51 protein-coding genes and 2 tRNA genes (1 of these 53 cut by a window edge) are annotated in these 55,531 nt (G+C 69.7%); 22 read left to right on the top strand and 31 right to left on the bottom strand.

Annotation, left to right across the window (positions count from 1 at the left end; genetic code table 11):
• Window positions 1-460 carry the 5' end (the start) of a GNAT family N-acetyltransferase gene (locus ACE3QP_RS08500; protein ID WP_374435178.1) on the bottom strand. Its footprint begins 2,141 nt before the window's first position, so the window shows 460 of its 2,601 coding nt (coding positions 1-460); it begins with the start codon at window positions 458-460; the stop codon falls past the left edge of the window.
• A complete protein-coding gene (locus ACE3QP_RS08495; protein WP_374435176.1) occupies window positions 460-1,383 on the bottom strand; it encodes a histone deacetylase family protein in 924 nt (307 codons plus the stop codon). The genes ACE3QP_RS08500 and ACE3QP_RS08495 overlap by 1 nt, the downstream gene beginning before the upstream one ends.
• A 45-nt stretch (window positions 1,384-1,428) precedes the next feature.
• On the opposite strand from ACE3QP_RS08495, the gene ACE3QP_RS08490 reads away from it, so the two are divergent.
• Window positions 1,429-2,226, top strand: a complete 798-nt coding sequence (locus ACE3QP_RS08490) for an NAD-dependent deacetylase (protein ID WP_374435174.1) — start codon at window positions 1,429-1,431, stop codon at window positions 2,224-2,226.
• A gap of 18 nt (window positions 2,227-2,244) precedes the next feature.
• On the opposite strand, the gene ACE3QP_RS08485 is transcribed toward ACE3QP_RS08490, so the two are convergent.
• The 6 genes from ACE3QP_RS08485 to ACE3QP_RS08460 form a co-directional block, all read right to left on the bottom strand.
• Window positions 2,245-3,363: an acyltransferase family protein gene (locus tag ACE3QP_RS08485; RefSeq protein WP_374435173.1), complete on the bottom strand. Its 1,119-nt coding sequence runs from the start codon at window positions 3,361-3,363 to the stop codon at window positions 2,245-2,247.
• Between the two features lie 2 nt (window positions 3,364-3,365).
• A complete protein-coding gene (locus tag ACE3QP_RS08480; RefSeq protein ID WP_374435171.1) occupies window positions 3,366-4,049 on the bottom strand; it encodes a hypothetical protein in 684 nt (227 codons plus the stop codon).
• Window positions 4,046-4,945: an ATP-binding cassette domain-containing protein gene (locus ACE3QP_RS08475; protein ID WP_374435169.1), complete on the bottom strand. Its 900-nt coding sequence runs from the start codon at window positions 4,943-4,945 to the stop codon at window positions 4,046-4,048. The genes ACE3QP_RS08480 and ACE3QP_RS08475 overlap by 4 nt, the downstream gene beginning before the upstream one ends.
• Window positions 4,942-5,328 carry a GntR family transcriptional regulator gene (locus tag ACE3QP_RS08470; protein WP_374435167.1) on the bottom strand — a complete coding sequence of 129 codons (387 nt, stop codon included), beginning with the start codon at window positions 5,326-5,328 and terminating at the stop codon, window positions 4,942-4,944. Before ACE3QP_RS08470 ends, ACE3QP_RS08475 begins: the two co-directional genes overlap by 4 nt.
• 280 nt (window positions 5,329-5,608) lie before the next feature.
• Window positions 5,609-6,604 carry an FAD:protein FMN transferase gene (locus ACE3QP_RS08465; protein WP_374435165.1) on the bottom strand — a complete coding sequence of 332 codons (996 nt, stop codon included), beginning with the start codon at window positions 6,602-6,604 and terminating at the stop codon, window positions 5,609-5,611.
• Between the two features lie 5 nt (window positions 6,605-6,609).
• Window positions 6,610-7,002 carry a cytochrome c5 family protein gene (locus ACE3QP_RS08460; RefSeq protein WP_374435164.1) on the bottom strand — a complete coding sequence of 131 codons (393 nt, stop codon included), beginning with the start codon at window positions 7,000-7,002 and terminating at the stop codon, window positions 6,610-6,612.
• 544 nt (window positions 7,003-7,546) lie between these two features.
• On the opposite strand from ACE3QP_RS08460, the gene nosZ reads away from it, so the two are divergent.
• From nosZ to ACE3QP_RS08410, 10 genes are all read left to right on the top strand, one after another.
• Complete coding sequence (gene nosZ, locus ACE3QP_RS08455) at window positions 7,547-9,469, top strand: TAT-dependent nitrous-oxide reductase (protein WP_374435162.1); 1,923 nt, start codon at window positions 7,547-7,549, stop codon at window positions 9,467-9,469.
• A 253-nt stretch (window positions 9,470-9,722) separates the two neighbouring features.
• Entirely contained in the window at window positions 9,723-12,302 is a 2,580-nt protein-coding gene (locus ACE3QP_RS08450) for a 4Fe-4S binding protein (protein WP_374435160.1), read from the top strand.
• Between the two features lie 326 nt (window positions 12,303-12,628).
• The gene (locus ACE3QP_RS08445; protein WP_374435158.1) at window positions 12,629-13,876 is read left to right on the top strand and encodes a nitrous oxide reductase family maturation protein NosD; all 1,248 of its coding nucleotides are present in this window, start codon (window positions 12,629-12,631) and stop codon (window positions 13,874-13,876) included.
• A complete protein-coding gene (locus ACE3QP_RS08440) occupies window positions 13,842-14,783 on the top strand; it encodes an ABC transporter ATP-binding protein (protein ID WP_374435157.1) in 942 nt (313 codons plus the stop codon). The genes ACE3QP_RS08445 and ACE3QP_RS08440 overlap by 35 nt, the downstream gene beginning before the upstream one ends.
• A 65-nt stretch (window positions 14,784-14,848) precedes the next feature.
• Complete coding sequence (locus ACE3QP_RS08435; RefSeq protein ID WP_374435155.1) at window positions 14,849-15,664, top strand: ABC transporter permease; 816 nt, start codon at window positions 14,849-14,851, stop codon at window positions 15,662-15,664.
• Entirely contained in the window at window positions 15,661-16,185 is a 525-nt protein-coding gene (locus ACE3QP_RS08430) for a nitrous oxide reductase accessory protein NosL (RefSeq protein WP_374435153.1), read from the top strand. The genes ACE3QP_RS08435 and ACE3QP_RS08430 overlap by 4 nt, the downstream gene beginning before the upstream one ends.
• Window positions 16,185-16,781 (top strand): nitrous oxide reductase accessory protein NosL, encoded by a 597-nt coding sequence (locus tag ACE3QP_RS08425; RefSeq protein ID WP_374435152.1) that lies wholly within the window; start codon window positions 16,185-16,187, stop codon window positions 16,779-16,781. Before ACE3QP_RS08430 ends, ACE3QP_RS08425 begins: the two co-directional genes overlap by 1 nt.
• On the top strand, window positions 16,778-17,869 hold the full coding sequence (locus tag ACE3QP_RS08420; RefSeq protein ID WP_374435150.1) for a hypothetical protein: 1,092 nt from the start codon (window positions 16,778-16,780) through the stop codon (window positions 17,867-17,869). The genes ACE3QP_RS08425 and ACE3QP_RS08420 overlap by 4 nt, the downstream gene beginning before the upstream one ends.
• A 128-nt stretch (window positions 17,870-17,997) precedes the next feature.
• On the top strand, window positions 17,998-18,291 hold the full coding sequence (locus ACE3QP_RS08415) for a hypothetical protein (protein WP_374435148.1): 294 nt from the start codon (window positions 17,998-18,000) through the stop codon (window positions 18,289-18,291).
• Between the two features lie 161 nt (window positions 18,292-18,452).
• A complete protein-coding gene (locus ACE3QP_RS08410; protein ID WP_374435146.1) occupies window positions 18,453-19,271 on the top strand; it encodes a helix-turn-helix domain-containing protein in 819 nt (272 codons plus the stop codon).
• A gap of 141 nt (window positions 19,272-19,412) precedes the next feature.
• On the opposite strand, the gene ACE3QP_RS08405 is transcribed toward ACE3QP_RS08410, so the two are convergent.
• The 6 genes from ACE3QP_RS08405 to hrcA all read right to left on the bottom strand — a co-directional run bounded on the left by ACE3QP_RS08405 (window position 19,413) and on the right by hrcA (window position 28,594).
• Window positions 19,413-21,479, bottom strand: a complete 2,067-nt coding sequence (locus tag ACE3QP_RS08405; protein WP_374435145.1) for a prolyl oligopeptidase family protein — start codon at window positions 21,477-21,479, stop codon at window positions 19,413-19,415.
• A gap of 20 nt (window positions 21,480-21,499) precedes the next feature.
• Window positions 21,500-24,295 carry a TonB-dependent receptor plug domain-containing protein gene (locus ACE3QP_RS08400; protein WP_374435143.1) on the bottom strand — a complete coding sequence of 932 codons (2,796 nt, stop codon included), beginning with the start codon at window positions 24,293-24,295 and terminating at the stop codon, window positions 21,500-21,502.
• Between the two features lie 160 nt (window positions 24,296-24,455).
• Window positions 24,456-24,532, bottom strand: a tRNA-Ile gene (locus ACE3QP_RS08395).
• 29 nt (window positions 24,533-24,561) lie between these two features.
• A complete protein-coding gene (locus tag ACE3QP_RS08390; protein WP_374435141.1) occupies window positions 24,562-25,548 on the bottom strand; it encodes a hypothetical protein in 987 nt (328 codons plus the stop codon).
• An 18-nt stretch (window positions 25,549-25,566) separates the two neighbouring features.
• Window positions 25,567-27,492 (bottom strand): GspE/PulE family protein, encoded by a 1,926-nt coding sequence (locus ACE3QP_RS08385; RefSeq protein ID WP_374435139.1) that lies wholly within the window; start codon window positions 27,490-27,492, stop codon window positions 25,567-25,569.
• A gap of 79 nt (window positions 27,493-27,571) precedes the next feature.
• Complete coding sequence (gene hrcA / locus ACE3QP_RS08380) at window positions 27,572-28,594, bottom strand: heat-inducible transcriptional repressor HrcA (RefSeq protein WP_374435137.1); 1,023 nt, start codon at window positions 28,592-28,594, stop codon at window positions 27,572-27,574.
• 68 nt (window positions 28,595-28,662) lie between these two features.
• Here hrcA and ACE3QP_RS08375 point away from each other — a divergent pair, with 68 nt between their 5' ends.
• Genes ACE3QP_RS08375 through rapZ form a run of 3 tightly spaced genes read left to right on the top strand, consistent with a single transcriptional unit; the run spans window position 28,663 to window position 32,111 of the window.
• On the top strand, window positions 28,663-29,541 hold the full coding sequence (locus tag ACE3QP_RS08375) for an NAD kinase (protein WP_374435135.1): 879 nt from the start codon (window positions 28,663-28,665) through the stop codon (window positions 29,539-29,541).
• A 3-nt stretch (window positions 29,542-29,544) separates the two neighbouring features.
• Complete coding sequence (recN, locus tag ACE3QP_RS08370; protein ID WP_374435133.1) at window positions 29,545-31,197, top strand: DNA repair protein RecN; 1,653 nt, start codon at window positions 29,545-29,547, stop codon at window positions 31,195-31,197.
• On the top strand, window positions 31,194-32,111 hold the full coding sequence (gene rapZ, locus ACE3QP_RS08365) for an RNase adapter RapZ (protein ID WP_374435131.1): 918 nt from the start codon (window positions 31,194-31,196) through the stop codon (window positions 32,109-32,111). Before recN ends, rapZ begins: the two co-directional genes overlap by 4 nt.
• Before the next feature lie 12 nt (window positions 32,112-32,123).
• Here rapZ and ACE3QP_RS08360 read toward each other — a convergent pair whose 3' ends face one another.
• Together ACE3QP_RS08360 and ACE3QP_RS08355 are read right to left on the bottom strand one after the other, a co-directional pair.
• Window positions 32,124-32,654: a hypothetical protein gene (locus tag ACE3QP_RS08360; protein ID WP_374435129.1), complete on the bottom strand. Its 531-nt coding sequence runs from the start codon at window positions 32,652-32,654 to the stop codon at window positions 32,124-32,126.
• A gap of 129 nt (window positions 32,655-32,783) precedes the next feature.
• Window positions 32,784-33,296, bottom strand: coding sequence for a DUF1269 domain-containing protein (locus tag ACE3QP_RS08355; protein WP_374435127.1), 513 nt, complete (start codon window positions 33,294-33,296; stop codon window positions 32,784-32,786).
• Between the two features lie 216 nt (window positions 33,297-33,512).
• Here ACE3QP_RS08355 and ACE3QP_RS08350 point away from each other — a divergent pair, with 216 nt between their 5' ends.
• Both ACE3QP_RS08350 and ACE3QP_RS08345 read left to right on the top strand, forming a co-directional pair.
• Window positions 33,513-34,814 carry an HD-GYP domain-containing protein gene (locus tag ACE3QP_RS08350; protein WP_374435125.1) on the top strand — a complete coding sequence of 434 codons (1,302 nt, stop codon included), beginning with the start codon at window positions 33,513-33,515 and terminating at the stop codon, window positions 34,812-34,814.
• 89 nt (window positions 34,815-34,903) lie between these two features.
• Window positions 34,904-36,124 carry an HD-GYP domain-containing protein gene (locus tag ACE3QP_RS08345; protein ID WP_374435124.1) on the top strand — a complete coding sequence of 407 codons (1,221 nt, stop codon included), beginning with the start codon at window positions 34,904-34,906 and terminating at the stop codon, window positions 36,122-36,124.
• Here the strand turns inward: ACE3QP_RS08345 and ACE3QP_RS08340 are convergent.
• From ACE3QP_RS08340 to mutM, 5 genes are read right to left on the bottom strand one after another with little or no spacing between them, the layout of a single operon-like run.
• Window positions 36,118-36,834: a 5-oxoprolinase subunit PxpA gene (locus ACE3QP_RS08340; RefSeq protein WP_374435122.1), complete on the bottom strand. Its 717-nt coding sequence runs from the start codon at window positions 36,832-36,834 to the stop codon at window positions 36,118-36,120. The two genes, ACE3QP_RS08345 and ACE3QP_RS08340, sit on opposite strands and share 7 nt — an antisense overlap.
• On the bottom strand, window positions 36,824-37,747 hold the full coding sequence (locus ACE3QP_RS08335; protein ID WP_374435120.1) for a biotin-dependent carboxyltransferase family protein: 924 nt from the start codon (window positions 37,745-37,747) through the stop codon (window positions 36,824-36,826). The genes ACE3QP_RS08340 and ACE3QP_RS08335 overlap by 11 nt, the downstream gene beginning before the upstream one ends.
• Window positions 37,744-38,385: a 5-oxoprolinase subunit PxpB gene (gene pxpB, locus ACE3QP_RS08330; RefSeq protein ID WP_374435118.1), complete on the bottom strand. Its 642-nt coding sequence runs from the start codon at window positions 38,383-38,385 to the stop codon at window positions 37,744-37,746. The genes ACE3QP_RS08335 and pxpB overlap by 4 nt, the downstream gene beginning before the upstream one ends.
• A complete protein-coding gene (gene mutY / locus ACE3QP_RS08325; RefSeq protein ID WP_374435116.1) occupies window positions 38,382-39,389 on the bottom strand; it encodes an A/G-specific adenine glycosylase in 1,008 nt (335 codons plus the stop codon). Before mutY ends, pxpB begins: the two co-directional genes overlap by 4 nt.
• Window positions 39,386-40,213 carry a bifunctional DNA-formamidopyrimidine glycosylase/DNA-(apurinic or apyrimidinic site) lyase gene (gene mutM / locus ACE3QP_RS08320; protein ID WP_374435114.1) on the bottom strand — a complete coding sequence of 276 codons (828 nt, stop codon included), beginning with the start codon at window positions 40,211-40,213 and terminating at the stop codon, window positions 39,386-39,388. Before mutM ends, mutY begins: the two co-directional genes overlap by 4 nt.
• A 65-nt stretch (window positions 40,214-40,278) precedes the next feature.
• Between mutM and ACE3QP_RS08315 the strand changes: the two genes are divergently transcribed.
• The 6 genes from ACE3QP_RS08315 (at window position 40,279) to ACE3QP_RS08290 (ending at window position 45,255) form a co-directional block, all read left to right on the top strand.
• Complete coding sequence (locus tag ACE3QP_RS08315; RefSeq protein ID WP_374435112.1) at window positions 40,279-42,015, top strand: tetratricopeptide repeat protein; 1,737 nt, start codon at window positions 40,279-40,281, stop codon at window positions 42,013-42,015.
• On the top strand, window positions 42,012-42,539 hold the full coding sequence (locus ACE3QP_RS08310) for a lipoprotein insertase outer membrane protein LolB (protein WP_374435109.1): 528 nt from the start codon (window positions 42,012-42,014) through the stop codon (window positions 42,537-42,539). The genes ACE3QP_RS08315 and ACE3QP_RS08310 overlap by 4 nt, the downstream gene beginning before the upstream one ends.
• The gene (locus ACE3QP_RS08305) at window positions 42,536-43,402 is read left to right on the top strand and encodes a 4-(cytidine 5'-diphospho)-2-C-methyl-D-erythritol kinase (protein ID WP_374435107.1); all 867 of its coding nucleotides are present in this window, start codon (window positions 42,536-42,538) and stop codon (window positions 43,400-43,402) included. Before ACE3QP_RS08310 ends, ACE3QP_RS08305 begins: the two co-directional genes overlap by 4 nt.
• Window positions 43,403-43,439: 37 nt before the next feature.
• Window positions 43,440-43,516 (top strand) — tRNA-Gln (locus ACE3QP_RS08300).
• Between the two features lie 50 nt (window positions 43,517-43,566).
• Window positions 43,567-44,529, top strand: coding sequence for a ribose-phosphate pyrophosphokinase (locus ACE3QP_RS08295; RefSeq protein WP_198113548.1), 963 nt, complete (start codon window positions 43,567-43,569; stop codon window positions 44,527-44,529).
• A gap of 102 nt (window positions 44,530-44,631) precedes the next feature.
• Window positions 44,632-45,255, top strand: a complete 624-nt coding sequence (locus ACE3QP_RS08290) for a 50S ribosomal protein L25/general stress protein Ctc (RefSeq protein ID WP_198113549.1) — start codon at window positions 44,632-44,634, stop codon at window positions 45,253-45,255.
• A gap of 103 nt (window positions 45,256-45,358) precedes the next feature.
• Here the strand turns inward: ACE3QP_RS08290 and ACE3QP_RS08285 are convergent, their stop codons facing one another.
• From ACE3QP_RS08285 to ACE3QP_RS08240, 10 genes are all read right to left on the bottom strand, one after another.
• Window positions 45,359-45,823, bottom strand: a complete 465-nt coding sequence (locus ACE3QP_RS08285) for an MSHA biogenesis protein MshP (protein WP_374435105.1) — start codon at window positions 45,821-45,823, stop codon at window positions 45,359-45,361.
• Complete coding sequence (locus tag ACE3QP_RS08280) at window positions 45,820-46,695, bottom strand: type II secretion system protein J (RefSeq protein ID WP_374435103.1); 876 nt, start codon at window positions 46,693-46,695, stop codon at window positions 45,820-45,822. Before ACE3QP_RS08280 ends, ACE3QP_RS08285 begins: the two co-directional genes overlap by 4 nt.
• A complete protein-coding gene (locus ACE3QP_RS08275; RefSeq protein WP_374435101.1) occupies window positions 46,692-47,138 on the bottom strand; it encodes a prepilin-type N-terminal cleavage/methylation domain-containing protein in 447 nt (148 codons plus the stop codon). The genes ACE3QP_RS08280 and ACE3QP_RS08275 overlap by 4 nt, the downstream gene beginning before the upstream one ends.
• On the bottom strand, window positions 47,128-47,607 hold the full coding sequence (locus ACE3QP_RS08270; RefSeq protein ID WP_374435100.1) for a prepilin-type N-terminal cleavage/methylation domain-containing protein: 480 nt from the start codon (window positions 47,605-47,607) through the stop codon (window positions 47,128-47,130). The genes ACE3QP_RS08275 and ACE3QP_RS08270 overlap by 11 nt, the downstream gene beginning before the upstream one ends.
• Window positions 47,588-50,998 carry a DUF6701 domain-containing protein gene (locus tag ACE3QP_RS08265; RefSeq protein WP_374435097.1) on the bottom strand — a complete coding sequence of 1,137 codons (3,411 nt, stop codon included), beginning with the start codon at window positions 50,996-50,998 and terminating at the stop codon, window positions 47,588-47,590. The genes ACE3QP_RS08270 and ACE3QP_RS08265 overlap by 20 nt, the downstream gene beginning before the upstream one ends.
• A gap of 12 nt (window positions 50,999-51,010) precedes the next feature.
• Entirely contained in the window at window positions 51,011-51,436 is a 426-nt protein-coding gene (locus ACE3QP_RS08260; protein ID WP_374435096.1) for a prepilin-type N-terminal cleavage/methylation domain-containing protein, read from the bottom strand.
• 31 nt (window positions 51,437-51,467) lie between these two features.
• Complete coding sequence (locus tag ACE3QP_RS08255) at window positions 51,468-51,947, bottom strand: hypothetical protein (RefSeq protein WP_374435094.1); 480 nt, start codon at window positions 51,945-51,947, stop codon at window positions 51,468-51,470.
• A gap of 4 nt (window positions 51,948-51,951) precedes the next feature.
• Entirely contained in the window at window positions 51,952-53,187 is a 1,236-nt protein-coding gene (locus ACE3QP_RS08250) for a type II secretion system F family protein (RefSeq protein WP_374435092.1), read from the bottom strand.
• 6 nt (window positions 53,188-53,193) lie between these two features.
• A complete protein-coding gene (locus ACE3QP_RS08245) occupies window positions 53,194-54,909 on the bottom strand; it encodes a GspE/PulE family protein (RefSeq protein WP_374435091.1) in 1,716 nt (571 codons plus the stop codon).
• A gap of 10 nt (window positions 54,910-54,919) precedes the next feature.
• On the bottom strand, window positions 54,920-55,531 hold a 612-nt coding region (locus tag ACE3QP_RS08240), incomplete at its 5' end, for a type II secretion system protein GspD (protein ID WP_374435089.1).

The raw sequence follows: 55,531 nt of genomic DNA, 5'->3' as shown, positions 1-55,531 counted from the left end.
AACCCGATTGCGAGAGCACCGCCAGGCCGCCGGGCCGCACCAGCGGGCCGATCAGGCTGGCGTTGAGGCCTAAGCGCGGGTTCTGCAGGCCGCTGCAGTTCGGGCCCAGCAGCGGCAGGCCCTCGCGGGCGGCAATCTCATGCAGCTGGCGCGCCAGCGCCACGTCCAGATGACTGCCCAGGATCAGCGCGCTGCGGCAGCCGATGCGGCTGGCCAGCTCCAGCGCACCGGCCAGCTCGCCCGGCGGCAGGGCCAGCACGGCCAGATCGGCACAGGCCTGCGCCAGCTCGGCCAGCGTGCCGCTGCGCTGCACGTCCAGCAGGGTGAACTCGCCCTCGAAGCGCTGCGACTTCAGGTGCGCCAGCAGCAGCTCGGCCGCGGCGCTGCGCTGGCCCTCGGGGCTGGTCAGCACCACCAGCGAACGCGGTGCCATCAGGGGAGTCAGCGGATGGGGATTCATCAAGCCTCCACCAAAACACGCAAGTGCGCCGCGGCACTGCGCGCCAGCGCCGAGAGCGAGTAGCCGCCCTCCAGGCAGGAGACGATACGCCCGCCGCAGCTGGCGCGCGCCTGCGCCAGCAGCTGCTGGCTCAACCACAGGTAATCGGCCTCGCTCCAGCCCAGGTTGCCCATGTCGTCCTCGCGGTGGGCGTCAAAGCCGGCCGAGACGACGATCAGCTCCGGCGCGAAGCGCGCCAGTGCGGGCAGCCAGTGCGTTTCAATGGCCGCGCGCATGGCCGGCCCGCCGCTGCGCGCGGGCAGTGGGGCCAGCACCACGTTGGCCGCGGGCGGGCTGGTGTCGCGGAAAGGGAAGAGATCGGCCTGGTAGCTGGAGCACAGCAGCACGCGCTCGTCGCCGGCCCAGATGTCCTCGCTGCCGTCGCCGTGGTGCACGTCGAAGTCCACCAGGGCCACGCGCTGAAGGCCGTGCTCGCTGAGCGCCTGGGCCACGGCCACGCTGGCGTTGTTGAAGAAGCAAAAGCCGCTGCCGCCATGCCGGCCGGCGTGGTGCCCGGGCGGGCGCACGGCGCAGAAGGCGTTGGGAGCCTGACCACTCAGCACCAGGTCCACCGCGTGGGCAGCGGCGCCGGCGGCGCGGCGCGCGGCGCGCAGGGTGAAGGGGTTGACGAGGGTGTCGGCGTCCAGGCGCGCATAGCCCTCGGCGGGGATCAGGTCTTGCAGGCGGTAGAGCCAGGCAGCGTCGTGCACGCGCAGCAGCTGGGTGTCGCTGGCCTCGGGGGCATCCACCGGCTGCACGCAGTCCAGCAGGCCCTTGATGAGCAGGTGATCGTTCAGCGCCGCCAGGCGTTCCGGGCACTCGGGGTGGTCGGGGCCCATCACATGGCGTTCGCAGTCGGGGTGGGTCAGGTAGGCCGTCAGCATGGTGGCCCCATTCTTGACCTGGGTGCATTGCGCCAAACTGACGCCATGGACGAATGGGAACAAGCGGCCGGCTGGATTGCCGATGCGGAACTGCTGGTGGTGGCGGCCGGTGCCGGCATGGGGGTGGATTCCGGCCTGCCGGACTTCCGCGGCAACGAGGGCTTCTGGAAGGCCTACCCCGCGCTGCGCGGCCACAGCTTTGTGGGGATGGCCAACCCGCGCGGCTTTGCGCAAGACCCGGCGCGCGCCTGGGGCTTTTACGGCCACCGCCTGGCGCTGTACCGGCGCACGCAGCCGCACGCGGGCTTTGGCCTGCTGCGGCAGTGGGGTGAGCGCTTGCCACTCGGCGTGACGGTGTTCACCTCGAACGTGGACGGGCAGTTCCAGCGCGCCGGCTTCGACGAGGTTTACGAGTGCCACGGCTCGATCCACCACCTGCAGTGCACGACGCCCTGCGGCGAGGCGATCTGGCCCGCCGAGGGCTTCGAGCCGGTGCTGGACGCGACCGACTGCCGGCTGCTGAACGAGCCGCCCCGCTGCCCCGGGTGCGGCGCGCTGGCGCGGCCCAACATCCTGATGTTCGGCGACGGCGCCTGGCTGGATGCGCGCAGCGCCCAGCAGCAGCTCCGCTTGGAGGCGCGGCTGCGCAAGGCGGGGCGCATCGTGGTGGTGGAGCTGGGCGCGGGCACCGCCGTGCCCTCGGTGCGGCATTTCAGCGAGACCCTGGTGCATCGGCGCGAGGCGCGGCTGGTGCGCATCAATCCGCGCGAGGCGCAGGTGCCGCCCGGGCAGATCGGCCTGGCCTGCGGGGCCTTGGAAGGCCTGAGCCGCCTGCAGCCCTGAGCGCGCTTTCGCTGCGCCTCAGGCCACTGCCTGCGGCCGGGGCGAACGGCCCAGCAGCCAGCGCCCCAAAGCCCCACGCCGCACGCCCATCTCAAAGCTCAGCAGGCCGATGGCCAGCGTGGCCACCACGGCGAGTGGCAGCTTGAGATACCAGGGCCAGGGCTGATCCATCCAGGCGAACTGCAGCGCGAACAGCACCGGCAGGTGCACCAAGTAGATCCAGTACGAGGCGTCGGCCAGGTGGCGCAGCGGCGCATGGCGGATGTTCAGCAGGCGCTGGCCCAGGCCCAGCAGTGCCAGGGTCAGCCACACGCTGGCGCAGGCCGACACCAGGCCCATCAACAGCCCGGCCTGGGCCCGCGCGGGCCACAGCAGCAGCAGGAAGGCCGCACAGGCCAGGCCCCCGGCGCCCCCCAGCAGACCGAGCGTGCGCGCCTGCACCAGCGCCGGCAGGTGCGGCCCGGCGCAGTAGCCGAAGACGAAGAAGCCGCCGTAACACACCAAGGCCCAGAACTGGGGCAGCAGGCTTTCCGGCGCGGGATGCGGGGCACTGACGCTGGCCAGCGCCGGCGCCAGCAGCAGGGGCAGCCCGAGCAGCCAGGCGCGCAGCGGCAGGCGCTGCAGCCACGCGCCCAGGGCGGGCGGCAGCAGCTGGCGCGCCACCCAGATCAGCAGCGTGAACAGCAGCAGGTAGTACAGGAACCACAGATGCCCGGTGCCTGGGGGCGGCAGCGGGTGGCCGGCCGCCTGGGCCTCGCGCAGCCAGCGCAGCAGCGGGGACGGCTGCTGCACATGGACCACCGCCTGCTGCACCAGCGCGCCCATCACCCCGTGCAGCAGCGGCACGCCCAGCACCAGCGGCACCAGCAGGCGGCGCGCGCGGTCGCGCATCAGCCCACCCATGCCGCGCCGCGCCAGGGTGTGCGCCGCAAAGTAGCCCGCCAGCACGAAGAACACCGGCACGCGCACCAGGTGCAGCGGCCACAGCACAGCGTCCAGCCACGCCACCTGTGCGGCATCGGCCGTGGGGAAGAAGGGTTGCACCAGCGGGCTGTGCGCCAGCGCGGCGTGGAACAGCACGCCCGCCAGCATGGCCAGGGCGCGCAGGTTGTCCAGCGCCAGGTTGCGCGGGTCCATCGTCAGAAAAAGGCCTGCTTGCGCAGATGGCGCCAGCCCGCATACGCCAGCAGGGCCAGGCTGCCCAGGCCCTGCAGCGCCAGGATGCTCAGGGCCTGCCAGCTCCACACCACCGTGTCGCCCTGCCAGTGGCGGGCGATGTCGGGGATCTGGCTCAGGCCCGCCAGGAAGGGGTTGATCAGCGCCGAGCTGCTGATCATGGCGAAGATGTTCCAGCCCTCCGACTCCACCTGCAGGGCCACGCACAGCGCCACGCAGTAGGCCAGCAACATGTGACCGCACAGCAGCAGCACCAGGGTCAGCAGGCCATCGGGCACGGGCGTCCAGAGCGTGACGGCCACCGCGCCAGCGGCCAGCAGCCCGAAGGGCACGCCGAAGGTCACCAGATTGCCCACCAGCTTGGCGAGGTAGAAGTCCAGCGGCGCCACCGGCAGGCTCATCACGAAGGCCAGGGTCTTTTCCTTGCGCTCGTTCAGCACCGAGGTGCTGATGGCAAAGCAGGACACCGCCACCATGACGATGATGAGCAGCAGCGAGCCCAGGTAGAAGCTCCAGCGCGTGGCGTGCCCGATCAGCGCCAGCGCCAGCAGGCCCGCCGCCACATAGGCCGCCAGCTGCTTTTCGAACAGCTGCCAGTCCTTCACGACCAGGGCCCGGATGGCCGGGAGGTTGAGTGAGGCCTTCATGCGGGTACTCCTTGGGCCGGCGTGGGCCGGCGCACGGTGGTGACGAAGATTTCTTCCAGGCTCATGGGTTCGCACTGCTGCGGCTGCAGGCCCTCGCCAATCAGGCGCTGCAGCAGGGCCTCGCTGTGCTCGCTCACACGCAGCTCCAGCAGTGCCCCATTGCGGCGCAGCTGCGCCACCTCGGGCCAGGCGGCCACGTGCTCGCCCAGAGCCCCCAGGCCCACGATGCGGCGCCAGCGGCTGAGGTAGCTCTCGCGGTCCTCGCAGGCCAGCAGGCGGCCGGCATGCAAAAAGCCGATGGCGTCGGCCAGGCGTTCCACCTCCGCCGTCTGGTGCGAGGAGAACACCACGGTGCGGCGCTCGTCCTGCAGCACATCGGCCAGGGCCTCCAGCACCTCGGCGCGCGCCACCGGGTCCAGCCCGGTGGTGGGTTCGTCCAACAGCAGCAGGCGCGGGCGGCGCGCCAGGGTGAGCAGCAGCAGGGCCTTGACGCGCTGGCCATGCGAGCAGCCCGCGAGCTTTTGCTCGGCACGCAGGTCAAAGCGTTGCAGCAGGTGCGCGGCATAGGCCGCGTCCCAAGCCGGGTAGAGGCCGCGCATGAAGTCCATATGCCAGGCCAGGGTTTGCGTGCCGTAGAGGCGCATGTCCTCGCTCGCCAGCCCGAGCTGCTGCTTGACGCGCACCTGCTCCGCCGGCATGGGCAGGCCCAGCACCTCGATCTGCCCGGCATCCGGCAGCGTGAGCCCGGCCAGCAGGCGCAGCAAGGTGGTTTTGCCCGCCCCGTTGACGCCGATCAGACCCAGGATCTGCCCCTCGGGCAGGTCCAGGTCCAGCGGGCCGAGGGCAAAGGGCGCGTAGCGCTTGCACACGCCCTGCAGGGAAAAGGCCAGGGTCATGAGGGGTCTCCTTCGGGTTGGCGCTCGGTGATCAATTGCTGCAGCTCCTGCGCCGTGCAGCCCAGGCGCCCGGCCGTGGCCCAGAGGGCATCGATCTGCCCCAGCAGCTCGTTGCGCAGGTGGGCGCGGGTCGAGTCGGTGCTTTCAGCCACTAGGGAGCCCTTGCCATGGCGGGTGACGATCACCCCGGCGTGCTCCAGCTCCAGGTAGGCCCGCTTCACGGTGATGACGCTGACGCCGTTGGCCGCCGCCAGCTCGCGGATCGAAGGCAGTGCGCTACCCGGCGGCCAGTCCCCCGCCAACACCTTGGCGGTGACCTGGTCCACGATCTGCCGGTACATCGGCGTCGCGGAGGCGGTGGAAAGAAACAGCTGGGCGCTCACCGGATCGACTACTGTGCATATGCGACATACACAGTATATACAGATGAGCCTTGGAGACCCGCACGCCGCGCCCCGATGCCCACCGCTGGGCCGGCATCACTCACACCCGTGAGCGCCACCGCGACCCTCGGTCCGGCGCAAGAGGCGTCGCTATCGAAGCTTCAGAAGTTGGCAACGCAACCGGCCCGCGCAGCGGGCCAGCTTTGACGTATTGCGAACAGGCGCTGGGGCTCAGCGCCATGGACCGCAGGGAGCACTTCGGGCGAGAGCGCCCGTGCGTTCAGCCCAAGGTCACCATGGCATCACCCCCTGCATGCCAGCGCCGCCCATCGGCGCGCACCAGCAAGGCCTCCACACCCGCCGGCAACAGGCTGGGATCGGGGCCGCGCAGCATCAGCGCGGTGCCCAGTCCGTTCAGGGCCGCCACGTCACGCCCGAGCAGGCTGACGCCATGCACGCCAACGCTGGGCCAGCCGCTGCGGGGGTCCAGGATGTGGTGGTAGCGGCGCCCGCCCTGCTCGAAGCAGCGCTCGTAGTCGCCCGAGGAGACCACCCAACCGCCATCGGCCAGCGGGACGCTGCCCAGCAGCTGCTGCGGCTGCAGCGGGTCACGCAGGCCCACCTGCCAGGCGTGGCCCTGGTTCTGGCCGATGGCCAAGATGTCGCCACCGCCGTCGATGAGTGCATGACGCACCCCGGCGCGTTGCAGCACCGCCATGCCCGCGGCCAGGATCGGCAACTTGGCGATGCCGCCCAGATCCAGGCGCATGCCCGGACGGTTCAGCAGCACCTGCGCGCCGTCGATCTCGATGGCGCGCCAATCCACCGCGCGGCGCTGCGCCGCCAGGCGCTCGGCCGGTGGCATGCTCTGGGCGCCATCGAACCGCCAGTCGCTGTAGGCGCCCACCGTCACGTCGAAGGCGCCGCCGCTGCGCGCCGACAGCCGCTTGGCCTGCTGCAGCAACTCGCGCAGCTCGGCCGGCACGGCCAGCGGGCGCCGGCCCGCCTGGGCCGCCAGCGCGGCCACCGGGTTGTCGCCGCGGTAACGGCTCAGCAGGGCTTCCAGGCGCGCCATCTCGGCCCAGGCCGCTGCCACCGGCGCGGCCAGATCGGCCAGCTCGGAGGCAGAACCCGGCAGCAGCAAACTCACGCGCGTGCCCATCAACACGCGCTGCTCGCGCCGCATCTCACCAGCGCGCAGCGCCGCCTGCGTGGCCGGGGCCAGCAGGCTCAGGGCAACGGCACCGAAGACACCAAAACCGCGGCGCGAGAGCATAGTCTTCACTTCGATTGGTTGACCATGTAGTCGACCGCGGCCTTGACCTGTTCATCGGTCAGCGAGGCCCCGCCGCCACGGGCCGGCATTGCGCCCTTGGCGCCGTTGAAGCCCTCAATCGCGTGCTTGTAGAGGGTGTCATTGCCCTGCGCGATGCGCGGACCCCAGTCGGCCTTGTCACCCGGCTTCGGTGCGCCGGCCACGCCGGCGCTGTGGCAGAGCGCGCAGGTCTTGTTGAAGACGGACTTGCCGAGCTCGTTGTCCGCCGCCGGGGCCGGTGCGGGGGCGGCAGCAGGGGCCGGCGTGGCGGCCGGTGCGGCCGGGGCCGCGGCTTCTTCCTTCTTGCCGCAAGCGGACAGCAGGACCAGTAGTGCCAGAGCAGCGCTCAGGTGTTTCATGGGTTTGTCTCCGTGATGAGAGTTCTCAGTGAACGCGCGCATTGTGGGCGGCGCGGGAAAGCCGCGCCATTGCTCTGGATCAAGCCCCCGCAAAGACCCGCACTCCGGTCAAAGGCTTGATCTGAGTCATGGAAGCCCGGGGGCATTGAGCGAACGATGCGCCCCCAAGATGAGCTCTCGGCCCACACCCCCGCCCCGAACCCTGACCCGCCTGCGCGGTCTGGCGGCCTGGGCCTTGGGCTTGTGGCTGCTGACCCTGGGCGTGGCAGTGGCCGCGCCACTGATGGAACCGCTGCATGGCCCGACCTGCCATGCCGCCGCGGCCGACGACCAGATCCCCGGACCGGACGGCCGCGTGCACTGCGCCGCCTGCCTGCCCCTGTTGGCCCCCCCTTCCCCCTGGCAGCCGACGCCAGCACCGAACCCTCCGCCGCAAGCCCGGCCCGAGCCCGTTCTGGCTGCGTGCGCGCCCGCTACACCCGCCTGGCAACCCCCGCTGCGGGGCCCGCCCACCCTTTCCTGACCCCCACCCCAAGGTGACACCATGACTGACAAGAAGACTGAATCGCTGCAAGAAGCCACGCCGGAGTTGGGGCGTCGCCGCTTCTTCAACACCACCGCGCTGGTGGGTCTGGCCGGCCTGGCCGCCTGCACGGAAAAGCCCGCCAGCGGCGGTGCGTCGGCGGCTTCGGCACCGGCCGCCGGCAGCCATGGCGCGGCCAATGCCAGCCACCTCAAGCCGGGCGAGCTGGACACCTATTACGGCCTGTGGAGCGGTGGCCACACCGGCGACATGCGCGTGCTCGGCCTGCCCTCGGGCCGCGAGTTGCTGCGCATCCCCTGCTTCGTGCCGGACGCGCTGGTGGGCTGGGGCCACACCAACGAGTCCAAGAAGATCATGGGCACGAAGGCCGACGGCAACCTGCGCTACTCGGTGGGTGACACCCACCACACGCACGCCTCCTACAAGGACGGCAACTACGACGGCCGCTACGCCTGGATCAACGACAAGATCAACAGCCGCATCGCGCGCATCCGTCTGGACTACTTCGTCTGCGACAAGATCACCCAGCTGCCCAATGTGCAGGGCTTCCACGGCATCTTCCCGGACAAGCGCGACCCGGTGGACCCGGCCATCAACTACACCACCCGCGTGTTCTGCGGCGGTGAGTTCAGCATCCCCCTGCCCAACGCCGGCACCGACGACGCCAAGCAGTACCACTCGCTCTTCAGCTGCGTGGACGCCGAGACGATGGAGCTGCGCTGGCAGGTCATGATCGACGGCAACTGCGACCTCGTAGCCACCAGCTACGACGGCAAGCTGGCCGCGACCAACCAGTACAACACCGAGATGGGCGCGAAGTACGAGGACATGATGTCCGCCGAGCGCGACGCCTGCGTGTTCTTCAACATCGCCCGCATCGAAGAGGCCGTCAAGGCCGGCAAGTTCAAGACCATCGGCAGCTCCAAGGTGCCGGTGGTGGACGGCACCCGTGCCGCCAATGCCGACGCCAAGAGCGCGCTGACCGCCTACGTGAGCGTGCCCAAGAACCCGCACGGCGTGAACGCCAGCCCGGACCAGAAGTACTTCATCTGCGCCGGCAAGCTCTCGCCCACCGCCACGGTGATCGAGCTGAGCAAGGTGCTGGAGTGGTTCGACGGCAAGCTGGAGAAGCTGGACGGCGCCATCGCTGCCGAAGTGGAACTGGGCCTGGGCCCGCTGCACACCGCCTTCGACGGCCGCGGCAACGCCTACACCACCCTGTTCCTGGACAGCCAGGTGGTGAAGTGGAACGTCGACAAGGCCATCGCCTTCCACAAGGGCGACAAGAACGCCAAGTACGTGGTGGACCGCATCGACGTGCACTACCAGCCCGGCCACATCAATGCCTCGCAGAGCGAGACCGTGGCGGCCGATGGCAAGTACCTGGCCGTGGGTTGCAAGTTCTCGAAGGACCGCTTCCTGCCCGTAGGCCCGCTGCACGCCGAGAACGAGCAGCTGATCGACATCAGCGGCGAGAAGATGGTGTTGATGGCCGACCACCCGGTGCGCGGCGAACCGCACGACTTCATCATCTTCAAGCGCGAGTTGCTCAAGCCCAAGCAGGTCTACAACCTGGACGACTTCCCGCATGCGGTGAAGGACCCGAAGGAGTCGGGCGTGACGCGCAACGGCAAGAAGGTCACGGTGAAGATGACCTCGCAGGCCCCGGCCTTCAGCCTGCGCGAGTTCAAGGTGAAGAAGGGCGACGAGGTCACGCTGATCCTGACCAACCTCGACAAGGTGGAAGACCTGACGCACGGCTTCGCCATCCCGGGCCACAACGTCAACTTCATCGTCAACCCGCAGGAGACCGCCTCGGTCACCTTCACCGCCGGTGATCCGGGCGTGTACTGGTGCTATTGCACACACTTCTGTCACGCCCTGCACCTCGAAATGCGCACCCGCATGATTGTTGAGGCCTAACCATCCCCCCCGAAGCGCCTTCGGCGCCCTACGGGCCAGGTTGGGCCAGTGGCCCAACCCCTCGGCAGGCACAAACGGCCCACAGGGCCCTTTGTGTCCGGCCTCGGCCCCCCAGGGGGCGCCACGAGTGGCCCGGCAAAGCCGGTTCCACCGTGGCACTGGATCCCGGAGGCGCTTCGTGGGTTTTTCTGGAACAGGGAGAGTTTGTGTGCCGACTCGAGCCCGGAACGCAAGCTGTACAACGATGCCGGTAATGCACTTCATCGCGGCCCTCGTGGCCGCGTTTTTTCTTCTGATCGGCGCGGCCTTCGGCCAGGCCTACGAGGCCAAGCTGCCCGATGACCTGAGCAGCCACCCCATGCTGTGCGAGCGCGTGGCCTGCACCGAGGTGTTTCCGGGGGCCACGCGCTTCTCCGCCCGCAAGGGGCAGCCGCCCTTTGTGGAGGCCTACGACGCGCAGGACCAGCTGCTGGGCTACGTGCTGCTCTCCACCGACATCACCGACACGCCGGCCTACTCCGGCAAGCCGGTGGTGACCCTGATCGGCATGGACAAGGCCGGCCGCTTTGTCGGCTTCAAGGTGCTGAAGCACTCCGAGCCCATCCTGCTGCTGGGCATCCCCGAATCGGCCCTCACCAAATTCCACGACCAGTACAAAGGCCACAACGTGGCCGAGAACCTGGAGGTGGGCAGCGGCGGCAGCGGCGCCACGCATCTGGACGCGATCTCGGGCGCCACCGTCACGGTGATTGCGCAGAACCAGGTCATCACCACCGCCGGCCAGGCCGTGGCCGCGCAGGTCGGCATCCTGCCGCCCACCGTGCGTGAACCGGCGCGCTTTGCCAAGAGCGGCAAGACGCCCAGCTGGGCCGAACTGGTAGACGAGGGCGCGGTGCAGCGCCTGGTCGTCACACCCCAGCAGGTGGGGCTGCCGCCGTCGGGGGAGCCCTTCATCGAACTGTGGTTCGGCAGCCTGGACCACCCCGAGATTGGCGCCGCGTTGCTGGGCAAGGCCGGCTTCGAGAGCCTGCGCAGCCGCTTGAAGGAACACGAGCACGCGCTCTTCATCGTGCGCACCGCCGGGGCCGAAAGCTTCAAGGGCTCGGGCTTCGTGCGCGGCGGCATTTACGACCGCATCCAGATCAAGCAGGGCCGCGACCTCTTCACCTTCCGCGACACCGATTACCTGAACCTCTACGCGCTGGAGGCGCCGGGCGCGCCCGAGTACAGCGAGGCGGCGATCTTCATCCTGCGCTCCAAGGCCTTCTCGGCCGCCCACCCCTGGAAGCTGAACTTTCTGGGCAACCGCGTGGACCGTGCCACCGGCCAGCGCAGCTTCGCCAACTTCGAGCAGCGCTACTGGCTGAGTGACGCCCGCCTGGAAGGCGGCCGCCCCCAGGTCGAGGAAGAAACGGCGCCCTGGAAGAAGGCCTGGGCCGCACGGCCCGGCGCGTTGATCGGCTTCATCGCCCTGCTGCTGGCCACGGCCCTGGTCTATTCGCAGCGCGAGCGCCTCACGCGCCTCTCGACCCACAAGAACAAGTGGCCGGTCAATGCCTTCAAGTACACGGCCTGGGCGCTCTCCATCTTCTTCGTCGGCTTCGGCCTGCTGGCCCAGCCGTCGATCACCCAGGTGCTGACCTGGTTCCACTCGCTGCTGTTCCAGTGGCAGTGGGAGCTGTTCCTCTCGGACCCCTTCATCTTCGTGTTCTGGGTCTTCATCATCGTCACCACTTTTGTGTGGGGGCGCGGCCTGTTCTGCGGCTGGCTCTGCCCCTTCGGCTCGTTGCAGGAAGGGCTGTACAAGGTGGCCGGTCTGCTGGGCCTCAAGAAACTGCAGCGCGCGCTGCCCAAACCCCTGCACGACCAGCTGAAGAACCTGAAGTACTTCATCTTCTTCGGCCTGTTTGGCATCTCGCTGGTGTCGATGACCCTGGCCGAGCTGCTGGCCGAGGTGGAACCCTTCAAGACCACCTTCCTGGTGGGCGTGATGAACCGCAGCTGGCCGTATGGCCTGTTCGTGGCCCTGATCCTGGGCGTGGCGCTCTTCATCGAGCGGCCCTACTGCAAGTACCTCTGCCCGCTCGGCGCCTCGCTGGCCCTGCCCTCCACCTTCCGCTGGTTCGGGCTGCGCCGCAAGGCCGAATGCAACAGCTGCAAGGCCTGCGCCAAGGGTTGCGGCTCGCTGGCCATCGACGTGCATGGCCGCATCGACCACCGCGAGTGCCTGCACTGCCTGGATTGCATGGTGCTCTACACCGACACGCACGCCTGCCCGCCGTTGGCCAAGGAGCGCAAACAGCGCGAGCGCGAGGGCCAGCCACTGACGGCCATCGACCGCCAGGGTTACTTCATCCCCATCGTGCCAATAGTGCCGGTGGAAAAGCTCAAGCCCATCCCGGCCGAGAAGGACCCGCGCGCCGCCACCGAACCCGTGGCCCCGCCCCACCTGGCGCGCGAGTTCAGCCTGGCCTGGCTGTGGGCCGAGGCGCGCCATCACTTGTCGCCCTGGAGCGTGGACGGCTGGCGCAGCGCCAAAGCCCTGCAGATCGCCGGCATCGGCCTGGCCGTGGCGGCCAGCCTGGCCTGGGTGTTCGCTTGGCAAAGCAAGCTGTCGGCCGCGGCGGTGGTGGGCTGGTGGATTGGCTGGAGCGTGTACGAAGTGCTGCTGCGCAAGCAGGGCATGAGCTTCGTCAAGGACGGCCCGTGGTGGAAGGCGCACTATCGCGCCGCCACCTGGATGGACATGATTGCCTACGTCGGATTCAAGAACCTGCTGATCGGTGCCGCGCTGTATCTCAGCCTGCAGGCGCTGGGGAGGCTGGTGCCGTGAAGCCCCCTACTGCTGCTTCTGCCTCGATGCAGCCCCCGGGCGCGCTTGCTCATTGGGGGTCTCGTCATCGCAGAGAGCCCGTGATGGTTTGCGGTGGTCTAGTCGGCCGGTACTCCGGCCAGCTTAGCGGGCAGGTTTTCGCAGTCCCAGAAGGGGTATGGGAGCCATGTGAACCGGACGTGCAATCGCGGCCGACCCTAGGTCGGCTGCGTGCATTCAGCGCCTTTCTTTGGTCCCTTTCTTTGGCGCAGCAAAGAAAGGGACTCGCCTGCCGGGGCGAAATCCCGGCGGGCTCTCACAACAAGCTGTTCACCGTCGCAAGCGGTTTGCTGCTGGCGATCAACCTCCACGCCGCCACCCTGCGCGTCAAACCCGGCGAAGACCTCCAAGCCACCCTGGACCGTGCCGCCCCCGGCGACGTGGTGGAACTCGAACGCGCCAGCTACCAAGGCAACTTCGAGATCACCAAACCGATGACCCTGCGCGGCATCGAGCGCCCGCTGCTCAGCGGCGGCGGCAAGGGTCACACGCTGAAGATCAATGCGCCGGATGTCACCGTCGAAGGCCTGCGTATCACCGACTCGGGTGATTCGCTGGTGGACCAGCACGCCGGCATCCTCGTCGCTCCCGGCGCGCACCGCGCCGTCATCCAGCACTGCGCGCTCTCCTACAACCTGTTCGGCCTGTGGATCGAGAAGGCCAACGATGTGCGCGTGGAGCGCAACAACATCACCGGCAAGCGCGACCTGAACTCGCCGCAGCGTGGCAACGGCATCCAGCTCTACAACACGCGCGGCGCGCAGATCCTGTACAACGAGGTCAGCTTCGTGCGCGACGCGCTGTACGTGGATGTCTCGCACGACGCCGTGTTCCGTGGCAACAAGCTGCACCACAGCCGCTACGGCACGCATTACATGAACAGCTACCGCAACCTTTGGGAGGGCAACGAGAGCTACCGCAACCGCGGCGGCCTGGCCCTGATGGAGGTGCGCGACAACGTGGTGCGCAACAACCTGACCTGGGGCAACAGCGACCACGGAATCATGCTGCGCACGCTGCAGGACTCCGTCGTCGAAGGCAATGTGATCGCCGGCAATGCGCGCGGCTTCTTCATCTACGACGTCGAGTACGCCACGCTGAAGAACAACCTGGTGATCGACAACCAGGTCGGTGTGCACCTGGCCGCCCTCTCCACCCGCAACAAGGTGCAGGGCAACGACTTCATAGCCAACCGCGAGCAGGTCAAGTACGTGGGCGCCCGCGACGAAGCCTGGGGCGGCGGCAAGGCCGATGGCAACCACTACAGCAACTACCTGGGCTGGGACCGCAATGCCGACGGCGTGGGTGACCTGCCCTACGAGGCCAACGACCTGGTGGACCGCCTGAGCTGGCGCCACCCCACGCTCAAGCTGCTGATGGCCAGCCCCTCGGTGCAGGCCCTGCGCCTGGTATCGCAGCAATTCCCGGTGCTGCGCGCACCCTCGGTGGTGGACGCCCACCCGCGCATGCAGCCCCGCAACGCCCAATGGAGAGACTGGTTTGGACACCGCTTCATCAACTCCCCCGCCCGCTGAACCGATCGTTCTGGCCGGCGTGCGCAAGGCCTTCGGGCCGCTGCAGGCCGTGGCCGGCGTGGACCTGCGCGTGCCGCGCGGCGAGCTGTTCGGCCTGATCGGCCACAACGGCGCGGGCAAGAGCACGCTGTTCCGCATCATGCTGGGCCTGACCACCGCCGACAGCGGGCGCGTGGAAGTGGCCGGCGTGGCCGTGGGCGGCCCGCAGTGGCGCGAGGCGCGCCGGCGCATCGGCTACCTGCCCGAGCAGCTGGCGCTTTACGACAACCTCAGCGGCCGCGAGACCCTGGCCTTCTTTGCCAAGCTCAAGGGCGCGCCGCGCGCGCAGATCGATCAGCTGCTGGAGCTGGTGGGCCTGGGCCATGCCGCCGAACGGGCGGTGCGCACGTACTCCAAGGGCATGCGCCAGCGCCTGGGCCTGGCCCAGGCCTTGCTGGGCGATCCGCAGGTGCTGTTCCTGGACGAGCCCACCAACGGCCTGGACCCGCAGGCGATCAAGGAGTTCTACGAGCTGCTCGGTGCCTTGAGCGCGCGGGGCACCACCATCCTGATCACCTCGCACATCCTGGCCGAGCTGCAGCAGCGCGTGGACCGGCTTGCCATCCTGGCCAATGGCAAGGTGGTGGCGCAGGGCAGCGTGCAGGCCCTGCGCGAGCAGCTGGCCCTGCCGCTGACGCTGACCCTGCGCGGCACGCCCGAGCTGCTGCAGGCCGCGCGCGAGGCCGCCGGCGACTGCGCGCGTGCGCTGCTGCTGCAGAACGCCCCAAATGCGGCCCTGCAGCTGCACTGCGAGCGCCATCGCAAGATGGAGCTGCTGGCGCGGCTTGCACCGCTGGCCGGGCGTCTGGCGGATCTGGAGATCACCGAGCCCTCGTTGGAAGACCTGTACTTCGGGGTGGCGGCATGAAGGCCGCCCTCCTCGCTGCGGAGGCCCTCCAGGCCGCTGCACCCGCGCTTCCGGAGCCCCGCCCCATGCACGCCCCCATCCTCACCCTGGCCGCCAAGGAACTGAAGGAACGCCTGCGCAACCGCTGGGTGCTGGCGGTGGCGGCGGTGTTCACGCTGTTCTCGCTGCTCATCACCTACTTCGGCGCGGCGCAGCAGGGGCAGGTGGGCGCGCAGTCGCTGGGCTACACCATCACCTCGCTGGTCAGCTTGGTGATCTACCTGCTGCCGTTGATCGCCCTGCTGCTGGGCTTTGACGCCATCTGCGGCGAGCGCGAGCGCGGCTCGCTGGAGCTGCTGCTGGCCCACCCCTTGAGCCGCGTGGAGCTGCTGCTGGGCAAGTACCTGGGCCTGGCCGCCGCGCTCTCCATTTCCACCTGCGCAGGTTTCCTGCTGGTGGGCCTGCTGCTGGCGCGCCAGTTCGGTGCCGCCGCCACCTTCATGCATTACGGCGGCTTCGTGCTCAGCGCCACCCTGCTCGGCCTGGCCTTCCTGAGCCTGGCCCTGCTGGTCTCGGTGCTGGCGCGCGAACGCACGCGCGCCTCGGGCCTGGCCATCGTGCTCTGGTTCTTCTTCGTGCTGGTGTTCGACCTGGCGCTGCTCGGCCTGCTGGTGGGCAGCGGCGGGCAATGGGCCGGTGACTGGTTCGCCTGGCTGCTGCTGCTCAACCCCGCGGACGTGTTCCGCATCTTCAATGTGTTCTCGCTCGACCAGGTCGGCGGCTTGTTCGGCCTGGGCGCACTGGTGCCGCCGGCCTTCGGCAACAGCCTGCTGATGGGGGGCGTGCTGCTCGGCTGGATCACCCTGCCGCTGGGCCTGGCGATCTGGAGATTCAAGCCATGACTTCATTGATGACGCGCCGGCGCGGCCTGTGCTGCCTGGCCTGCCTGCCCCTGTTCAGCGCCTGCGGCCAGCAGGCCGCCAGCAGCAGCGGCCCGCTGGAAATCCAGGCCGGCACCAGCTGCGAGCTGGACGGCATGCTGCTGGCCGACTACCCTGGCCCGAAGGCCCAGATCCACTACCAGGACCGCCCCGAGCCGCAGTTCCTGTGCGACACGGTGGAGATGTTCAGCCTGCTGCTCAAGCCCGAGCAACTGCGCCCCGTGCGCGCCGTGTACGTGCAGGACATGGGCAAGGCCGATTGGGAACACCCGGTGGGCCATTGGATCGATGCCAAGCAGGCCTTCTTCGTGCGCGGTAGCAAACGCCGCGGCTCGATGGGCCCCACGCTGGCCAGCTTCGCCCAGCGCGCCGATGCCGACGCCTTCGTCAAGCAATGGGGCGGCACGGTGCACGCGTTCGCGCAGGTCACGGTGGAGATGGTGGACCTGAGCGGCGGCGCGCTGCACGACACGCGCATGTGATGCGCCGCCGTCTGCTCGCCGTAGCGGCCCTGGGGGGGCTGGGCGTGCTGGCCGCGCGTGCCTGGCCGAGCCGCGCTCCGGCAGCGCTGCCGGATCTGGGCGCCGAGCTTTGCGTCAGCGCCCCGCCCTTCCCCTACGACCCGGCCAGCGGGCTGGCCGCTGACGCTCCGCGCCCGGTGCCGTCGGAGGCTCGCTGCCCCGTCTGCGGCATGTACCCGGCCCGCGCGCCGCGCTGGGCCGCGCAGGCCCATTTCGACGACGGCGCAGCTCTGTTCTTCGATTCGCCGCTGATGCTGATGCTCTGGCTGCAGTCCGTGCCCCGCTACAGCCCGGGCCGGCGGGCCGACGAGCTGCATGCGCTCTGGGTGCAGGACCATCTGAGTGGCGAGTGGCTGCCCGCCCAGGCCGCGCATTACGTCGCCGGCTCGGGCGCACTGGGGCCTATGCGCAACGGCAATCTGCCGCCCTTCGCCAGCGCCACCGCCGCCCAGGCCTTCGCGCGCCAGCGCGGCGGCCTGGTGCTGGGCTTTGAGGCGGCGCGCGCGCCCGAGCGCCTGCGGGCGCTGGACACGCGCAGCCACCGGCACGCCGCATGAAGCGCCGGCACTTACTGCAGGCCCTGCCCGCGCTGGGCCTGGCACCCGCGGCCCAGGCCGGCGACGAAGGGCCTTGGCTGCTGTGCGGCCAGGAGCTGCTGCAGCTGCAGCCGGAAAGCTTGCAGGTGCTGCAGCGCAACGCCTTGCCCTGGCGGCCGGAGCTGCCCGCACAGCGTCAGGGTGAGACGGTCTGGCTGGCGCGGCGCAGCGGCGAGCTGCTGGCCCTGGACCTGCGCCGCGGCACGCAACGCCAGCAGCAGCTGGAGGGCGGCCTGCAGCAGCTGCTGCCCAGCGCCGATGGCGCCTGGCTGCTGGCCGCCAGCGCACAGGTGCTCCAGCTGATCGACACCGGCACGCTGCGTGAAGCTGCGCGCCACAGCAGCCACAGCGCCCTGCTACCCGCCCTGGCCCTGCCCGCGCGCCGCAGCCTGCTGCTGGCCCCACGCGAACGCGCGGAGCTGTGGGAGCTCTACCTCGACCCCGGCGCCGAAGACTTCTACGAAGGACTGGTGCACGATTTCCGCTTCGGCGAGGGCGTGCCCACGCGCGGCTTTCTCGGTCGACGCCGCATGGCGCTGGCCGCGCCCGCGCAGGCACTCTGGCAGCACCCGGCGCATTTCCATGTGGCCCTGCTGCAGGCGCCGCAGCAGCTGCAAATGTTCAACCTGGACGCCCGCCGCCCGGCCGGACGCCTGACGCTGCAGGCCGCCCTACAGGCTGCCTGCAGCTGGCAATGGCAGGGCCAGCCGGTGCTGGTGCTGGGCGTGGGCCACACGCTGCAGCTGGTCTCGTTCGACCGCGCCGAGGGCTTGGGGCAGCAAGCGCTCGGCCGGCCCGGCGAGCCCATCACCCAACTGCTCGGCAACGAGGAGGCCCTGTTCGTGCAAGCCGGCACGCGCCTGCTGCGCCTGGACGCGGGCTTGCAGCCGCAGGCCGAACAAGTGCTGCCGGGCAGCGACGCGCTGCACCGGGTGGGCACGCAGCTGTGGGCACGCAGCGCCGTGGGCTGGACCCTGCTGGATGCGCACAGCCTGCGCCCCTTGGGCGTACGCGCGTGCGCTCAACCCGCCAGCCAGCTGCTCGGTTGACAGGGCTTGCCCCCTGCGGGTGAGGGTCAACGGGGCGATCCCGCCGCCGTTGTCGGACCCATGCCGTGCTGCACGGCCGCTCCCTCCGGCTCGGAGCCCCTCAGAGCCCAGTCCACCAAGGTGATTCGATGTCCAAGACCCTGCTGCTTTCGATGCTGATGACTGTTTCGACCGGTGTCGCCCTGGCCCAGACCAGCCCCGCGCCAGCCACGCCGGCCACGAGCCCGGCCGCAGCCACGACCACCACCGCACCCGCCGCGCCTGCAGCACCGGCCGCCAGCGCTGCCGCCACCGCGGCCCCTGCCGCAGCTGCAGCCCCCGCGGCCCCGGCCAAGGCCACCGCCGCGAAGAAGGTGCATCCCGCCAAGGCGCCCGCTACGCCCGCCGTGCCACCGGCCCCGGCCAAGCCCGCCACGCCGTAAGCACGAACGCGGCCCCTCAGCCAACGGCCCTGCGGGGCCGTTTTCCTTTCCGGCATCCAGGGAGTGCCTTCCGCCATGCCCCCGGGTTCGTGGGGTATTCCCGCCGCAACCCGGAAAAACCTCAGGTCCGGTCGCCGCGTTTTTGGATCCAATATGCAATTGTGCAAACGCGACTCGCCCCCTTCCCCCTGCTGCGCCCGCTGCTCCCCGCAGCGGCGCCGCTTGGCGCGCAGGCGGACGCGGCGCAAACCCTGCTCGGCCCTTGCGACCTCAAGCTGGTGGAGCAGCTGTTCGATCAGCTGCCCGATGTCGTGTTCTTCGCCAAGGACCTGCAGGCCCGCTACGTGGCGCTGAACCACAGCCTGGTGCGGCGCAGCGGCCAGCGCAGCAAGCAGGCGCTGCTGGGCCGCACCGCGGCTCAGCTGTTCCCTGGCGCGATGGGTGAGAACTTCCTGGCCCAGGACCGCAACGTCATCAAGAGCGGCAAGCCCATCCACCGCTACCTGGAGCTGCATGTCTACGCCAACCGCGAGCCCGGCTGGTGCCTGACGCAGAAGCTGCCCTTGCACGACCCGCAGGGCGCGGTGGTGGGCGTGGCCGGCATCTCGCGCGACCTGGGCCTGCCGGACCGCAACAACCCCGTCTACCCGCAGGTGGCCGAGGTGGCCGAGCAGCTGCGCCGCAACTTCTCCGAACCCCTGCAGCTGACCGAGCTGGCGCGCGGCGCCGGTCTCAGCCTGGACCGCCTGGAGCGCCTGTTCCAGCGCATCTTCGAGATCACCCCGCGCGAGATGCTGCTGCAGGCCCGCCTGGACGCCGCCCGTGCGCTGCTGGAAAACGAGCCCCGCCTGAGCGTGGCCGCGATTGCCGCGCAATGCGGCTACAGCGACCACAGTGCCTTCACCCGCCAGTTCCGGTCCACGACCAGCTTGACGCCGAGCCAGTACCGGGCCTTGGTGGTGCAGCGCGCGGCTGCGTAGTTCTGGCGTGAACCGAGCGCGCAGAGGGCACGGGGTGGGTGCCTCCGCTCATGTCCTCCGACGCCAGCCGCAAGGCTGGCGTCGGAGGACATGAACGGAACAGGGCACCCCGGCGGCCTGATCACGCTCCACTCGAAGCAGTCACTGCTTCATCAGCTGATCAATCAAGAACGAATAGCTCAGTGCCCACATCGCCGTCGCCTGCGCGTTGTTCGCCGCACCGGCATGGCCGCCCTCACCGTTCTCCCAGTACAGCACCTTGTGCCCTTGGCTCTGCATCAGCGCCACCATCTTGCGGGCGTGCGCGGGGTGCACGCGGTCGTCGCGAGTGGAGCTGGTGTAGAGGATGGGCGGGTACTGGGCGTCCGGCTTGCTGTTGTGATACGGCGAGTAGGCGCCGATGACTTCCCAATCCGAAGGCTGATCGGGATCACCGTACTCGGCCATCCACGAAGCCCCGGCCAGCAGACGGTGGTAGCGCTTCATGTCGGACAGCGGCACCTGGCTGACCACGGCGCCGAACAGCTCGGGCCGCTGCTGCATGGCCACCTGCACCAGCATGCCGCCCAGGCTGCCGCCCAGGATGCCGAGCTGCTTGGGCGTGGTCAGGCCGCGGCGCTGCAGGTCCTCGGCCACGGCGATGAAGTCGTCGTAGCTGCGCTGCCGGCCGGCCTTCTGGGCCGACTGGTGCCAGCGCGGCCCGAACTCGCCGCCGCCGCGGATATTGGCCAGCACGTACTGCCCGTCCCGCGCCAGCCAGGCGCGGCCGGTGATGCCGCTGTAGTTCGGGCGCATCGAGATCTCGAAGCCGCCGTAGCCGTACAGCAGGGTCGGGCGCGGGCCGTTCGCCTTCTTCGCCCCCACCACGAAGTAGGGCACGCGCGTGCCGTCCTTCGAGGTGGCGTGCAGCTGCTGCACCTGCAGGCCCGCGGCATCGAAGAAGGCCGGCAGGGTCTTCAGCGTCTGGCGCGCGCTGCGCCCGGCCTCGCCCAGCTCCAGCGTGCTGGGCTGCAGGAAGCTGGACTGCGTGAGCAGGTAGGCATTGGCGCTGCGCCCGGCCAGCGCGCTCACCCACAGCGAGGCGAACTCCGGCGTGGCAATGCGGCGCTGCACCCAGCGGCCGCGCTCGCGCTTCCACTCGGTGAGCTGCTGGCGCACCTCGTCCATATGCACCAGCAGCAGAGCGTCGCGGGTGCGGGTGACGGACTGCAGGCCGCTGCGTTCGCCGGGCTCGAACAGCAGCTGGAACTCCTTGCCCTGGCCGGCCATGAAGGCGGCCAGCGGCGTGGCCAGCAGCGCGCCCGCCTTGAAGCTGCGGCCCGCCACCTGCCAGTCGGAGCGCAGCTCGATCAGCAGCTGGTCGCCAAACGGTGTGGCCGTGGCGTCCAGGGGTTTGGGGATCTCGCGCAGCTTGCCCTTCTCCAGCAGGTACTGCTCGCCGTCGAAGAAGCCGCGGCGGCGCTCCACCACCACACGGCTCCCTTCGGGTCCGGAATCCGTCCAGGTCCACAGGCTCATATCGCTGGGCGGGATCTCCAGCAGCGGCTTGGCCTGGTCCAGCGCCTGGCCACGCTGCCAGAGCTTGAGCTGGCGCGGGTAACCGGATTCCGTCAGCGTGCCGGGGCCGAAGTCCGTGTAGACGGCGACATGGTTGCCGTCCACCCAGCTCAAGCCCCCCTTGGCCTCGGGCAGCACGAACCCGCCCGGCACGAAGGCGCGCGTGCCGGTGTCGAACTCGCGCACCACGCGGGCGTCGGTGCCGCCGCGGCTCAAGGAGACCAGGCAGCGCCGGTCCTTCGGCGCCAGGCAACTCACGCCCTGCCAGACCCAGCTCTCGCCTTCCTGCTTGGCCAACTGGTCCAGGTCCAGCACCGGCTCCCACTGCGGATCGCCGCTCTGAAAGCTGGCCAGGCTGGTGCGGCGCCAGATGCCGCGCGGGTGCGCGGCGTCGCGCCAGAAGCTGTAGAGCTTGCCGTCACCCATTTGCTGCAGGGCGGGGATGCGGGCGGGCGAATCCAGCACCTCCTGGATCTCGCGCTGCAGTTGCGGGTACACGGGCAGGGCCTGCAACGCGGCCTCGGCCTGCTGGCGCTGCCGTGCCACCCAGGGGTCCACGTCCGCACCCGTCACCGCCTCCAGCCACAGGTAGGGGTCGACCTCGGCGGAGGCGGCCCCGGCCGAGGTGGCCAGGGCCAGCAGCGCGCTCATCAGAGCAGAGCGCGCGACGCTCACAGACGCCACTCCATGCCGAGTTTGAGCACACGGCCATCCAGCGGCAGCGCGGTGTTAGGCATGTGCTGCGTGGCGGTCTTCTGGCCCCAGAGGTTGAAGATGTTCAGCGACAGGCTCAGGTTCTTGGTCGGGTCCACCTTGGCCCACAGCGTGGTGCGGGTGGTGCTGGGCACCGCACAGCCACCGGCCGGCACGTCGCGCCCCTCGCAGCCTTCCTCGGTGTTCTGCGAATCCAGATAGCCCCAGGCCAGGCGCGTGCCCTTGGTGTGCGCAATGCGCGCCCCCACGCTCCAGCGGTCTTGTTTGAAGCCCAGGCGCACAGCCGCCGCCACGCGCGGCACGCCGCGCCAGCCGGCGTAGTTCTGCGAGTACTTGTTGCCCACCTGGTCCCAGCCGTGCTGGCTGATCAGGTAGGCCAGCTCGGCGCCGGCCTCGAACTGGCCGATCACCGTGCGCCACTTGCCACGCAGGTCCGCATCCACACCCGAAACCTTGCTGCGGTTCTGGTTCTGGTACTGCGCGCCGATGGTCTTGATGGGGCCGACGGCAAAGCCCAGGGTCTGGCCGGAGAGTTCCTTGATGCGGGCGGCGATGTCCTGGTCCAGCGCGGTCAGCGCGCCGCGCTGCACTAGGCCGCTCAGGCGGTCTTCGTCGGCCAGCACGCGGTCCACGTCGCGGGTGCCGATCTCGTCGCGGCGCTTGATGTGGTAATAGTCCGCCGCCAGGCTCAGCTCGCGCGTGGCCTGCCACACGAAGCCGGCGCTGAGGTTGTTGCTGTGCTCGGGCTTGAGGTCGGGGTTGGGTGTGACGGCGGCCGGGAAGCTCACCTCGCAACCCAGGGCGCGGGCGGTGCTGGCCAGCACCTTGTCGCCGGCGTTGCCGGTCTTCAGAATGGCCTCCATCTGCTTGGCGGTATTGCAGCGCTTGGGGTCCACGTACCCGTTGTTGAACCAGGAGGCGCCACCGTTGCCGGTCTCGGGCAGGCTGGGGGCGCGGAAGCCCTGGGTCAGGGTGCCGCGCACCAGCAGTTCGCTCACCGGCCGCCACGCCAGCGAGAACTTGGGCGTGACGGCGCCGAAGCCGTCCAGGTCCTTGTCACCGCGCAGGGCCGCGCTCAGCTCCAGGCTCTGGCCCAGCGGCACGGCCAGTTCGCCGAAGGCCGAGACCTGATCGCGCTCGCCGTCGATGGACACACCGGAGAACTGCACGATGCGGGCCTGCAGGATGTTGTCCATGCTGCGGTGCCAGAACTCCTCATGGCGCAGCTCGGCGCCCAGGGCCAGCATCACCGGCTTGTCGCCCAGGCGCAGCAGCTCGCGCGAGGCGCGCAAATCCACGAACTGCTGCTTGTACTCGCCGTCCGAACCCATCTCGGGGAACATCTTTTCCAGCAAGGCACGCGGGTTCTGCTGGCCAAACTTGTACTCACCGCTGACGATGGCGTCGTAGTAGGCATAGCGGTCGCGGTAGAGGTGCTGGCGCTGCGAGGCCCGCGAGCGCATCAGGCCCAGCGCGGCGTCCACGTCCCAGTCACCCCACACGCCCTCCACCCCGCCCAGCAGCCGGTACTGGGTGGAGGCGCCGACGTTCTTGAACATGTCGGGGTGGTCGGTGAAGCGGTAGTTCAGGCCAATGGGGAAACTGAAGGGGTTGCTGGCATGGCCGACCGGCAGCTGCGGGTCGACGAAGCTCTGCATCTCGCCCTTGATCGAGTCGTACCAGTTCAGCGCCACGCCATTCACATTGCTACGCGGCAGGGCGGTGTGGTAGTCGGTCTTGATGTCGGCACCCTGGAATTCGGCGTAGGCGGTCCAGTCGTTACTGAGCTTCAGGCGGCCACCGGCCAGGGCGGTGATGCGCTCACTCGGCGGCAGAGCGTCACTGTCCTTCCAGTAGTCGTACCAGCACAAGCCGTCGCGCAGCAGCTCCGGCGCACAGCCGGGGGCTGCCTGGTTGATGCGCTTGCCGGCCAGCGCCGGGTCGCTGTAATTGGCCGGGTAGCGGCCCACGTAGTTGCCGGGGAAGGAACCGGTGGATTGGTCCTTGCGCGTCGGGTTCTGCAGCAGGTACCACTCCGGCAGCAGCGGGCGGATGTCGGAGTCCTTGTAGCCATCGCGCTGGTAGAGCTCCACGTGGCCGTAGACATTGAAGCCCTGCGCGTCCATCGAGCCATAGCCGCCGGTCAGCGAGCCGGTGCGGGTCTTGTTCAGGAAGCTGTGGTCGGCGTTCTGCGTGGCGGCCAGGTTCAGTGCCAGCCCGGTGATGTTGCGGCGCGTGATGATGTTGACCACACCGCCGATGGCGTCAGAGCCATAGATGGCCGATGCGCCGTCCTTGAGGACCTCGACGCGCTCGACCACGTTGGCCGGAATGGCGTCGATGTTGGTGAAGTTCAGCTGTAGGCCGTCGGCAAAGCCATAGCTGGGCATGCGCCGGCCGTTCACCAGCACCAGGGTGCCGCCAGCGCCCAGGTGGCGCAGCGAGATGCCGCTGGCGCCGCTGGCCCAGGCATTGGCGCCGCTGAGCTCGCTGAGGGCGCTGCCGTCGTTGTTCGTCAGCGTGCCCAGGAAGCCGCTCAGGGTCATCGAGCCGGTCATCTGGATGTCCTCGCGACCCAGCACGGTGACAGGCTGCGAGGTCTCGGTCAGGCTGCGTTTGATGTGCGAGCCGGTGACGACCACCCGCTCCAGCGAGTCGGGCTGTTTGGACTGGGCCAGCAGGGCGGTGGAACTGAGGGCGGCGCAGGCCAGCAGGCAGGCCTTGACGAGGGGAGACAGCGCGGGGGATTTCACGGGATTCCTTGAAGGTTCGGGGGGCCGTTGCACGGGCCGCGAACGTTAGGAATCCGGAAACTTTCTGTCTTGATGCCAGGCCGCAGGCCCGCTGCGGGTTTCAGCACAAACGACAAGGGCCTGCAGCGCAGGCCCTTGTGGCGTGGGAATCAAGGCCCCTTGGTAGGCCGTGTTGGACTTGAACCAACGACCAAAGGATTATGAGTCCTCTGCTCTAACCGACTGAGCTAACGGCCCCGGGGGGCGCGCATTGTCTATCAAGCCCTTCAGAGTGCCAGCGAGGGCAACAGCGTGTGCGCCATGTCGGCGCGCGAGATGCGTGCCGGGATCTGGCCGTCCGGGCTGCCGGCGGCGAAGAGGTGCGGCGAATCCACCAGCTCGATCCAGCGCAGCGCGGGCATGCGCGCGCGTAGGGGCTCGAAGACGGCGCGGGCCTCGGGGTCGTCGAGCGGGATGCCGCTGATGATGGCGAAGGGCTCGCCGTCCCGCAGCGCGCGGTCCAGCTCGCCCAGACTCACCAGGCCATCGGCGTTCAGCCCGGCGCGGCGCAGCAGGCCGCTGGCCTGCACGCGGTAGCGCTCATCGGGTTCGATGATCAGCACGCGCGCGCCCTCCTTCCAGTGGAAGCGCGGCAGGCCCTGCACGTCGATGTCGCCCTGTGGCTGCCCCAGTTGCAGGCGCAGCACCCAGCTGCCGTGGGCCGGGGCGGGGCGCTCGCAGCGCCAGTCCTCGGCGCGCGCCAGCCACTGCAGCAGTTGGCCGTGCAGCTCGCCCAAACCCGGGCCGGAACCCGGGCCGCTGAGCTCGATCACCACGCCCTGCTGGGGCGAGGCGGCGGGCAGCACGCGCAGGCGCAGGCTGTCGCCGCTGGCCAGGCCGTGGGCAATCAGCAGGTCCAGTGCATGCTGCAGCTGGGCCGGCTCCAGCTCCACCAGGGCCGGCTCGCCTTCCACCTGCAGGCCCAGGCCACGGCGCTGCAGCTCGGGCAGCCAGTGGCGGCGCGCCGCCTGCGCGGCTTCCAGAATGGGCACCTGCTCCTTGGGCTGCCAGCCGGCCGCCCCCAGCGCATGCACCAGGGCCTGCAGTTCCAGGCCCAGCTGCTCCAGGCGGCCCAGCCGTTCACGCCCGGCCGGGCTGAGCGCGGACTCCTGCTGCAGCTCCAGGGCCAGCGCCGTCAGGCGTTCGCCCAGGCTTCCCAGCACACTGGGGGGAACGCCGGCCAGCGGCGAGGGGTGGGCGGTCGGGACAGGCATGAATGCTCTCCTCGTCAATCACTGGCTGCAGGCCGCCAGCACCTCGGGCAGGTCGGTCAGGCCGGCCAGCACCTTTTCGATGCCGTCCTGGCGCAGGCTGGTCATGCCGGCGCGGCGGGCGGCCGCAAACATTTCAACCGCCGGCGCGCGGCGGCGGATCAGCTCACGCAGCGCATCATCCGCCAGCACCAGCTCATGGATGCCCAGGCGCCCGTGGTAGCCGCTGCCGCCACAGCTCTGGCAGCCCTGGCGGCGGTACTGGCGCAGCTGTCCCTCGACCCCGTAGTCACGCCGCCAGCGTGCGGCCACGGCCGCTTCATCGGCCCCCACCTGACCCTGCAGGTACAGGCGCAGCAGGGAACGCTCGGCGCGCTCGTCCAGGGGTTCGGCGATGCGGCAGTCGGTGCACAAACGGCGCACCAGGCGCTGGGCCAGCACGGCGAGCAGCGAGTCCGAGAACATGAAGGGGTCGAGACCGATCTCCAGCAGGCGGGTGACGGACTCGGGCGCCGAGTTGGTGTGCAGCGTGGACATCACCAGATGCCCGGTCAGCGAGGCCTCGACGGCGATGCGCGCGGTTTCCTCGTCTCGCATCTCGCCGATCATGATGATGTCGGGGTCGGCGCGCAGGAAGGTGCGCATGGCAGCGGCAAAGGTCCAGCCGATGCGCGGATTCATCTGCACCTGGCGCAGGCCCTCCTGGCTGATCTCGATCGGGTCCTCGGCGGTCCAGATCTTGCGTTGCTCCTGGTTGAGCTCGCGCATCACCGAATGCAGGGTCGTCGTCTTGCCGCAGCCGGTGGGGCCGCAGATCAGCAGCAGGCCATAGGGTTTGGCCATGATCTGACGCAGTCCGGCCAAATTGGCCGGCGCCAGCCCGATGGCGTCCAGCGGGAGGGGCTTGATGCCGCCGAGCAGGCGCAGCACCACGTCTTCCAGGCCCCCGCTGGTGGGCACGGTGACCATGCGCAGTTCCATGCGCGCACCACCGAAGCGGGCGAAGTCCAGCTTGCCGTCCTGCGGGCGGCGGTGCTCGGAGATGTCGAGCTCGGCCATGATCTTCAGCCGCGCCACGATGGCGTAGCGCACGCGTGCCGGCAGGTCCAGGTGGCGGCGCAGCTCGCCGTCCACGCGCAGGCGCACGCGCACCGGGTGCGGGGGCTCGAAGGTCTCGATGTGGATGTCCGAGGCGCGCAGCTCCATCGCGTCCTGGATCAGCCGGTTGACCAGGCGCACCAGGGTGTTGTCCGATTCGGACACCACCTCCGCGGTGGTCTCGGGCTCGTCGTCATGGGCAAGGTCGCGTGCCAGCTCGGTCAGGCTGGTGGGTGCCGGGCTGGCCACTGGCGCCTTGCGCGGCAGGCCGGCCGTCAGGCGGTAGGCGCGCGCCAGGGCGGGCGCCAACGTGCCGGGCAGCGGCAGCACCGGGCGCACGCGCAGCTCGGTGGTGAAGCGCAGCATCTCCAGCAGGCGGTGGTCCCAGGGGTCGGAGACAGCCACGACCAGGGTGTCGCCGCGGATCATCAGCGGCAGCACGGCCTCGCGGTCGGCCAGGCTGGCCGGCACGCGCGCCAGCGCCTCCTGCTCGGGCTGGAACTGATCCAGATCGACGGTGGGCACACCCATCCAGGCAGCCAGCATGGTGCGCAACTGCGCGGGCGTCAGCAGGCCCAGCAGCACCAGCACCTCGCCAAAGGGCACATGCTGGGCCAGCGCGCCCTGGTAGCGCAGCGCCTGGCGCAGCTGCTGGGGGTGCAGCAGGCCGGCTTCCACCAGCGCATCGCCCAGGTGCGGCGCCTGGCGCTCGGGCTCGCGGTCCAGCTCGGACCAAAGCCGCTCGGCATCGCCGCCGAACACCGCCGGGGCGGCGGGAGCGGGTGGCCCCAGCCCATCCAGGGCCGCGGGAACGGTGTCGTGCTCTTCGTGCTCTTGGCCGTCGCTCATGGCACCAGCCTAGCGGCTGGCCGCCCGGCGGGGCTTGATTTGTCGCAATTTGTTGTGCGCCCTCGTCAGGCGCCACCCCTCAGGGCCGGCCCTGGCTCAGCGCCTGGCCCACCATGCGCGAGGTGATGTCGACGATCTGGATCATGCGCTCGTAGGGCATGCGCGTGGGGCCGATGACACCCAGGGTGCCGACCACCTGACCGTCCACCTCGTAGGGCGCGCTGACGATGCTCAGCTCCTCGAAGGGCACGACCTGGCTCTCGCCGCCGATGAAGATGCGCACGCCCTCGGCGCGGCTGCTCACGTCCAGCAGGCGCATCAGCTGCGCCTTTTCTTCGAACAGGCCGAAGAGGCGACGCAGGCTGCTCAGATCCTGGCCGAAGTCCTGCACCGAGAGCAGGTTGCGCTCGCCGCTGATGACGACCTGATCCTGCTGGGCGGCGTCGTCGTCGGAGACCTGCACGGCCGCGCTCATCAAGCCGGCGATCTCGCCGCGCAGCTGCTCGACCTCGACCCGGATGCGCTCGCGCACCACCTCCAGGGCCAGGCCGGTGTACTGGGCGTTCAGGCGGTTGGCCGCCTCGGTCAGCTCGCTTTGGTTGTGGTCCTGCGCAGTCATCACCACGCGGTTTTGCACGTCGCCGTCGGGGCTGACGAGGATCACCAGCACGCGCCGCTCGCCCAGGCGCAGGAATTCGATGTGGCGGAACACCGAGGGCTTGCGCGGCGCCGTGATGACGCCGACGAAGCTCGACAGGCTGGACAGCATCTGCGCCGCATGGGTGATGACGCGCTGCGGCTGATCGGGCTGCAACTGGCCTTCCAGCGCATGCACCTCGCGCTCCAGCAGGCTGGGGCGGGCGGTGAGCATGGTGTCCACGAACAGGCGGTAGCCCAGCGCCGTGGGGATGCGGCCGGCGCTGGTGTGCGGGCTGGCAATCAGGCCCAGTTCCTCCAGATCGGCCATCACGTTGCGGATGGTGGCCGGGCTCAGCTCCAGGCCCGAGGCCTTGGACAGCGTGCGCGAGCCCACGGGCTGGCCGTCGGCGATATACCGCTCCACCAGGGTTTTCAGCAGGGATCTTGCGCGCTCGTCCAGCATGGGCGCGATTCTAGGAAGCCCATCCACGCCCGCAGGCGCGCAATATCCCCATGCTGTAATTCCGCGCCATGTCGGGACCCCGTTTCAAGCATGTCGCCATCGTGGCCAAACACCAGGCTCCGACCAGCGGCCCCATCGTCGAGCAGATCCGCCAGTTCCTGCGTGCGCAGGGCCTGAAGGTCAGCCTGGAGCGCCACAACGCCGAATCGGCCGATCTGGCCGGCTACCCGGTGCTGGATGCCCAGGAAATCGGCCAGCAATGCGATCTGGCCGTGGTGGTGGGCGGCGACGGCACCATGCTGGGCTTTGCCCGCGAGGTGGCGCGCTACGGCATTCCGCTGGTGGGCATCAACCAGGGGCGCCTGGGTTTCATCACCGACATCCCGGCCGACCAGTTCCGCGAGGCGCTCACGCCCATCCTGGCGGGTGATTACGAAACCGAGCAGCGCAGCATGCTGGAAGGCGCGGTGTGGCGCGACGGCCAGAACATCTTCTCCGGCCTGGCCCTGAACGATGTGGTGGTGAGCCGCGGCGCCGCCGCCGGCATGGTGGAGCTGCGCATCCATGTGGGCGAGGAGTTCGTCGCCAATGTGCGCGCCGACGGTGTCATCGTCGCCTCGCCCACCGGCTCCACCGCCTACGCCTTGAGCGCCGGCGGGCCGCTGCTGCACCCCTCGATCGCCGGCTGGGTGATGGTGCCCATCGCCTCGCACGGGCTCTCGAACCGGCCCATCGTGCTGCCGGACCGTGGCGTCGTCAGCCTGGAAGTGGTGGCCGGGCGCGATGCCTCGGTGAACTTCGACATGCAATCGCTGACCCATGTGCAGCACGGCGACCGCGTCACCGTGCAGCGCAGCCAGCACCATGCGCTGTTCCTGCACCCGACCGGTTGGAGCTATTACGCCACCCTGCGCCGCAAGCTGCGCTGGTATGAAGGTGGATCCTGACCCATGTTGCGCCGACTCTCCCTGCGGGACTTCGTCATCGTCCCGAGCCTTGAACTCGACTTCGAACCCGGCTTTGCCGCGCTAACCGGCGAGACCGGTGCCGGCAAGTCCATCCTGCTCGATGCCCTGCAGCTGCTGCTGGGCGGCCGCGGCGACTCCACGGTGGTGCGCGAGGGCTGCCCGCGTGCCGAGCTGAGCGCCGAGTTCGACCTGCCCGCCCCCGCCCGCGCCTGGCTGGAGGACGCCGGCTTCGGCACCGAAGAGCTGCTGCTGCGCCGCGTCATCGACGCCCAAGGCAAGAGCCGCGCCTGGATCAATGGCAGCGCCGCCACCGTGGGCCAGCTGGCCGAGCTGGGCGAATGGCTGATCGACATCCATGGTCAGCACGCCTGGCAGAAGCTGACCCGCCCGGGCAGCGTGCGCGCCCTGCTGGACGATTACGCCGAGGTGGACGTCAGCGCCCTGGCCCAGACCCACGCCGCCTGGCGCGCCGCCCAGCAGTCCCTGCAGGACGCACAGACGCGCCAGGACAGCCTGCTGCGCGAGCGCGAACGCCTGCAGTGGCAGCTCGACGAGATCGCCAAGCTCGGCCCCGGGGCCGACGAGTGGCCGGAGCTGAACGCCGAACACCAACGCCTTTCGCACGCTCAGGCCCTGATCGACGCCAGCCGCCTGGCCCTGGAAGCCCTGAGCGAAGCCGAGGACAGCGCCGACGCGCGCCTGAACCAGGCCACGCATGCGTTGCAGGAAGTGGTGGGCTTCGATGGGCAGCTGCAATCCGCCCTGGACGCCCTGGCCGGCGCCCAGGCCCAGCTGGACGACGCCGCCCACACCCTGCGCGCCTACCTGCACGCCGCCGAGCCCGACCCCGGCCGCCTGGGCGAGCTGGACGAGCGCCTCTCCAGCTGGATGCAGCTGGCGCGCCGCTACCGCCGCCCGCCGGCCGAACTGCCGGCCCTGCAGCAGCAATGGCAGCAGGAGCTGGCCGCGCTGGACGCGCAATCCGACCTGGCCGCGCTGCAGGCCGCACTTGAAGCCGCACGCCGCGCCTTCGACGCCGCGGCGGCCAAGGCCAGCAAGCAGCGCCGCGCGCAGGCGCCCAAGCTCGCCAAGGCCGTGAGCGAAGCCATGCAGCAGCTCGGCATGGCGGGTGGCCGGCTGGAGATCGAACTGCTGGCGCAGGAGCAGCCGCAGAGCTTTGGCATGGAGTCGGCCGAGCTGCTGGTGGCCGGCCACGCCGGTGCCACGCCGCGGCCGCTGGCCAAGGTGGCCTCGGGCGGCGAGCTTTCGCGCATCGCATTGGCCCTTGCCGGGTGCACCGCCAAGGCCGATCGCCATGGCGCGCCGACCTTGATCTTTGACGAGATCGACGCCGGCGTGGGCGGCGCCGTGGCCGAAACCGTCGGCCGGCTGATGCAGCAGCTCGGCACCGAACGCCAGGTGCTGGCCGTCACCCACCTGCCGCAGGTGGCCGCCTGTGCCGACGCGCACTGGGTGGTGGCCAAGGCGGCGGGCAAGACCGGTGTGGCCAGCCAGGTGCGCGCGGTGCGCGGCGAAGAGCGCGTGCACGAAATTGCGCGCATGCTGGGCGGCGCCACACGCAGCGAGGCCGGCCTGGCCCATGCGCAGGAACTCTTGGAAGGGGCGGCACGATGACGGACACAAACCCGGAAGGGCTGCGCGAGCTGGTGCTCGTCACCGGCATGAGTGGCGGCGGCAAGTCCATCGCCATGCATGCGCTGGAAGACGCCGGCTTCTTCTGCATCGACAACCTGCCGCCCGAGCTGCTGCTGAACTTCATGGCGCTGGAGCGCCAGCGCGAGGCGCGCCGCGTGGCAATTGCGGTGGACGTGCGCTCCAAGGGCTCGCTGCCCCATGTGCTGCCCCTGCTCAAGCAACTGCGCGCCGAGGGCCATGCGGTGCGCTCGATCTTTCTGGACGCCAGCACGGACGCCCTGCTGCGCCGCTTCAGCGAAACGCGCCGCCCGCACCCGCTGCGCGACGTGACCGGCGAGGAACGCGAGCACGGCGCGGCCGACGACTCCCGCCTGCTGCTGGATGCGATCGAGATCGAGCGCGAGCTGCTGGCCGCGCTGCGCGTGGAAAGCACCGTCATCGACACCAGCCTGCTGCGCCCGGCCCAGCTGCGCGCCTGGGTGCGCGACCTGGTGTCGGTGCGCGGCGGCTCGCTGACCCTGGTGTTCGAGAGCTTCGCCTTCAAGCATGGCGTGCCCTCGGACGCCGACTTCGTGTTCGACGTGCGCGTGCTGCCCAACCCCTATTACGTGCACGAGCTACGGGCGCTGACCGGCCGCGACGAACCGGTGGCGCAGTACCTGGACATGCAGCCCGAGGTGGCGCTGATGCGCAGCCAGATCGCCGCCTTCATGGACCAGTGGCTGCCGGCCTTCGCGGCCGACCAGCGCAGTTACCTCACTGTGGCCATCGGCTGCACCGGCGGCCAGCACCGCTCGGTCTACTTGGTGGAACAGCTGACCCTGCAGTTCGCCCACCGCGGCCAGGTGCTCAAGCGCCACCGCGAGCTGGATGCAGAGCGGGGCAGGCGCTGAGCACCTGCACGCTCAGGTGCCGCGCGCCTCGATGCGCACCAGCTGAAAGTGCACCTGCGCGCCCTTGGTCTGCAGCGCGACGACGCGCTGATCCTTGGGCTTGCCCACCTTGAGCACCAGGCCGCCAGCACCGGGTTCGGCGTCCTGGCAGCTCAGGGCCTCTTCGCCGCCCTTCGCAGCCGGTTTGGGCGCCTTGGCGCCTGAGTTTTCGGGCCGGCACTCCAGCACCGGGCCATAGGCGGCCATGGCCACGCGGTAGTAGCGCGCCACCTCGTCGAAGCGGTCGGCGCTGGCGTACTTGCCCACCGCCAGGTGCAGGCCGAAGGCACCGCCCCACAGACCCAGGGTCACGGCGCCTTTGTCCTTGGCGTCGTCACGCTGCGGCTGGGCGCCGGGGTACAGGGGCAGGCCCAACTCCTTCTGGGTGGCCTGCTCGCGCAGCTCGATGCCGGCCTTAAAGCCACCGAGCTGACCCTCCTGGGCCTGGGCGCCGCCGAGCAGGGAACCGGCCAGCAGGAAAAACAACAACTTAGAGCGGGACATGGCGGTCTCCTGACATCACGAATGAGGTCAGATTAGGGAGCGCCAGCGCCCCGCGCAGCCCTGCTGCGATGCACTGCACGGGGCGGCGCCTGAACGGGCACCGTGCCGGATCAGGCGGCTCTCAGCTTCTCAGGGGAAAGCCGGAATATGGGGCTCCAGGCCCTCCGAATGCCCCTCGGGGTGACGCGCCTGCAGCAGGGCTTCGACCGCTTCCACACGGGTGCGCGGCACATCCACCATCAGCAGGTATTCGCCGCTCTCGATCGCCTGCTCGAAGCGCTTCAGGCGCCGGCTCGGGGTGGAGCTGCCGATCATGCTGGCGCTCCAGGTTCCCAGGGCCGCGCCCACACCGGCCATCAGCATCACCACGCCGGCCGCGCGCGAGCTGCCATCCACCAGCAGGTAGGCGGCCAGCACGCCCGCCGCGCCCCCCAGGGCAGCGCCGATGCCCAGGCCGACCTGCGCGGCCTCCACCAGATCCGAGGTCTGCAGGATGTTGGCCGGGTGCAGGCCCTCCATCTCGGCCCCCTCGCGGGCCGCGAAGTGGATATGGCCTTCCTCGATCCGGGCCAGCAGCAGGTCGTCCATGACCTGGCGGGCACTGCGGTGGTTGGGCAGCAGCCAGTAGATGCGTTTGCGCATGGCGGTTTCCAAAGGCGGCCACGCGGGCGGGCCGCTGCGCCCAAGGTACGCCGATCGCCCGGCCCGGGCAAGCGCCGCCCAGCCACTTCAGCCTCCCTCGATCCAGGCCCCAGCCGCTCCTTCTCTTGGAGGAATAGCCCGGCTTTCGCTTGGCGAGCGCGCATTCCACCCACAAGATGAGCAGAGCAACAGCAGGACTGGCACCAGGGAGCCACCATGGGTACGCACCAAGAAGCCGCCGAGGTCAACCCGCACTACTTGAACCACCTGCTGGCCTGCGGGGCCCGGCAGGAGCTGATGGCCAGCCGGGACATCTTGGCGGAGGGCGGTGCCTGCCTGCTGAGCCAGGGCAGCTGCATCGGCCCCGCGGCACGTGAAGTACTGCTGCTGAACCGCCTGGCCCGGCCGCTGGAGGAGTGCGTGCAATTTCAGCACCCCGTCACCGGCCCGCAGCTGGCAGAACAGGCGCAGCGCTTGCTGGAAACCGATGAACTGCTGGCCCCGCTCTGCCCGGCCGGGCGCGGCCGGCCGCTGCCGGAATCCCTGGGCCGGCTGGAACTGACCCCACCCGCGCAGGCCTTGCTGACCCTGCTGGCCGACCAGCAGCGCCTGCCGCACGCGCTGCGGGTCGCCCTGCTCACCCTGAGCCAAGCCCGACGCCTGCTGCCCGGCCAGGTGGAACGTCACCAGCAGCTGGCGCTGGCCGCCCTGCTGCACGATGTGGGCGAGCTCTACCTGGACCCCGAACTGCTGGGCCAGGCCGACACCCTGGCGGCGCTGCAGTGGCGGCCGATTGCCAGCCATCCGCTGATCGCCCACCGCGTGCTGCAGCGCATGGAAGGCGCGGGCCCGGCGGTGGCGGCGGCGGTGCTGGACCACCACGAACGGCTGGACGGCTTCGGCTTTCCGCGCGGCATTGCTCAAGGCGCCTTCCCGCTGGACCACCAGGTGCTGGCCGCGGCCGAGTGGCTGGCCGGCTTGCTGGAGGCCGGCGGCAGCGCGCTCCTGCGCGCCAGCATCGCCGCCCGGCTGATTCCCGGTGAGTTCCACCCCGCCCTGCTGGGCTGGGTTCACCAGGCGGCCCAGGCCCCACAGGCGCGCAACTGGGAGCCCGCCCCGCTGGCCCTGGGCCAGGTGCGGGTAGAGCGTCTGGCACGCGCCCTGCAGCAGGCGCGCACCCTGCTGCCCTGGGCCAGCCAGCAGCAGCAACGCGCCAGCGCCACCTTGAGCCAGCTGCTGGACCTGCACCTGGCCCGGCTGCGCCGCCTGCTGGCGGGCTTCAGCAGTGCGGGGCTGGACAGCCTGACGCCCGACGCCCTGCTGCACAGCGTGGCCGAGGCGCAGGACGCCGAGCTGAAGCGCGATCTGCAGGCCCTGGTCGACGAGTTCTGTTGGCGCCTGCAGGAACTGGAGCGCGAGGCCCTGCTGCACAGCAGCCGGTTGGGGGCGCAGGAAGCCGCCGTGCTGCAGCGCCTGCTGGCGCAGCTGAACGAGCCCGCGCAGCGCGCGGCAGCCTGAGCCGGCCGCAAAGCGACGCCAATTTGCGCTGGATTCAGGTGGGCGCAAGGCGCCTGCCGCATCATGGTGGCCTTGAACTTGCGCACGCCATGCCCAGCAACGACGTCAACCCCCACTACCTGGAGCATGTGATGCACACGGCCGAGCACCGCACGGTGCAAGCCAGTGAAGACATCATGGCCGGCAATGGCACCAAGCTGCTGGCCAAGGGCACGCGTATCGATGCCGGCACCCGCGACCGCCTGCTGCGCTACAAGTTGGCCAAACCTCTGGAAGACTGCATGAGCGTGGCCGACGGCGTGGTGCCCGCCGTCTTTGGCCCGCTGGCCCAGCAGCTGCTGGAACGCCACTCGCTGCTGGGCACGCTGTGCGGTGCGGCGCGTCTGCAGGCGCTGCCGCTGCGCCTGGCCAGCCTGAACCTGAGCATGCCGGTGCAGAGCCTGCTCACCATCTATGCCGACCACCAGGGCGACCGCCTGGCGCACAGCGTGGGCGTGGCGATGCTGACCCTGGGCCTGGCGCAGCGCCTGCTGCCTGGCCAGGCAGCCCTGCACCTGGAACTGGCCGTGGCCGCGCTGCTGCACGATGTGGGCGAGCTCTACATCGAGCCCCGCCTGCTGCAGCGCGATGCCGAATTGCAGATTGCGCAATGGCGTCACATCGCCTCGCACCCGGTGATCGGGCATCGCGTGCTCAAGCCGATGAAGGGCGCCGGCCCCAAGGTGGCGGCGGCGGTGCTGAACCACCACGAGCGCCTGGACGGCTTCGGCTATCCGCGCGGCCTGCTGGAAGAGAACTTTCCGCTCGAGCACCAGATCCTGGCCGCCGCCGAGTGGCTGATGGCGCTGATCGACAGCGGCGTGGGTGCCCTGGCCCGTGCCAGCGTGGCCAGCCGGCTGATTCCGGGCGAGTTCAGCCCCGCCATCCTGGACGTTCTGAACAGCGCCGTACGGCACAGCGACGAACTCAACCAATGGCTGGAGCAGCAGCAACAGCCCCTGCTCGGCGCCCTGCCGCTGGTGGAGACCCTGGTGGGCACGCTGGAGCGCTTTCGCCTGCTGCGCATCCAGGCTTCGTTTTCCAGCACCGGCCTGGACGTGGGCGACCCCGCCGCCACGCTGCTGGAGCTGGCCAGCCAACCCGACCCGCGCCTGCACCAGGAGCTGCAGTTGCTGATCGACGAATTCGGCTGGCGCCTGCGCCAACTGGAGCGCGAGGCCCTGCTGCGCGCCGGCCTGCTGCCGCCGGCCGAGCTGGCGGTGATGCAGGAGCTGATTGCGCGCCTGCGCGGTACAGCCTCAGTTCACTGAAGAGGCCATTCCGAGCGCAGGGCGCGCGCCAGCGCCAGTGCGGCCGGGCCGTCGCCATGCAGGCACAGCGTGTCGGCCCGCAGCGGCAGCCAGGCGCCCCCGGTCACGCGCACGCGCTGGTTCCGCACCAGCTCGCGCACCTGTTCCAGCACGGCGGCGGTTTCGTACAGCACCGCGCCGGGCTGGCCGCGTGGCACCAGGCTGCCGTCGGGCGCGTAGGCGCGGTCGGCAAAGGCCTCGGCCAGGGCCCGCAGGCCATGGCGCTGCGCCGCGGCCAGCAGTTCGCTGCCTGCCAAGCCGACGAGCGCCAGGCCGGGGTCCACGGCCCGCACGGCGCGGGCCACGGCGTCGGCCAGCGTGGCATCGCGCGCCGCCTGGTTGTAGAGCGCACCATGCGGTTTGACATGCGCGAGGCGCACGCCCTCGCGCGCCGCCAGCGCCTGCAGGCCGGCAATCTGGGCGATCAGATCGGCCTCGACGTCCTGCGGCGCGCGCTGCATGGGCGTGCGGCCAAAGCCGGCACGGTCCGGGAAGCTCGGGTGCGCGCCGGCCGCCACGCCGAGCTGCCGGCAGGCTTGCAGGGCCGCGCGCATCTGCGCCCCGTCACCCGCATGCCAGCCGCAGGCGATGTTGGCGCGCTCTACCAAGGCCAAGAGCTCGGCGTCGGCGCCGGCGCCGTCGCCGACATCGGCGTTCAACTCAATCGACAAGCGCCCTCCGTTGCAGTGCGAGTTCATGCCGACGCTGTGCCCGGGCCGCTCGTGCGGCCTCCAGATTGCAGGGCTGCAGGCGCAGCGCGCTACCGGGCCGCGCCTGCGCCAGCCTCCACAGATCGGCCGCGATGACGATAGCCACGCGCGGATAGCCGCCGGTGGTACCGGCATCGGCCAGCAAGGCGATGGGCTGGCCGGCCGGCGGCAGCTGCAGCGTGCCGGGCAGCACGGCGGTGGAGGCCAGCTCCAGCGGCCGGCGTAGGCTCAGCAGGGGGCCGCTCAGGCGCAGGCCCATGCGGTCGCTCTGTGGCTCGACCTTCCAAACCTCGCCCCACAGCGCGTCGCGCGAGCGCAGGTCCAGTGCGGCCAGCTCGGGCCCGGGCAGCGCGCGCAGCCGGCCATCCCACTCGGGCGCGCGCAGGCCGCGCACGCCATGCAGGCGCGGCGCGAGGCCGAGCGCCAGCCGATCACCCTTGCGCAGCGCGCGGCCGTGCAGGCCGCCGAAGCCGCTGCGCAGGTCGGTGGCACGCGCGCCCAGCACGGGTGGCAGCGCCAGGCCGCCGGCAAAGCCCAGCAGGGCGCGCTGGCCGCTCAGCGGCCCATCCAGGCGCAGCACCTGGCCGGCGCGGCAGGGCCAGCGCCATTCGGGGCGCAGCAGCCGGCCGTCCAGGCGCATCTCGAAGGGCGCGCCGCACAGGGCCAGCCAGCCCTCGCGCTCGATGCGCAATTCCAGCGGCCCGGCCACCAGTTCCAGCGCCGCGGCCTCGGGCGCATTGCCCAGCAGGGCATTGAGCCGCGCCAGCGCCCAGTCGTCCAGCGCGCCGGCAGCCGGCACGCCCAGATGGCGCAGGCCGTGGCGGCCATCGTCCTGCACGGTGGAGAGCGGGCCGCAGCGCAGGATTTCGATCATGCGGGTACGAACCGCAGGCGATCGCCCGGCAGCAGCCAGCTGGGCTCTTCCGCCAGCGGGTCAAACAGGGCCTGGGTGCAGCGGCCGATCAGCTGCCAGCCGCCCGGGGATTCGCAGGGGTAGACCCCCGTCTGCGCGCCGCCGATGCCGACCGAACCCGCCGGCACGCGCAGGCGTGGCGTGGCACGGCGCGGCAGCACCAGCCGCGGCGGCAAGCCCAGCAGGTAGGGGAAGCCGGGCAGAAAGCCCAGGCAGGCCACTTCGTAGACCGGCGCGCAATGCGCCTCGATCAGCTGCGCTTCGCTCAGGCCCAGCAGGGCCGCGGCCTCGGGCAGGTCCGGCCCGGCCTCGCCGCCGTACTGCACCGGCAGCAGGCGCTCGCGCCCGGCGCGTGCGCTGGCGCGCGCTTTGCCCCAGGCCTGGCGCGCCAGAGCCTCGGCGCCGGCCGAGTCGGCGCCCGGGGCGAGCACGCAGCTCAGGCTGTGCAGGCCGGGCACCAGGTCGATGAACTCGGGCCGGCCCCGCAGGGCCTGGGCCAGGGCAAGCAGGCGGCGCTGGCCAGGGAGGGCCGGCTCGCCGGGCAGGCGCAGGCAGAGCAGGTCCTCGCTCAACCAGTCCCAGCTCGGCTCGCCGCTCATCCCAGCAACTTTCGCAGCGGCGCCGGCAGGCCGTAGCGCGGCAGCTCTTCACGCGCCACCCAGCGGCCGGGCAACTCGGGCTCGCCCTGGGGCCAAAGCGCACGGCGTGGGTGCAGCACCCAGTCGAAATGCGTCAGCGCGTGCTCGATGCGCGGCAGCAGCTCCAGCACCTGCTCCGGCAGCAGGGCCTGCAGCTCGGGTTCGCTGTCGAACAGCGGCAGGGTCCACAGCCCCGCCCACACGCCCTTGGCCGGGCGTTGCTGCAGCCACAGCGCCTGGTCCTCGGCGCGCTCCAGCCATAGCCACCAATGCTCGCGCCGGCCGCGCGTCAGGCGCCGGCTCTTCACCGGCAGCTCGGCCTGCCGGCCCTGCGCCTGCGCCTGGCACAGCGCCGCCACCGGGCATTCGCCGCAGCGCGGTTGGCGCGGTGTGCACACCGCCGAGCCCAGGTCCATCAGGCCCTGGGTATAGGCCGGCATGTCGGCCGCGCGCGCCGGCACCAGCGCGTCGGCCAGTGCCCAGAGCTCGCGCTGCGCCCGCGCCTGGGCGATGTCCTGCTCGAAGGCCAGCAGGCGCGCCAGCACGCGCTTGACGTTGCCGTCCAGGATGGAGAGCCGCTCGTCAAAACAGAAGGCCGCGATGGCGCGCGCCGTGCTACGGCCGATGCCGGGCAATTGCTCCAGCTCTGCCGCGGTGCGCGGGAATCCACCCAGGGCCGCCACCGCCTGAGCACAGGCATGCAGATTGCGGGCGCGCGAGTAGTAGCCCAGGCCAGCCCAGAGCGCCAGCACCTCATCCAGCGGCGCCGCGGCCAGTGCCTGCACGTCGGGAAAGCGCTCCAGAAAGCGCGCGTAGTAGGCCCGCACGGTGGCCACCTGGGTCTGCTGCAGCATCACCTCGGAGAGCCAGACGCGGTAAGGGTCGCGGCTGCCCGACCAGGGCAATTCGTGGCGGCCGTGGCGGCGTTGCCAGGCGATCAGCAGCGGGGCGAACTCGGTCTTCATGGCTTCTGACAGCGCGGACAAAAGAAGGTCGAGCGCTGGCCCTGCACGATGCGCCGCACCGCCGTGCGGCAGCGCGGGCAGGGCTGGCCCTCGCGGCCGTACACCGCCACCAGGCTCTGGTAGCGGCCGATCGCGCCCAGGCTGCTGGAGAAATCCCGCAGCGTGCTGCCGCCGACCGCCAGCGCGTCCTGCAGCACGGCGCGCACCGCCGCCAGCAGGCGCGCGCAGCGCTTGGGGCCGATGCGGCTGGCCGGCGTGGCCGGGTGGATGCCGGCCTGCCAGAGGGCTTCACAGGCGTAGATGTTCCCGGCACCCACCACCACATCGCCCGCCAGCAAGGCCTGCTTGATGGGCACACGCCGGCCCTGCAGGCCCCGATGCAGGGCCGCGGCATCGAAGGCCGGATCAAAGGGCTCGGCGCCCAGGCCGGCCAGCAGGTTGCGCGCCGGTTCCTGATCCAGCGCGGCGGACCAGACGGCGGCGCCGAAGCGGCGCGGGTCGGTCAGCGTCAGGCAGCCCTGGCTGGTGTCGATGGCCAGGTGCTGGTGCGGCCCCAGCGCCTGCGGTTCGGGTGTGAAGGCCAGCGAACCCGACATGCCCAGGTGCAGCAGCAAGCCACCCTGCGGAGCGGGCCGGTCCAGCGGCAGCCAAATGTATTTGCCACGCCGGCTCGCGGCGCCGATGCGCGCGCCGCGCAGTGCGGCCGGCTCGATTCCCAGTGGCCAGCGCAGCGGTTTGCCCAGGCGCAGCTCGCGCAGCGTGGCGCCTTCCAGCGCGGCAGCAAATCCCTGGCGGGTGATCTCGACTTCGGGCAGCTCGGGCATCGTGCCAGTGTAGGAACCCATGCCAAGCGGCGGCAGGGAGCCCAGTCGGCACAATCGGCGCCGCCATGCCTGCACCCTCTCTCCGCCGTCTCGCACCCTGGGCCCTTGCCCTGCCCCTGCTCGCTCAGGCCCAGCCCACCGCACCGCCGGTTGCGGCCGCCACCAGCGCGCCACCGCCTGCGGTGCAAAGCTCGGCGCTTGATGCCCCGCTGTTCTACCAACTGCTGATTGCCGAACTGGAGCTGCAGCGCGGCCAGCCCGGCGTGGCCTTCCAGGTGCTGCTGGACGCGGCGCGCCGCACGGGCGACGAAGCCTTGTTCCGCCGCGTCGTGAACGTCGCCCTGCAGGCGCGCGCCGGCAATGAGGCGCTGCAGGCCACGCGGGCCTGGCGCCAGGCTCTGCCTGAATCCACTGAGGCCCTGCAGACCCAGCTTCAACTGATGGCGGCCCTGGGCCAACTGGGCGAGCTGCCCGGCCCGTTGCTCGATTGGCTGCAGCAAAGCCCGGACGGCCAGGCGCGCGCCCAGCATCTGGCCACGCTGCCGCGCCTGGTGCGCCAACCCAATGCCTTCGATGCCTTGGAGCCCGGCCTGGCGGCCGAGCGCGACAACGCCGCCGCACGCAGCCTGCGCCGCTCGTTGGCAGCCTGCGTCATTGCCCAGCTGGCCCAGCAGGCGGGCAACCACCCGCTCACGCTGAACCAGCTGCGTGAGGCACGCCAGCTGGACGCCGACAACCAGCTGCCCGCCTGGCAGGCGCTGGATCTGGTGCGTCACCTGCCGGCGGCCGAGGAGCTGATCGACCGCGGCAGCCGCGATCCGGCTTATCGCCTGGCCTGGGCCCGCGCGCTGGCGCGCGATCAGCGCAGCGTCGAGTCCCTGGCCCTCTTCCAGACGCTGGCGGCCGAGCAGCCCGACGAGATCGGCCACGCCTACGCGATCGGCTCGCTCGCCCTCGACCTGCGCCAGCCCAAGCAGGCCGAGACCGCGCTGCGCGATTACCTCAAGCGCCTGCCCGAGAGCCACGCCAACCGCCTGGCCGCACAGGCCTCGGCCCTGCTGCTGCTCTCGCAGGCGCTGGAGCAGCAAGGCCAGCTCAAGGAGGCCGCCCAGGTGCTGGACGAAGCCCAGGACCCGCAGCGCGCGCTGGAGGTGGCCTTCCGCCGCGCCCTGCTGCAGGCCCGGCAGGGCGAACTTGAGCAGGCACGTGCAGCCGCCCGCGCCCTGCCGGGCGACGGTCCGGACATCGAGCGCCGCCGCCTCCTGGCCGAGGTGCAGATCCTGCGCGAGGCCAACCGCTGGAAAGATGCCCACGAGCTGCTCGGCCAGGCCGTGAAGGCCGAGCCCGACAACACCGACCTGCTCTACGAACATGCCATGAGCCTGGAGCGCCTCAAGCAGTTCGACGACATGGAGCGCCAGCTGCGCCGCGTGATGGAGCTGGAGCCGCGCCACCACCACGCGCGCAATGCGCTCGGTTACTCGTTGGCCGAGCGCGGCCTGCGCCTCGCTGAGGCGCGCGAGCTGATCGAAACGGCGCTGGAGATCGGTGGCCAGGAGCCCGCCATCGTTGACAGCCTGGGCTGGGTGGCCTTTCGCGAGGGCAAGCTGGACGAGGCCGAAACCCTGCTGCGCCGTGCCTACCGGGCCCGGCTGGACACCGAGATTGCCGCCCACCTGGCCGAAGTGCTGTGGGCACGCGGCAATCAAGAGGAGGCACGCCGGCTGCTGGATGAGACCAGCGCGCGCGATGGCAGCAACGAGGTGCTGCGCAGCACGCGTCGCCGCCTGGGCCTGCGATGAAACGCCGCGCCCTGCTGCTGAGCGCGCTGCTGGCGGGCTGTGCCCCGCTCCCCCCGTCACCGCCCAGCCAGGGCTGGAGCGGCAAGCTCGGCTACCAGATGGAAGCGGGCAATGGCCAGCGCGCGCAGGCCGGCTCGGCGCTCTTTGAGCTGCAGGGCGATCTGAAGCGCGGCAGCCTGCTGCTCAACAGCCCGCTGGGCACCACCCTGGCGCAGGCACGCTGGGATGAAGCCGGCCTCTGGCTGGACGACACCAGACAACCCCATCGCTACGCCGACATGGACGAATTGGGCTGGGCCCTGGGCCAGGCCATGCAGGGCCCGGCCCTGCCGCTGCGCCTGCTGTTCGACTGGCTGCACGGCCGCCCCAGCCCGCTGGCCCCTCATGAGGCGCACGAGCTGGGCTTTGTGCAGGACGGCTGGCTGGTTCAGCGTGAAGACCCCCAGCGATTGCTGCTGAGCCGCCCGGCCCAGGGCGGCCAGGGCGCCCTGCGCCTGCGCATCCTGTTGAATCCGCCGGCATGAAGGCCCTCTACGAGCTGCCGGCCCCGGCCAAGCTGAACCTCTTTCTACACGTGGTAGGCAAGCGCTCCGATGGCTACCACCTGCTTGAATCCCTGTTCGTGCCCATCGACTGGGCCGACACCCTGCACTTGGAAAAGCGCAGCGATGGCCGCATCCAGCGCCAGGACCGTCGCCCCGGCGATCTGCCGGCCGAAGACCTGTGCGTGCGCGCCGCCCGGGCATTGCAGCAGGCCAGCGGCTGCAGCCTGGGCGTGGACATCCACCTGGACAAGTGCCTCCCATCGGGTGCCGGCATGGGCGGCGGATCATCGGATGCGGCCACCGTGCTGATCGGCCTGAACCGCCTCTGGGGCCTGGACTGGAACCGCACGCGCCTGATGCAACTGGGCCTGACGCTCGGCGCCGATGTGCCCTTCTTCCTGGGCCGAGGGCCGGCTTTCGCGCAAGGCATTGGCGAGCAGCTGACCCCGGTGGAGCTGCCCGCCCTGCGTCTGGCCGTGCTCAAACCTCTCCAAAGCCTGCCGACCGCCGCAATTTTTTCGAGCCCCCTCTTGCAGACCTCAAAAACACAGTCTATAGTCGCGGGCTCTGTTGCAGACAAATGGCTTCAGCAGCGAAACGATCTACAGGCGGCAGCGCAAGCGCAGTGCCCGGAAATCGCAGACGCGCTGAAATTGCTGCAGAACCGCTTCGGCAACAGTCGGATGACCGGTTCAGGCAGCGCAGTGTTTGCGCAGATTGACAGAGACGACCTGCCCATGGCGACCGAGCTTGGGAGCTTCATCGAAGTTCCAGAGCAGTGGGAAGGAAAGATCTGTCGCAGTCTGGAAGCCTTGCCGCTGGCGGCGTGGCTGGAAGACTGAAAGTTTGAGGGCAACGGCGTCAGCCGGGGTCCTGTGTAGGGGAGTCGCCAAGTTGGTCAAGGCATCGGATTTTGATTCCGACATGCGAGGGTTCGAGTCCTTCCTCCCCTGCCAAATTTTTTCTGCTGTGCCTGGCGCCGTAGCTGCCGTTAAAGGAACGCCCCGTGCTCAACAACACCGTGCTGTTCACCGGCAACGCCAACCCGGCGCTGTCGCAGGAAATTGCCACCCATCTGGGCGCTGAACTGGGCCGTGCGTCGGTCGGTCGGTTCTCGGACGGCGAAGTGGCCGTCGAAATCCAGCAGAACGTCCGCGCCCGCGACGTGTTCGTCATCCAGCCCACCTGCGCGCCGACGAACGACAACCTGATGGAGCTGCTGGTGATGGCCGACGCGCTCAAGCGCGCCAGCGCCCGCCGCATCACCGCCGTCATCCCCTACTTCGGCTACGCCCGCCAGGACCGCCGCCCGCGCTCGACGCGTGTGCCGATCTCGGCCAAAGTCGTCGCCAACCTGCTGGAAACTGTCGGCATCGAGCGCGTGCTCACGATGGACCTGCACGCCGACCAGATCCAGGGCTTCTTCGACATCCCGGTCGACAACATCTACGCCAGCCCGGTGCTGCTCTCCGACCTGAAGAGCAAGAGCTACCAGGATCTGGTGGTGGTGAGCCCCGACGTCGGCGGCGTGGTGCGCGCCCGCGCGCTGGCCAAGCAGCTGGGCTGCGACCTGGCCATCATCGACAAGCGCCGTCCCGCCGCCAATGTCTCCGAGGTGATGCACGTCATCGGCGAGATCGAGGGCCGCAACTGCGTGATCATGGACGACATGATCGACACCGCCGGCACGCTGGTGAAGGCGGCCGAAGTCCTGAAGGACCGCGGCGCCAAGTCGGTCTACGCCTATTGCACCCACCCCATCCTCAGCGGCCCCGCGATCGAGCGCATTGCCGGCTCGGCCCTGGACGAGGTGGTCATCACCAACACCATTCCGCTGACCGACGCGGCCCGCGCCTGCGGCAAGATCCGTCAGCTCTCGGTGGCCTTCCTGTTCGCCGAGACCATCCGCCGCATCAGCGATGGCGAGTCGGTGACCTCGCTCTTTAGCGAGCAAAACAACAACTTCTAAGAATCGGACGCCACCTGGCGTCTTTCCTCGGGGCTGCCCTTGGCGGCCCCTTTTTGCAAACGGGGGCTTGGTCGCGAGCCACCGACTCACTGGAGTGAAACCATGAAATTCGTCGCTTTCGAGCGCAAGCTGCAAGGCACTGGTGCGAGCCGCCGCCTGCGTATCTCGGGCAAGGTCCCCGGCATCGTCTTCGGCGCCGGCGAACCCGCCATGATCGAACTCGATCACAACGCCCTGTTCCACGCCCTGAAGAAGGAAGCCTTCCACAGCTCCATCCTCGACATGGAACTGAACGGCAAGGAATCCAAGGTGCTGCTGCGTGACGTGCAGTACCACCCCTGGAAGCCGCAAGTCCTGCACGTGGACTTCCAGCGCGTGGACAGCACCACCAAGATCACCAAGAAGGTGCCGCTGCACTTCATCGGCGAGGCCGAGTCGGTTGCCGTGAAGACCGACAAGTGCACCGTCAGCCACATCGTGACCGAGCTGGAAATCACCTGCGTCGCGGTGGAACTGCCCGAGTTCATCGAAGTGGACCTGAGCGGTCTGACCAAGGGCCACAGCGTGCATGTCAACGACATCAAGCTGCCCGCCGGCGTCAAGGTCGTCACCCACGGCAAGCCGAACCCCGTCGTCGCCACCCCGGTGGAGCCGAAGGTCGAAGAGATCGTGGTGGCTGCCGCTCCGGCCGCTCCCGCCAAGGGCAAGGCCAAGGGCAAGAAGTAATTCAGCCCCGCACCCTGTGCACCTGCAAAGCCCCGCCCTGGCGGGGCTTTTGTTTTTTGAGCCCTGCTCCGGCGGGGCTCTTTGCGTTCCGGCCCGCGGCGGCTCAGTTGCTGACCGTCACCTCACGCTGGCGCTCCACATACTGGGCGCCCAGAGCGGCGGCGTTGTCCGGGCAGTTGGCCACCTGGCCGTTGCAGGCTACCGCGCGCAGCTGGTAGACGGTGGTGGTGGCGGCCGTGCCGGGTGATGCCTCACCCTCTTTGTAGGCGGTGCCTGTGCAGCTGACGGTGACGCGAAAGCCTGTCTCACTGCGCAGATCCAGGGTTTGGCTGATGGGCGGCACGGCGACCCCGCAGCCACTCCACCCGCCACCTGGCTTGAGCAGCTTGTACAGCCCCCAATCCAGTCCGGCGCGCACCGCGGCCTGGGCACGCGCGCCCTGCACCTCCTGCGCCATGCCCGCCTGAGCCCCAACGCTCAAGCGCACCACGCTTGCCGCCAGCAAAGCCAGCAGGACCAGCACCACCAGCGCGGCCAAGGCTCCCAACCCCCTGCTGGCCGCCTTCATGGGATGTTGCTCACCATGGCGCTCAGTTGCAGGCTGACGCGCTCGCCGTCTCGGCTGAGCTCGAGCTGCAAACTCATTAGGCCGTATTCCGTCAACGCCGCCTGGCCGTACTCGAAGCTGCAGGCCGAGACACGCGTGGCCAGCACGTCATCCCCTAGGCCCACCGCAGGACAGGTCGAGGGATAGCTGGCGTTGAAACCATAGGCACGGCGCCGCACGAGTTGGCCGGTGCCATTGCCGGCCGCATCCAGGCCAGCACCGCTGCAGATGTAGAACACCGCCTGCTCGGTGGCGGGCACCACCTGGAAGCGCCCGCCGAAGCCGCCATTCGGAAACTGGGTGGGCGCAATCGCGATGCGCTGGCTGCCAAAGGCGGCATTGCCCATGGCCTCGTTCGTGGCCGTGATGACCGCGCGATTGATGCCGCTGCCGTAGACCTCGTTGCCATTCTGGTTGCCCACCACCACGAAGTCGCCCACCGCCGCGGCGCCATTCAGGGGGCCCAACACGTCGAAGCGCTGGGTCAGCGTGGCGGGGTCCAAGGCCGCGGAGCAACTGGCGGCCGTGGCACAGGTGGCCGGGTCATTCACCGTGTCTGGCGCCATCCGGTAGCGCCCACCCCCGATCGTGGGCACCAGCTCGAAGCATTGGTCGGAAGGCGTGCGGATGGAATTGGGCACAGCCGAGCGGATGTCGCGTTGCATGGCCTGCAGCGCGCCTTGCGCGGCCGACTGCAACTCGCTGCGATGGCGCTGCGCAATGAAGCCCTGCACCGCCGGCCGCACGAACACGGTCACGACGCCGGCCAGCACGCCCAGCACCACGATGACGAGGATGAGCTCGACCAGGCTGAAACCGCGGCTGCGCGTCATGGCGCATACCCCGTGCGCCAGCCCACCAGTTGCAGGCTGTCGGCCGCACCGCGCCGCGCCGTCACCGTGATGCGCTTGGCCGGCACGCCGGCCAGGCTGACATCGGCGACCGCCACTTCGACCGCATAGGCCGCCAACCCCGTCACCGGCACCCCCGCCACGGTGCAGATGCCCTGGCTGTAGCCGGCGTAGTCGTCGATGTCGTAGAAGCCGCTGCGCGCGCAGCCGCCGGCCACGGGCGGGGTGCTGCTGCTGTAGGGCCGGCTCTGCACCTCTTCGAGCATGCCCTCGGCGATGGCCAGCAACTGGCGGTTGACCAGCGGGTCGGCCGAACTGCGCGTGGTCTGCTGGAAGGCCAGCAGCACCCCGGCCAGCCCCACACCCAGCACCACGATGGCCAAGATCAGCTCGACCAATGTGAACCCGCGCCGCCTATTCCGCATGGCCGCTCTCGCCGTAGACGGTGATCGCCGCCATGCCGCTGGCCGTGATGCTGCGGTTCGCCACCTGCAACCCGGCGCCGTCGCGGCTGACGCGGCCATTGGGCTGGAAGTACAGCGTGCCCGCCGGCGTGACGGTGACGCTGGTACCGGCGGCCTCCGCAAAGCTGCTTGCGCCGTCCGGCCCAGGCAGGCTGCTGCCGCAGCTGCTGGCCGGATTGCTGCCGGCCACGCTCAGGCTCAGTTGCCCGTCGGCCGCAAAACTGGCGCACACCAGGCGTCGATGACCCACGGCCGTGGCCGCCGCCAGGCGCAGGCCGGCCAGGGCCTGGCCGCGCCAGGCATCGCTGCGGAACTCGCCCAGGCCCGCGAGCCGCGGCAGCGCCACGGCCGCCAGCACGCCCAGCAGCAGCAGCACCGCCACCAGTTCCACCAGGGTGAAGCCCCCCTGATCAGTAAACCTGGCGCTCATGCAACCTCTTCTGGCTTTCAGCCGTCACCGAGCCGAAGCTGGCCCGCGCACTCGGGTCGCTGTCCCAACGACCGAGCGGATTACCGGCGTCGGCGCAACCGTTCAGGGTGCCTTGGCGGGCACGCAGCCAGGGCAGGCCGGCGCCGGTGGTGGCGGGGTGGTTGGGCAGGCAGGCGCGGTCGGTGGTGGTGCTGCCCAGGTTCAATGCCACGTCCAGCGTGCCCGCGCCGCCACCGCTTGGCGCACCCAGGGTCAGGCTGCCGATGCCGCTGGCCAGGCTCAGGGACTGCACCGCCGTCGTCCAGCCCGCCGCGGCCCCGTTCAGGCCCACGCGGTTGGACTGCGCCACCGCCGTCAGCTTGCCGGCCAGCGCCGGGCCGGTGCAGCTGTCGTCACTGCCGAGCACCCAGCTCTTGCCGCTCCAGTACTCCAGTCGCAGGGGCAGCGCCAGCGCGTTGCGGCTGCTGCCGATGGCGCTTTGCAGCAGCAGGCGGCCACTGCGCAGCGCGAAGCTCGGCTCCGCCCCCCCGCTGCTGCTCACGCCCAGGGCATCGGTGACGCGCAGGCTGGTGCTGAAAGGCGCCGTGAGCTTGCTGCTGAGCCGGTAACTGAGCGCCAGCTCCGGCGTGATGCCCAGGGCGAAGCGGCTGGCCGGCGCGCCCGTGGGGTCGAAACTGCCCTTGCCCGACGCCACGGCCTCGCTGAACACGACGGCCTGCGCGTAGTCGTTTGCATTGCCCTGGCTGCCGTCGTAATTCAGGGTTCGCGCACCCAGCGCATTCACGGCCTCCACGGTCACACCCGGCAGGGCCTGGCCCGGCAGATCGCTGGAACCCGCCAGGCCGGCGTAGCTGAAGCTGCCGCAGGCAGGGCTGCCGCTGACCTTGAAGCGGGCCGGGCGGAAAGGGCCGATGGCCGCTGCGGTGCTGCCCGTCACGGCCAGTCCGCTGCCCAGGTAGTCGTTGTCGCTCAAGGCGGCAGCCAGGTTGATGGTGCCCACTTCGGTCCAGATCAGGTCCGCCGGGTTCGCCACCCCGGCGGTGAAGCTCAGCGCCCCATGGCTGAAGGCTCCGGCCTGGGCGCCCGCAAACACCGGGGTGAGCTTGGTGTGGGTGAGCGCCACGGTTTCGCCCTCCTGCCCGAAGTTGGGCGTGGCGGCATCCGCGGTGTTGCGGGCGGTCAGGCGCAGACCGAAGGCGGCGCCCGCCACCTGCGCGCCGCTGGGCAGATTGCTGAACAGGAAATCCTTGGGCGCGGCCACGGCCTGCGCGCTGCCCGTCATGCTCAGGCCGGCGTCCCCGCTTGCCGCACTGCCGGTGTAGGTGGCGGTGACGCTGAAGCGTCCGACGTCAGCGTACTGCAGCGTCAGGCTGGCACTGCCGGTGGCATCGAAGGCCACGCTGAGGGCGCGGCTGCCACAGGCCGCCGCGCTGCTGCCCGAGGCGTTCAGGGCCTGCCCCGCCACCCGCACCGGCAGCGTTCCGGTGGCCGGGTTCACATAGCCACAGGCCAAGGTCAGGCTCTTGCTGACGCTGGCAAAGGCGGGCGTGCAGGCTAGGCTGTTGTCGCTCTGGCGCACGGCGGCAATGCCCAGCGTGGTGCTGGCTTCGGCGCGGTGGTTGGACAGGCTGACCAGGAAGCCCGCCGCGGCGGCAGTGAAGCTGCACTCCGGGCTGCCGAAGTTGCAGCGCAGCGCATTGGTGGCCGCGGGTGAACTGCTGGCCACGCCCAGGGTGGCGCTGCCCACCACCGGGAGTTGGCCCTGCACCGTGACGAAGCTGCTGCCCGCCGGAATGGTGAAGCCGGCGCCCGCAGGCCACAACCAGCTGGCGTTGCTGGCACCCAAGCTGCCGCTAACCCCTGCCGTGTACGGCACGGAGCAACTGGCATCGGTGCAGGCGCGCACTTCGAAGCTGCTGGGCGTGCAGGTGATGCCGTTGCCGCTGGCGTGCCGGATCTCCAGATGGTGCAGGGGTGGCGTGCAGTCATGCGTCTGCACCATGTCCGCGGCGATTTCCACCGGGCCGAGGTCGAAGTTGTAGACCCGCAGCTCGTCGATCCGACCGTTGGCCGAGTCGTCGGTGCCACCCGCCGGCGCGGCACTCAGGCGGTTGTCCCCGACGAACAGACTGCCCAGGCTGGAGGCCAGGCTGCCGCTGGTGGTGCCGACGCCCGTGCCGGTCAGACTGCCATTCACATACAGGCGCAGGGTGCTCTGATTGCTGCCGCTGGCCAGCTTCCAGGTGGCCGCCACATGGACCCATTGGTTGGCAGGGAAGTTCTGCGCGGACGTGCTGGCACTCAGGGTGGCGCCGGCGCTGTCCGTCAGGCGCAGACGCAGCACGCCGCCGCTGTCGCGCTGCAGGTAAAAGGGCTGGTCGGTCTGTCCGCTGGCGTCCATCAGCATGGCCGCCTGGCTGCTGTTCCAGGAAACCGCCGCGCGGTACCAGAAGGAGAGCGTGCCGCTATTGCCGACCCCTGAAGGCAGGTTCAGCAGGCTGTCAACGCCACGCCGGGTCGCATCGGTGTTGCGGTCCACATCCAGGGCCCGACACACCTTGCCGCCGGGGTCGGTGACGGCATCGCCCACCGCCACACCATGCTGCTCCTGGGCGGAGGCATCGCGCACCTCGCCCACCTGGCCGGTGTAGACGAACTCATCGAAGCGGTACTCCGCCACCCGCTCCGGCAGACCCGATGGCACGAACCACCGGATGGCCGAGCCATTCGCGTTGTAGCCACTGTTGAAGGAATACAGCGTGTAGTCCGAGTTGCTGACCTGCACGCCGATGGTGGCCTGCGAGCCTGTGGCGTTGGCGTTGCCGTACTGGAACTTGAATTCGCCCCCCTCGTACAGAATGATCTGAAAGGTGTAGGGGGTGCTGGTGTTGTACTGGTAGACGCTGTTCCAGGACACCACCAGCCGCCGATTGGGTGCCGTGCCCTTCTGCTCCCAGCTCACCTTGCCACTGCCGGCGCGGGAAGGATCAAGGTCGGTCCAGTAGGCCATGATGACCCGGTCCGTGGCAGAGGCCGTGCAGCCCGAACGCGCCGTGGCCGCACCCGCGGGCAGCGTGGTGTTGGTGTAGTTGCGGAAGAAGCCGGTGTCGGCTCCGAACTGCAGCATGCCGTTGGAAAGCACCCGCACCGAGCTGTAGTTCACCCCGGCAAAGCGGAACACAAAGCCGCCGGTCAGGTTGATGGTGACGCGATCGTCATCACCAGGGTAGCCCGTACAGCTGCCACCATCCCAGGTGTTGATGGTGTTGGCGGCCGTTTCCCAGGCGAAGCTGTCACTGCGGTAGCTGTAGCTGGCGGCCTGGGCGGAGCCCAGGCACAGCCAGAGCAGGGCGGCCCACAGGCCCAGCTTGAGCCAACCGCCCCGCAGCATGGGACGAATCCGTCAGTTGCCGGCAGCGATGGCCGTGAACTCGGCCTTCTTCGGCGTGCTGTCGCTGTTGGAGATTTCGCAGACGAAGGTCGTGCCATTGGCCGACGACGCGGTTTCACCCGACTTGAGTGCCGAGGTATACCCAGTCGGCATGCCGCCCTGCATCAGGCCACCCACCGTGGCGGTGGCGCAATCATTGACGGTTTTGCATTTGGCCGCATTGGTGGTGCTGTGGTTCACGACCGAGCAACCGCTGTAGTTCAGCGTCATCGCCGAGCCTGCGGCACCGGCCACGCCCTTGGTCGCGGCGATCTTGGCGTCGTCACCGATGTCGACGAAACGCGGCAGCGCCGTCGCCGCCAGGATGCCCAGGATCACGATGACCACGATCAGTTCGATGATCGTGAAGCCGGCTTGCAGACGGGGGCTGGAACGCATGGTGAATCTCCTGTTCTAGGGAATCTGTAGCTCAACAACGGGATTGGATATCTTCGGCGCGGATGATGCGGGCCTTGATGTCGGCGTGCAACACGAAACGGCATTCGTTCACATTCGACAGAGTCACTTCAAGCCGTTCTGCTCCCAGCGGCCGCAGTCTCCAACCTGCACGCAGGTCACTCAGTCCGCTCGCGCTGGCAAGCGCCTGCAGGCGTTGCTGCCCAGGTTCTGCAGGCCAGTTGTCGATTTGCTGTGCTTCAGCGGCCAAGGGCACCTGCAGGCTTGCACGGCGCAGCTCCGTCAGCACGCGCTGCATGCACGCAAGGTCCGCCCAATCCGGGCACTTGAGCTGCAGCAGCTGCGCGTTGCTGCGCGCCGCCTCGGCCGCCATGCGCAGCTGCACCGAACGGGCTTCGGCCTGGATGTCATCAAAGCGGGAGCGCAGCACCCAAGCCAGCACGCCCAAGACCGCCACCACCACCGCAAACTCCAGATAGCGCCGCAGCTGCACGGCGTCAGCGCTTGAAGGAGACCCGACCCAGGTCCCAGATCGGCAGGAACACGCCCATGGCCAGGATCAGCACCAGCACGCCCAGGAAGACGATGAGGATGGGCTCGATCTGCTGGCCCAGGGTCTTGAGCTCGTACTGCACGTCATTGCCGTAGAGCTGTGCCACCTCCTGCATCAGCTCGTCGACGGCGCCGGTCTCCTCGCCCACCGCGATCATCTGCAGCACCACGGGCGTGAACACGCCGGTGGCAATGGCCGCGCGCAGCAGGGATTCACCGCGCTCGATGCTGGCGCGCATGCCTTCGATCTTGCCGGACACATGGCGGTTCTCGCAGGTCTGCGCCACCACGGTGAGCGCCTGCTCAACCGGCACGCCACTGCGCAGCGCCAGCGCCAGGCTGCGCGAAAAGCGCGCCAGTTCGGCCTTGAGCACGATCTTGCCGGCCACCGGGATGCGCAGCTTGAAACGGTCCCAGGCCAGGCGGCCGGGTTCGGTCTCGATCCAGCGCTTGAGCGCAAAGGTACCGACGCCCACCAGGCCGACCAGCAGCCAACCGTAGCGGAGGGTGAACTCCGAGGTGGCGATCAGGATGCGCGTGGCCAGCGGCAGCTCGGCGCCCAGGCTCTTGAAGACGCCGGCAAAGGCCGGAATCACCATTACGTTGATGACGCCGATGGCCGCGACCATGGCCGCCATGACGAACAGCGGGTAGCGCAGCGCCGACTTGACCTGCTGGCCCATGAAGAGCTCGAACTCCTGGTGCTCGAACAGGCGCATGAACACCTCGTCCAGGCGGCCGGTCATCTCGCCCACGCGCACCATGGCGACGAAGAAGTGGTCGAACACCTTGGGGTGCTGGGCGAAGCAGCGGCTCAGCTCGATGCCCGATTCGAGGCTGGCGCGCACCGCCTGCAAGGTTTCCTTCATGCGCTCGTTGGTGGCCGACTCGGTCAGGCCGGCCAGCGCGCGCAGGATGGGCACGCCGGACTTCAGCAGAGTGTGCAGCTGGCGCGTGAACACCAGCATGTCCACCGGCTGGATGGCGGGTTTGAGTAGCGCGTCCAGGCGCTGCTGCAGGCCGGGCCCGGTATCAGCGCCGCCGCCTTCCTGGGCCTGCACGCTCAGCACCGTGACGCCCTCGCTGCGCAGCTGATCGGCCACCGCGGTTGCACTGACGGCCTCCAGCGAACCGGTGACACGCCCCTGCGCACTGCGGCCGGTGTAGGCGAACTTGGGCATCGTGACTTAGAGGTCTTCGTCGTCCACCGCGGTGGAGACGCGCAGGGCCTCGTCCAGCGTGGTGCGGCCGGTCTTGACGAGGCGCAGGGCATCGTGGCGCAGGCTGTTGCCCTTCATCTGCGCGCGGCCGACGCGCGCAAAGCCCTCGTTGTCGCCGCGGTTCAGGGCATTGATCAGGTCCTGATCCATCTCCAGGAACTCGTACACGCCGGTACGGCCGGAGTAGCCGGTGTCGCTGCAATGCACGCAGCCGCGGCCCTTCTTCAGCGTGGCGCCGGCCAGGTCCTCGCCATTGGCCTCGAACCAGGCGCGTTCCTGCGGCGTGGGCTCATGCGTTTCGCTGCAATGGGTGCAGATCGTGCGCACCAGTCGCTGCGCCAGCACCAGGTGAAGGGAAAGCGCCACCATGTAGCGCGGCACGCCCATGTCGAGCAGGCGGATGGGTGTGGAGAGCGCGTCGTTGGTGTGCAGGGTGGAGAGCACCAAGTGGCCGGTCATGGCGGCGCGCAGGCCCACCTCGGCGGTCACCTGGTCGCGCATCTCGCCCACCAGCACCACGTCCGGGTCCTGGCGCAGGGCGGCGCGCAGCACGCGCTCGAAGCTGAGCTCGATCTTCTCGTGCACCTGCACCTGGTTCAGGCCGGGCAGGCGGTACTCCACCGGGTCCTCGACCGTGATGATCTTGCGCTCGGTGTTGTTCAGCGCGTTCAGCGTGGCGTAGAGCGTGGTGGTCTTGCCCGAGCCGGTGGGGCCGGTGACCAGGAACATGCCGCTGGGCCGCGCGATGGCGCGGTGGATGGCCGCCGCCACCGGCTCGGGCAGGCTCAGGCCGGGCAGGCTGAGCAGGCCGGTGCCCTGGTTGAGCAGACGCATCACCACCGATTCGCCATGCTGGGTCGGCATGGTGGAGATGCGCACGTCCACATTGGTGTTGCGCAGCTTGACGTGGAAACGGCCGTCCTGCGGCAGGCGGCGTTCGGAGATGTCCAGGCCGCTCATCAGCTTCAGGCGCAGGGCCACGGCGCTGGCAATCTTGGCATCGGCCTCGGTCTGCACCTGCAGCACGCCATCGATGCGGAAGCGGATGCGCAGGCTCTTTTCCTGCGGCTCGATGTGGATGTCTGAGGCGCGCTTGCGCAGCGCCTCCTCGAACACCGAGAGCAGCAGACGCACCACCGGTGCGTCCTCGGCGGCGGCGGCGTTCAGGCCGAGCAGCTCGCCGAGCTCGTCCTCCACCGCGCCCATCTCGGTGGTCAGCTCCTTGGCCAGGCTACCGATGTCCTCGCCCAGCGTGTAGCTGCGGTCGATCAGCGCCATCAGCTGGCTTTCCGCCACGGCCACCAGTTGGACGTCCTTCTTCAGGATGCGGGCGATCTCGTCGAAGGCGGCGATGTCGGTCGGGTCGGCCATGGCCACGCGTGCGCCCAGCGCATCGCTTTCCAGCACCATGGCGCGCATGCGGCGGGCCTGGCCCTCCGGCAGGGCGCGCACGGCCTCGGGGCGCACCACCACATCGCCCAGGTCTTGATACGGCACGCGCAGCTGGCGCGCCACCGTCTTGGCGATCTGCGCCTCGGTGACCCAGCCGTTGTCGACAAAGATGCGGCCCAGCTTGCGCCCGGTGGCCTTCTGCAGGGCCAGGGCCTCCTGCAGCTGGGCGGGCTGGATCAGGCCCTCCTGCGTCAGCAGGTCGCCCAGGCGGATGCGCACAGGTTGGTTCATACCGGCGGGTTCATTCCGGCTTGCGCTGCGGTTCCGGCGGCACCGGCAGGGCCGGCGCGCTCAGCTCGGCGGGCCAGCGGCCATCGGCCGGGATGACGGTGGGCTTGATCAGGATGACCAGCTCGCGCTTGCGGTTGATCTTGCTCTTCTGGCCGAACAGATTGCCCACCACCGGAAGGTTGCTGAGCACCGGCAGGCCGGTGCGGTCGCCGCGCAGCTCCTGCGTCATCAGGCCGCCGATGGCGACGATCTGGCCATCGCCCACGCGCACAATGGAATCCGTCTCGTTGATGGTGGAAGCGGCCAGCGGCAGGCGGAAATTGCCCAGGGTGCCGAGGTCGAGGATCTTTTCGCGCTCAGTCACCAGGCTGATCGAGGGGTGCACATGCAGCATCACCTGGCCGTTGGGGTCGATCTGCGGCGTCACGTCCAGCACGATGCCGGAGAAGAAGGGCGTGAGCTGAAGCGTGGGCGCCTGCGTGGTGGTGTTGGTGTTGTTGTTGGTGCTGTTGTTGTTGGTGATGCCGGTGACGTAGAGCTCGTCCGAACCCACCTTCAGCAAGGCCTTCTGGTTGTTCAGCGTGGCGATGCGGGGGCTGGAGAGCACATGCACATCGCCCTG

The organism is Inhella sp. (assembly GCF_041912635.1).
Taxonomy (GTDB): Bacteria; Pseudomonadota; Gammaproteobacteria; order Burkholderiales; family Burkholderiaceae_C; genus Inhella.
Note: the sequence above shows the minus strand (reverse complement) of the source record. Positions and strands in the feature narration are given on the sequence as shown.

Excerpts from the sequence above, each read along its gene's own strand:
- ACE3QP_RS08305 (WP_374435107.1), top strand. The coding sequence starts at position 42,536 with ATGAAGGCCCTCTACGAGCTGCCGGCCCCGGCCAAGCTGAACCTCTTT.
- ACE3QP_RS08345 (WP_374435124.1), top strand. The coding sequence starts at position 34,904 with ATGCCCAGCAACGACGTCAACCCCCACTACCTGGAGCATGTGATGCAC.
- rapZ (WP_374435131.1), top strand. The coding sequence starts at position 31,194 with ATGACGGACACAAACCCGGAAGGGCTGCGCGAGCTGGTGCTCGTCACC.
- recN (WP_374435133.1), top strand. The coding sequence starts at position 29,545 with ATGTTGCGCCGACTCTCCCTGCGGGACTTCGTCATCGTCCCGAGCCTT.
- ACE3QP_RS08355 (WP_374435127.1), bottom strand. The coding sequence starts at position 33,296 with ATGCGCAAACGCATCTACTGGCTGCTGCCCAACCACCGCAGTGCCCGC.
- ACE3QP_RS08245 (WP_374435091.1), bottom strand. The coding sequence starts at position 54,909 with ATGAACCAACCTGTGCGCATCCGCCTGGGCGACCTGCTGACGCAGGAG.
- ACE3QP_RS08335 (WP_374435120.1), bottom strand. The coding sequence starts at position 37,747 with ATGATCGAAATCCTGCGCTGCGGCCCGCTCTCCACCGTGCAGGACGAT.
- ACE3QP_RS08415 (WP_374435148.1), top strand. The coding sequence starts at position 17,998 with ATGTCCAAGACCCTGCTGCTTTCGATGCTGATGACTGTTTCGACCGGT.
- ACE3QP_RS08435 (WP_374435155.1), top strand. The coding sequence starts at position 14,849 with ATGCACGCCCCCATCCTCACCCTGGCCGCCAAGGAACTGAAGGAACGC.
- ACE3QP_RS08310 (WP_374435109.1), top strand. The coding sequence starts at position 42,012 with ATGAAACGCCGCGCCCTGCTGCTGAGCGCGCTGCTGGCGGGCTGTGCC.
- ACE3QP_RS08265 (WP_374435097.1), bottom strand. The coding sequence starts at position 50,998 with ATGCTGCGGGGCGGTTGGCTCAAGCTGGGCCTGTGGGCCGCCCTGCTC.
- ACE3QP_RS08465 (WP_374435165.1), bottom strand. The coding sequence starts at position 6,604 with ATGCTCTCGCGCCGCGGTTTTGGTGTCTTCGGTGCCGTTGCCCTGAGC.
- ACE3QP_RS08495 (WP_374435176.1), bottom strand. The coding sequence starts at position 1,383 with ATGCTGACGGCCTACCTGACCCACCCCGACTGCGAACGCCATGTGATG.
- ACE3QP_RS08460 (WP_374435164.1), bottom strand. The coding sequence starts at position 7,002 with ATGAAACACCTGAGCGCTGCTCTGGCACTACTGGTCCTGCTGTCCGCT.
- mutY (WP_374435116.1), bottom strand. The coding sequence starts at position 39,389 with ATGAAGACCGAGTTCGCCCCGCTGCTGATCGCCTGGCAACGCCGCCAC.
- ACE3QP_RS08390 (WP_374435141.1), bottom strand. The coding sequence starts at position 25,548 with ATGCCTGTCCCGACCGCCCACCCCTCGCCGCTGGCCGGCGTTCCCCCC.
- nosZ (WP_374435162.1), top strand. The coding sequence starts at position 7,547 with ATGACTGACAAGAAGACTGAATCGCTGCAAGAAGCCACGCCGGAGTTG.
- ACE3QP_RS08490 (WP_374435174.1), top strand. The coding sequence starts at position 1,429 with ATGGACGAATGGGAACAAGCGGCCGGCTGGATTGCCGATGCGGAACTG.
- ACE3QP_RS08285 (WP_374435105.1), bottom strand. The coding sequence starts at position 45,823 with ATGAAGGCGGCCAGCAGGGGGTTGGGAGCCTTGGCCGCGCTGGTGGTG.
- ACE3QP_RS08425 (WP_374435152.1), top strand. The coding sequence starts at position 16,185 with ATGCGCCGCCGTCTGCTCGCCGTAGCGGCCCTGGGGGGGCTGGGCGTG.
- ACE3QP_RS08375 (WP_374435135.1), top strand. The coding sequence starts at position 28,663 with ATGTCGGGACCCCGTTTCAAGCATGTCGCCATCGTGGCCAAACACCAG.
- ACE3QP_RS08450 (WP_374435160.1), top strand. The coding sequence starts at position 9,723 with ATGCACTTCATCGCGGCCCTCGTGGCCGCGTTTTTTCTTCTGATCGGC.
- ACE3QP_RS08405 (WP_374435145.1), bottom strand. The coding sequence starts at position 21,479 with ATGAGCGCGCTGCTGGCCCTGGCCACCTCGGCCGGGGCCGCCTCCGCC.
- ACE3QP_RS08250 (WP_374435092.1), bottom strand. The coding sequence starts at position 53,187 with ATGCCCAAGTTCGCCTACACCGGCCGCAGTGCGCAGGGGCGTGTCACC.
- ACE3QP_RS08260 (WP_374435096.1), bottom strand. The coding sequence starts at position 51,436 with ATGCGTTCCAGCCCCCGTCTGCAAGCCGGCTTCACGATCATCGAACTG.
- ACE3QP_RS08290 (WP_198113549.1), top strand. The coding sequence starts at position 44,632 with ATGAAATTCGTCGCTTTCGAGCGCAAGCTGCAAGGCACTGGTGCGAGC.
- ACE3QP_RS08275 (WP_374435101.1), bottom strand. The coding sequence starts at position 47,138 with ATGCGGAATAGGCGGCGCGGGTTCACATTGGTCGAGCTGATCTTGGCC.
- ACE3QP_RS08480 (WP_374435171.1), bottom strand. The coding sequence starts at position 4,049 with ATGAAGGCCTCACTCAACCTCCCGGCCATCCGGGCCCTGGTCGTGAAG.
- hrcA (WP_374435137.1), bottom strand. The coding sequence starts at position 28,594 with ATGCTGGACGAGCGCGCAAGATCCCTGCTGAAAACCCTGGTGGAGCGG.
- ACE3QP_RS08385 (WP_374435139.1), bottom strand. The coding sequence starts at position 27,492 with ATGAGCGACGGCCAAGAGCACGAAGAGCACGACACCGTTCCCGCGGCC.
- ACE3QP_RS08485 (WP_374435173.1), bottom strand. The coding sequence starts at position 3,363 with ATGGACCCGCGCAACCTGGCGCTGGACAACCTGCGCGCCCTGGCCATG.
- ACE3QP_RS08280 (WP_374435103.1), bottom strand. The coding sequence starts at position 46,695 with ATGACGCGCAGCCGCGGTTTCAGCCTGGTCGAGCTCATCCTCGTCATC.
- ACE3QP_RS08430 (WP_374435153.1), top strand. The coding sequence starts at position 15,661 with ATGACTTCATTGATGACGCGCCGGCGCGGCCTGTGCTGCCTGGCCTGC.
- ACE3QP_RS08350 (WP_374435125.1), top strand. The coding sequence starts at position 33,513 with ATGGGTACGCACCAAGAAGCCGCCGAGGTCAACCCGCACTACTTGAAC.
- ACE3QP_RS08475 (WP_374435169.1), bottom strand. The coding sequence starts at position 4,945 with ATGACCCTGGCCTTTTCCCTGCAGGGCGTGTGCAAGCGCTACGCGCCC.
- ACE3QP_RS08315 (WP_374435112.1), top strand. The coding sequence starts at position 40,279 with ATGCCTGCACCCTCTCTCCGCCGTCTCGCACCCTGGGCCCTTGCCCTG.
- ACE3QP_RS08360 (WP_374435129.1), bottom strand. The coding sequence starts at position 32,654 with ATGTCCCGCTCTAAGTTGTTGTTTTTCCTGCTGGCCGGTTCCCTGCTC.
- ACE3QP_RS08420 (WP_374435150.1), top strand. The coding sequence starts at position 16,778 with ATGAAGCGCCGGCACTTACTGCAGGCCCTGCCCGCGCTGGGCCTGGCA.
- ACE3QP_RS08270 (WP_374435100.1), bottom strand. The coding sequence starts at position 47,607 with ATGAGCGCCAGGTTTACTGATCAGGGGGGCTTCACCCTGGTGGAACTG.
- mutM (WP_374435114.1), bottom strand. The coding sequence starts at position 40,213 with ATGCCCGAGCTGCCCGAAGTCGAGATCACCCGCCAGGGATTTGCTGCC.
- pxpB (WP_374435118.1), bottom strand. The coding sequence starts at position 38,385 with ATGAGCGGCGAGCCGAGCTGGGACTGGTTGAGCGAGGACCTGCTCTGC.